This window comes from Paenimyroides baculatum, from assembly GCF_008629655.1.
GTDB classification, from domain to species: domain Bacteria; phylum Bacteroidota; class Bacteroidia; order Flavobacteriales; family Flavobacteriaceae; genus Flavobacterium; species Flavobacterium baculatum.
On record NZ_VWSG01000010.1, the window covers coordinates 1 to 57,671 of the forward strand.

Below are 57,671 nucleotides of genomic sequence, written 5' to 3' on the forward strand. Positions count from 1 at the left end.
TGATACACAACCCGCAACTCCTACAAATATTGTGTTAGGACGTTTAGAACTTGTGACTGTATTACCACTTCCACTTACATTACCAGTAATTGTAGCTAATAATTCAGCAGCTGTTCTATTGTCTGCATAAGTGTAAGTAGTCATATTCGCTGATGTAGTATGATATTTTACAGCCCCACTAGAGTCGCCGTAGTTTTGATTACTCCAGTTTGTTTGTACAATAACATTACTTACACCGTCCCAAACATAAGGTGTGGTAAAGGTAAATGTTTTTACACCAACAGCAAATGTTTCACTTGGGTTGCTGTAAACTTGTGTCAAAGTGCTATTGTCTTTCTGATTAGTTGTTGCTACTGATTGTGTTGTAGTGCCTAACGATATCGAAAAATCATTTCTGTTAGTAGTACCTGTAGTAACAACATCAAATTTAAGCGCTGATATTGAACCTGCAACTAAACCTGCTGCATTTAATTCTGCTGCTGTAAAAATGTATTGATGTTTGTAACCTCCCCAACCATGGTAAAGGAATTGTCCAGCATCATACTCATTTGTTTCAGTACCAACACCTAACTGAACTGCAGTATTAGGAGTCGTTTTTCTGCTACGCAACCAGAAACTTCTGTCTTGGGTTACATCTGTAGCAGATATAAAATCCGGACCTTCAAATAAAGGTACCGCATCATTTTGCGCATCGTACCATGCTGCCATTGCAGTTGGATCTACCAATACGGCAGATAATTCTGCTTTTTGTGGACCACACAATGCCAAAGACGGTGTGTAAGATACAAAATCTGAATAATTACATAAAGTGGTAGCCGCAACAGCACTTGACCATATACTTTGATCTGTTGCAGAACAAACTGAACGCACATACACTTTATAGTCTGTAGAAGGATTTAGCCCTGTTGCAACCAAGTTGGTAACACCAACAGCTGTAGTTCCGTTAAATACAGCTCCAGGTGTTCCTGGGTTACCTGTTGTACGCACTTCTACCTCATAAGCCATTGGATTGGCATTATAAAGATCTTGCCAAGAAACTGTAAAACTGTTTTTACCTATATTGGTAACTTTAATAGTACTGTCTTCAATTGGTTTACAAGAAGGAGCGTCTTCATAATAAATATCGTCAATATTTATATCTACAGATCCAGAACCAACTTCAGAGATAAATGCAAAGTAATCATCTGTAGTAGTTGTCGGAAAATATACTGTATACTCTGTCCATACCGTTGTTAAGGCAATTTTTTTCATCAACGTTCTAGTAGCAGATGCTGTTGTTCCATTCAATGTATAAACTCCTAATTCAGCACCTGAACCGTAAGGCATACGTGCCCAAAAACGCACTCTTTTAGCACCTGCTCCTAAATTATTAGTTTCAGGTGAAACTAAAGCAACAGTATTCCCAGAATTATAAATATAGAAACCTCTATTTCCTGTTCTTTGATTATAATCAGATGTATAACCATAACCATTGTCATTTAAATCAAAATAAGTCCAACATAACGGAACTGTATGATTCGGAGGAGTAGACCATGGGCTTCCTACGTCGGTATTTTCAAACCCTTCAAAAAAGTTATTTGTCACTACATCACATAACGTATTAAATTTTACCGGAAACGGTGTCCACATACCATTTGATGTACCACATTTACTACGTATATAAACTGTATAAACTGTTGAGTGGTTTAAACCTGTAATATTTGTTGTTGTAGCTGGCGTACTAACAATACCTGTTTGTGCCAATCCTGTTGCACCAGAACCTGCTGCGCCAGATGTGCGAATTTCATATTCGTACCCTGTAACACCAGTTCCTAAAGATGCGTCCCATGAAATATTGATAGAATTTGTTGTGATATTATTTACTTTAAGATTTAATGGAAAAATACAAGCTGCCATGTCTTCATAGTAAATATCATCAATAGCTATTTCTAAATAATCGCTCGGATTATTGTGTTCCAATGATATTGCAAAATAATCGTCAGTTGTTGGTGGTAAAGGCACAATATACTCTACGTATGTAGAGCTATTAATATTTATGCTTTGCACCAGTGTTCTTGTAGCTGTATTAGTTGTACCATTCATAGTATAAACAACCAATTTAGGTGTTACACCACCAGCCCAAGGCAACCTTGCAGAAAAACGAATTTGCTTTGTACCGTTCCCTAAATTAACTGTTTCAGGAGAAATTAAAATTAACTGGCCGTCTGTTTGATTTAGAGGGTAACGGTTAAAATAATAATTTCTATTACCTGTTTTAGGATAAAAATTATTAACAGCACCATATGTCCATTGATGATTTGTAGAATTTAAGAGTGTCCAACATAAAGGTACAGTTTGATTACCACTACCACCAATAGGAGTTGTTTCAAATCCTTCGAAGAAATTTGTACTTACAGCGGCAAGTTGTACAACTGTTACTAAATTAGAATTATTAGTACCATTTGAAGTATTACATGTTACTACAAATCGATAATCTGTAGCCACAGTTTGAGTAGTTACTGTATGAGAAAAACCATTTGCACCAGGAATATTAGTCCAAGTTCCAGCTCCTTGTGGAGAACTTTGCCATTGGTATGTCATATTTCCAGCAACGGTTGATCCTGTAGCAGACAAGGTAAAAGGCTGGCTATTGCATGTTCTTGTCGTTACCGATGTCGTTCCAGCTGTTGGAGTACCAGAACAAGCTGGTAAAGCTAAAACATTTACTTTATAGTCATGAGTTTCACCATAATTTGAAGATGTACAAGCATCTACTCCAGTAGTATTATATATAACACGCACACGCATTCTGTGTATACCAACAGGTGCTGTAACAGGAATAGCAATTGATGCAGTTACAAAAGAAGGGCTTTGTGCCAGTGGAAGATCCGTAAGTAATTTTTCAGACGCATCAAAAACACCATTATCATTAAAATCAATCCAAATACTTGCTAACTCATAGGTTGGTGAACTATAAGTAGTATTAATTTGTACAGGATACGTTTGTGATTGCATAACATCTACCGGCGTAAACGATGTTGTTTTATCTGAATAGGCATTTGCTGTTGCATTATTACAACCGGTATTTAAATCACTAATCACAGATGTTCCGTGACCAGTAATAACAAAACTATTTAAGTCATCATCCCAACTACATCCCGTAATGTAAGTAGGTGTACAATAAGTTTGTGCAAACCCATTCATTGTAGACAAAAACAAACTAAAAAACATTAATATCAAGGTTGTATAAGGTAACCACCGTATTTTAAACCTAGACAATTGCGTAATTTTTTTCATAAATATATATTTACAATTAGTCATTTAAACGATAAACTTAAATATTTTTTTTGGTTTTTTTAATATTAAATTATATTATTTTTAACTTTTAACACAACTTATTTAAAACTAAATTTCGTAATAAGTACACAAACGACAAAAGCCACCTAATAATAGGTGGCTTTTATAATAATTATCAATTGAAATTAATCTTTTAATGAAAAATCATTAAAAATTCAAGTCAATTTCTTTCTTTGTTTCTGCGGTTCCAACTAAAATGGTATCGTATTTACGCATACCTGTACCTGCAGGTATTCTGTGACCAACGATAACATTTTCTTTTAAACCTGACAAGTTATCAACTTTACCTGCTACTGCAGCTTCGTTTAATACTTTTGTTGTTTCCTGGAACGACGCTGCCGAAATAAACGATTTAGTTTGTAACGATGCTCTTGTAATACCTTGTAAAACTGGCGTTGCCGTTGCGGTAATTACATCGCGTGCTACTACTAAATTTTTATCTTCACGACGTAAGATCGAGTTTTCATCACGTAAATCACGTACCGAAATAATCTGACCTTCTTTTAAAGTTACAGAATCACCTGCATCTTCAACAACTTTCATTCCGAACAAACGATCGTTTTCACGCATAAAGTCGTCTTTATGAATCAACTGCTCTTCTAAGAATAAGGTATCTCCCGAATCTTGAATCTGTACTTTACGCATCATTTGACGGATTACAACTTCAAAGTGTTTGTCTGAAATTTTCACCCCTTGTAAACGGTAAACTTCTTGAATTTCGTTTACCAAATATTGTTGTACCGAAGACGGACCTTGAATTCTTAAAATATCGTCTGGTGTAATTGCACCATCTGATAATGAAGTTCCGGCTTTAACGAAATCATTTTCTTGAACAAGAATCTGGTTCGACAATTTCACTAAATACTTACGTTGATCATCTTCACCAGTTTTTGGTGTAACAATGATTTCACGATTACCACGTTTGATTTTTCCGAAAGAAACAACACCGTCAATCTCTGCAACAACTGCTGGGTTTGATGGATTACGTGCTTCTAACAACTCGGTAATACGAGGTAAACCTCCGGTGATATCTCCGGTTTTTGATGATTTACGAGGAATCTTAACTAAAACTTTACCAGCTTGAATTTTATCGCCATCGTTAACCATTAAGTGCGCCCCAACCGGTAAGTTGTATGAACGTACTAATTCACCTGATTTGTTATAAATTAATAAAGTAGGAACTAATTTTTTGTTTCTTGATTCTGTAATTACTTTCTCTTGGAAACCTGTCTGCTCATCGATCTCAACCATAAACGTTTGGTTTTGTTCAATGTCTTCGTAAGCAACCTTACCTGTAAATTCAGAAATAATAACACCGTTATATGGATCCCACTTACAAATTACTGTTCCTTCTTCAACAACTTCTTTGTCTTTAACATGAATTGTTGATCCGTAAGGAATGTAATGTGTATTTAAAACGATACCTGTATTTAAATCTACTAATTTTAATTCTGTTGAACGAGAAATTACGATATCGATTTCTTTACCGTCGTTATCTTCACCTTTTACAACTTTTAAATCTTCGATCTCTAAACGACCTTTGAATTTGGTTGTAATAGTTGAAACTTCAGAAATGTTACCTGCCGTACCCCCAACGTGGAACGTACGTAATGTTAACTGTGTACCTGGCTCACCAATAGATTGTGCTGCAATAACACCAACTGCTTCACCTAACTGTGCCATACGGTTTGATGCCAAGTTACGTCCGTAACATTTTACACAAATTCCGTGGTCGGCCTCGCAGGTTAATGCAGAACGCGCTTCTAATTTTTCTAATGGCGATGCGTTAATTTTAGCAATATGTGCTTCTTTAACCATTTCACCAGCAGGAACAATTACTTCGTTTGTTAACGGGTTAACGATATCATCTAAAGTGATACGTCCTAAAACGCGTTCACCTAAAGATTCTACAATTTCTTCGTTTTTCTTCAACGCTTCAAACTCAATACCTCTTAATGTACCACAATCTTCTGAATTAATGATAACATCTTGAGCAACATCGTGTAAACGACGTGTTAAGTATCCAGCATCGGCTGTTTTTAATGCGGTATCGGCAAGACCTTTACGCGCACCGTGCGTTGAAATAAAGTATTCCAAGATCGATAAACCTTCTTTAAAGTTCGAAAGGATCGGGTTTTCGATAATATCTCCACCTGAAGCTGTCGATTTTTTAGGTTTTGCCATCAATCCACGCATACCTGTCAACTGACGGATTTGCTCTTTAGATCCACGCGCTCCAGAATCAAGCATCATGAATACCGAGTTAAACCCTTGTTGGTCTTCACGAATGTTTTTCATTGCCAACTCTGTTAACGCCGCATTTGTTGAAGTCCAAATATCAATTACCTGATTGTAACGCTCGTTGTTGGTAATAAGACCCATGTTATAGTTCATGGTAATACCTTCTACCTGATTGTTAGCATCATCAATCATTCCTTGTTTTTGTTCTGGGATCTTGATATCACCTAAAGAGAAAGATAATCCACCTCTAAATGCGTATCCGTAACCCATATCTTTCATATCGTCCAAGAATTTAGCAGTTGTAGGAACATCTGTTACCGCTAAAATTTTTCCGATAATATCTCTTAAAGATTTTTTAGTTAAAACCTCATTAATATAACCTGCAGCTTCTGGAACTACCTCGTTAAACAAGATACGACCTGCCGATGTTTCAATAATTTGGTTAACCAATTCACCTTCTGCATTAAAATCTTTTGCACGTACTTTAACCGGTGCGTTCAAATCTAAACGTCCTTCGTTAATTGCAATATGCACTTCTTCTACAGAGTAGAATGTTAAACCCTCACCTTTTACAACGTATTCCGGTGTAGTTCTACGGATTTTGGTCATATAATAAAGACCCAAAACCATATCCTGTGAAGGTACTGTAATAGGTGCACCATTCGCCGGGTTTAAAATATTGTGCGATGCCAACATTAACAACTGCGACTCTAAAATAGCCTCTGGTCCTAATGGTAAATGCACCGCCATTTGATCCCCATCGAAATCGGCGTTGAATGCCGTACATACTAATGGGTGTAAACGAATTGCTTTTCCTTCGATTAATTTAGGCTGGAATGCCTGAATACCTAAACGGTGAAGCGTAGGGGCACGGTTTAATAATACCGGGTGACCTTTAATTACGTTTTCTAAAATATCCCAAACAACTGGTTCTTTTTTATCGATGATCTTTTTAGCAGACTTCACAGTTTTTACAATTCCACGCTCAATCAACTTACGGATTACGAATGGTTTGTATAATTCTGCAGCCATATCTTTAGGAAGACCACATTCGTATAATTTTAATTCAGGTCCAACGACAATTACCGAACGAGCAGAGTAATCTACACGTTTACCTAATAAGTTTTGACGGAAACGACCTTGTTTACCTTTTAACGAATCTGACAACGATTTTAACGGACGTTGAGATTCTGTTTTAACTGCTGTAGCTTTACGTGTGTTATCGAACAATGAATCTACTGCTTCTTGTAACATACGTTTTTCGTTACGTAAGATAACTTCAGGAGCTTTAATCTCCATTAATCGTTTTAAACGATTGTTACGTATAATTACACGACGGTATAAATCGTTCAAATCTGACGTTGCAAAACGACCACCATCTAACGGCACCAACGGACGTAATTCTGGCGGGATCACAGGAACCACTTTTAAAATCATCCATTCCGGACGGTTCTCGCGGTTATTGTTTGATTCTCGGAACGCTTCAACAACCTGTAATCGTTTTAACGCTTCGGTTTTACGTTGTTTAGATGTTTCGGTATTAGCTGCGTGACGTAATTGGTAAGACAATGCATCTAAATCGGTACGCTGTAATAAATCCATAATACATTCAGCACCCATTTTAGCGATGAATTTATTTGGATCGTTATCATCTAAATACTGGTTTTCCATTGGAAGGGTATCTAAAATATCTAAATACTCACTCTCTGTAAGGAAATCCAAACGTTTTAGTTCTTCACCATCTGGGCGTTTTGCAACACCTGTTTGGATCACAACATATTTTTCGTAATAAATAATTTCATCTAACTTTTTAGATGGCAATCCTAAAACATAACCAATTTTGTTTGGCAATGAACGGAAATACCAAATATGAGCGATAGGCACCACCAAGTTGATATGCCCTACTCTGTCACGACGAACTTTCTTTTCTGTAACTTCAACCCCACAACGGTCGCAAACGATACCTTTGTAACGGATTCTTTTGTATTTACCACAAGCACATTCATAGTCTTTTACCGGACCAAAAATACGCTCACAGAATAAACCATCGCGCTCTGGTTTGTGCGTACGATAGTTAATTGTTTCAGGTTTTAAAACTTCACCTCTTGATTCTGCAAGAATCGATTCAGGTGATGCCAATCCGATAGAGATTTTGTTAAACCTTTTTACAGTATTATTATCTTTACTGTTGTTTCTATTATTCATCATAGTTTTTACTATTGATTTATTTGCAATTAAAAATTGATTCTTATTTAAGTCGAAAACTTAAACACTACCTCGGATTACTTCTCTAAACTTCAGATGCGTATCTTGAAGTGCTAATTATAAAATATATTTATAAAAAATCGGAACGGTTTACGGGTATAAATCCTAAAAACTTATTGAAATTAAGTATTCAGTTTCCGGGCGATTTACCTAAAAACTGAATACTTTTTGATTTTGTTATTCTTCTAATCTGATATCTAAACCAAGACCTTTTAATTCATGCATTAATACATTGAACGATTCAGGTAATCCTGGTTCTGGCATTGGTTCACCTTTTACGATTGCCTCGTAAGTTTTAGCTCTACCAATAACGTCATCCGATTTAACAGTCAATATCTCACGTAATGTAGCAGATGCACCATAAGCTTCAAGAGCCCAAACCTCCATCTCTCCAAAACGCTGACCTCCAAATAACGCTTTACCACCTAATGGCTGTTGCGTAATTAAAGAGTACGGACCAATAGAACGTGCGTGCATTTTATCATCAACCATGTGTCCTAATTTTAACATATAAATCACACCTACAGTTGCTTTTTGATCAAAACGCTCACCTGTTCCACCATCGTATAAGTAAGTATGTCCAAAACGTGGCACACCTGCTTCGTCTGTTAATTCGTTGATTTGCTCTAAGGAAGCACCATCAAAAATTGGCGTAGCATATTTGCGTCCTAATTTTTTACCAGCCCAACCTAAAACGGTTTCATAAATCTGACCGATGTTCATACGAGATGGTACACCAAGTGGATTTAATACTATATCAACCGGAGTTCCGTCTTCCAAGAAAGGCATGTCTTCATCGCGAACGATTTTTGCAACGATACCTTTGTTACCGTGACGACCCGCCATTTTATCACCAACTTTTAGCTTACGTTTTTTAGCAATGTAAACTTTAGCCAATTTTAAGATACCTGATGGTAATTCGTCACCAACTGTAATCATAAATTTCTCACGACGTAATACTCCTTGAATGTCGTTTAATTTAATTTTATAGTTGTGAATTAAATCGGTAATCATTTCATTGGTATAATCGTCTGTAGCCCACTGCCCTTTTGTTAAGTGTGTAAAATCTTCTACAGCGTGTAACATTTTCAAGGTGAATTTTTTACCTTTTGGTAATACTTCTTCACCTAAATCGTTCATTACACCTTGCGACGTTTTACCATTTACCAAATGGAACAACTTGTCTACCAAACGCTCTTTCAATTCGTTGAATTTAACTTCGAACTGTGTATCCAACAAAGCAATATCTTCTTTGTCTTTAGAACGCTTACGTTTATCTTTTACCGCACGGGCAAATAATTTTTTATCTAAAACTACACCGCGTAACGATGGAGAAGCTTTTAATGATGCATCTTTAACATCACCAGCTTTATCACCAAAAATTGCGCGTAATAATTTTTCTTCCGGTGTTGGATCTGATTCTCCTTTTGGTGTAATTTTACCAATTAAGATATCTCCAGGCTTCACCTCTGCTCCAATACGGATCATTCCGTTTTCATCTAAATCTTTAGTAGCTTCTTCTGAAACGTTCGGAATATCATTCGTTAATTCTTCTGATCCTAATTTAGTATCACGAACTTCTAACGTATAATCATCAATATGGATAGATGTAAAAATATCATCACGTACAACACGTTCAGAAATTACAATTGCATCCTCAAAGTTATAACCTTTCCAAGGCATGAACGCTACTTGTAAGTTACGTCCTAAAGCCAATTCACCGTTTTGTGTAGCATATCCCTCACATAAAACCTGTCCTTTGGTAACACGGTCACCATTACGAACAATTGGTTTAAGGTTGATAGATGTACTTTGGTTGGTTTTACGGAATTTGATCAAGTTGTATGTTTTCTCATCAGCATCGAAACTTACTAAACGCTCGTCATCTGTACGGTCGTATTTAATAGTAATTTTCTGCGCATCTACATAAACAATCTCTCCTGCGCCTTCTGCATTAATCAATACACGAGAATCGGTAGCAACCTGTTTTTCTAATCCGGTACCAACAATTGGAGATTCCGGACGTAATAAAGGTACTGCCTGTCGCATCATGTTTGATCCCATCAACGCACGGTTGGCATCATCATGCTCCAAGAAAGGAATTAACGAAGCCGAAATAGAAGCAATCTGATTAGGCGCGACATCGGCATAGTTCAACTCTTTTGGTTCAACTACCGGGAAATCGGCATCTTGTTTTGCTACTACTCTCTCATCTTCAATTAATCCGTCTTTACCAACAGTTACTGTTGCCTGTGCAATTAATTTTTCTTCTTCTTCTTCTGCCGATAAATAAACCGGAGCTTCATTAATTTGTAAAACTCCATCTACCACTTTACGGTAAGGTGTTTCAATGAATCCCATTGCGTTTACTTTTGCATAAACTGCCAAAGATGAAATCAAACCAATGTTTGGTCCCTCTGGAGTTTCGATCGGACATAAACGACCATAGTGCGTATAGTGAACGTCACGAACCTCGAATCCTGCTCTTTCACGAGAAAGACCACCTGGTCCTAATGCCGATAAACGACGCTTATGTGTAATCTCTGCCAATGGATTGGTTTGATCCATGAACTGAGACAACTGGTTTGTTCCGAAGAATGAGTTGATAACCGATGATAATGTTTTTGCATTAATCAAATCGATTGGTGTAAACACCTCGTTATCACGAACGTTCATACGCTCGCGAATTGTACGCGCCATACGTGCTAAACCAACACCAAATTGTGCCGATAACTGCTCGCCAACTGTACGTACACGACGGTTTGACAAGTGATCAATATCATCGATCTCTGCTTTTGAATTAATAAGCTCGATCAAATATTTAACAATAGTGATGATATCTTCTTTTGTTAAAACTTGCTTATCGATCGGCGTATTTAAGTTCAATTTTTTATTCATTCTGTAACGACCTACATCACCTAAATTGTAACGTTGATCAGAGAAGAATAATTTATCTATGATACCTCTTGCTGTCTCTTCATCAGGAGGTAATGCGTTTCTTAATTGACGGTAAATATATTCTACAGCTTCTTTTTCAGAGTTTGTTGGATCTTTTTGAAGCGTGTTGTGTATAATGGTATAATCGGCAAGGTTACTGTCTTCTTTATGTAAAAGAATTGTTTTAACGTCTGCCTCTATAATTTCCTCAACATTGTCTTTATCTAAAACAATATCACGGTCTAAAATAATTTCGGTACGTGGTATCGTTACAACTTCACCTGTATCCTCATCAACGAAATCCTCATGCCAGATATTTAATACACGTGCAGCCAAACGACGCCCTATGTATTTTTTTAATCCTGTTTTAGATACTTTTACTTCTTCTGCAAGGTCGAAAATCTCTAGGATATCCTTGTCTCTTTCAAAACCAATTGCACGGAATAAAGTAGTTACAGGTAATTTTTTCTTACGATCAATGTACGCGTACATTACACTGTTAATGTCTGTAGCAAATTCAATCCAAGAACCCTTGAAAGGAATAATACGTGCAGAGTACAACTTGGTACCGTTTGCGTGGAATGACTGACCGAAGAAAACACCCGGTGATCTGTGTAATTGCGAAACAACAACGCGCTCCGCACCATTAATTACAAAGGTTCCACTTGGTGTCATATATGGTATAGTACCTAAATACACGTCTTGAACGATAGTTTCAAAATCTTCGTGTTCTGGGTCTGTACAATATAATTTTAAACGAGCTTTAAGAGGTACACTATAAGTTAAACCTCTGTCAATACATTCTTCAATTGAATAACGTGGTGGATCTACGAAATAGTCTAAAAATTCCAGTACGAATTGGTTGCGTGTATCCGTGATTGGAAAGTTTTCCATAAAGGTTTTGTACAAACCTTCGTTACCTCTTTCATCTGATTTCGTTTCTAATTGAAAAAAATCTTTAAACGATTTTACCTGAATATCTAGAAAATCTGGATAAGCAGGGATATTTTTCGTAGAGGCAAAATTTAATCTTTCAGTATGATTTGTAATCATTAATGAACAAAATTTTGGTTTAAAAAAGTAGTTTTTGTGTAAAACACAACTAATCAATACTTCCTAATTTTAAATAATCAATACATCTTAAAAACAAGTCAGGAAAGTTACTTGCCCTTTTCTTCGTTATTGATTATTTTTTATATGCAAAATGGTTTAGGCCATTGGAAGTACTTCCAAGGCCTAAACCGTAAAAATTTATATGTGTGAGATTATTTTAACTCAACAACAGCACCAGCTTCTTCTAATGCTTTCTTCAATCCTTCAGCTTCGTCTTTAGAAATACCTTCTTTAACGTTTGCTGGAGTACCGTCTACTAAATCTTTAGCTTCTTTTAATCCTAAACCTGTTAATTCTTTAACAGCTTTAACTACAGCTAATTTAGAAGCACCAGCTTCTTTTAATACAACTGTAAATTCTGTTTGCTCTTCAGCAGCAGCAGCTTCACCACCACCTGATACTACAACTGCAGCAGCAGCTGGTTCGATACCATACTCATCTTTTAATATAGTTGCTAATTCGTTAACTTCTTTAACTGTTAAGTTAACTAATTGCTCTGCGAATTGTTTCAAATCTGCCATTTGTTCTATCTTTTAATTTGAATTTGTAATAATATAATTTATTAATGTGCGTTCTGTTGAACATTTAAAAACAGTTGTAGAAAACTACTATTCTTCGTCTTTAAATTGATTTTTAAGAGCAGAAATAACTCTTTGAGCAGGAGATTGTAATAATCCAATGATTTCACCAATCATCTCTTCTCTAGACTTAATTGCAACTAATGAATCTAATTGGTTATCGCCAATATAAATTTCTTCGTTGATGTAAGCTCCTTTTAATTCTGGTTTTGTACCTTTTTTACGGAATTCTTTTATGATTTTTGCTGGTGCACTTGCAGTTTCAGCAATCATAATAGCGCTGTTTCCTTTTAAAATAGAAGGTAAATCACCATACTCGTTTTCTGATGCTTCCATTGCTTTTGCAAGCAACGTGTTCTTAACTACTTCTAACTTGATACCTGCTTTAAAACAAGCTCTACGTAAATCTGAAGTAGTAGATGCATTTAATCCAGAAATATCTGCAACGTAAATAACTTTAGTGTCAGCTAACTGTGCAGTTAAATCTTGAATCGCAATTGATTTGTCTTCTCTAGTCATACTAAATAATTTTAACTACCAATTATACTGCTTTTGGATCTAAAGCAATTGCAGGGCTCATTGTACTTGATATGTGAATAGACTTGATATAAGTACCTTTAGCTGCAGTTGGTTTTAATTTAATTAATGTTTGAATTATCTCCGCTGCATTTTCTGTAATTTGGTCAGCACCAAAAGATACTCTACCGATACCAGCGTGAACGATACCTGTTTTATCAACTTTAAAGTCAATTTTTCCAGATTTCACTTCTTGTACCGCTTTTGCAACATCCATTGTTACTGTACCTGTTTTTGGGTTAGGCATTAAACCACGAGGTCCTAAAACACGACCTAATGGACCTAATTTACCCATAACTGCAGGCATCGTAATAATTACATCGATATCAGTCCAACCATCTTTAATTTTTTGTAGATAGTCATCTAAACCTACGTGGTCTGCACCAGCAGCTTTAGCTTCTGCTTCTTTGTCTGGAGTAACTAACGCCAATACTCTTACATCTTTACCTGTACCGTGTGGTAATGTTACAACCCCACGTACCATTTGATTTGCTTTACGAGGATCTACTCCTAAACGTACTGCAATATCAACAGACTCATCAAATTTTGCAGAAGAAACTTCTTTAATTAATGCAGATGCATCTTTTAAAGAATATAATTTGTTCTTCTCAATTTTTGCTGCAGCCTCTTTTTGCTTTTTTGTCAATTTTGCCATTTCTTCTTTTCTTTAAGATTAAAAAGGAGCGTTCCCTGTTACCGTGATTCCCATAGAGCGTGCAGTTCCAGCAATCATAGACATAGCTTTCTCAATTGTGAATGCATTTAAGTCTGCCATTTTGTCTTCAGCGATTGCTTTTACTTGATCCCATGTGATAGAAGCAACTTTTTTACGGTTTGGTTGCCCAGAACCGCCTTTAAGTTTTGCAGCTTCTAATAATTGAACAGCAGCAGGTGGCGTTTTAACTACAAAGTCAAAAGATTTGTCCTTGTAAACTGTAATCTGTACTGGTAAAACTTTTCCTGGTTTATCCTGTGTTCTAGCATTAAATTGCTTACAGAATTCCATGATGTTAACTCCAGCAGCCCCCAAAGCAGGTCCAACCGGTGGCGAAGGATTCGCAGCACCTCCCTTAACTTGTAGTTTAACTACTTTACTAATTTCTTTTGCCATTTTTAAAAAAATTTAGCACATCTTTCAATTGGAAGCGATTGATGTGATATGTATGTAACAATTATACTTTCTCTACTTGTGTGAAGCTTAATTCTAAAGGTGTTTTTCTTCCGAAAATTTTCACCATTACTTCAAGCTTGCGTTTGTCTTCGTTTACTTTTTCTATAGTTCCGTTGAAACCATTAAAAGGACCATCGACAACTTTTACTGTTTCACCTATTTCATAAGGAATTAATCCATGATCTACAGATACAGCCAATTCATCTACTTTACCAAGCATACGGTTAACCTCTGCCATTCTTAAAGGCACAGGATCTCCGCCACGGGTTTCACCCAAGAAACCAATTACGCCTGCAATAGATTTTATTATGTGTGGTAATTCGCCAGTAAGGTTTGCTTCAATCATTACATATCCTGGAAAATAAATACGCTCTTTTGTTACTTTTTTTCCGTCGCGTTGCGAAACTACTTTTTCAGTTGGTACTAAAACCTGCGAAAGGTAATCTTCCATACCCAAACGCACAATTTCGCTTTCTATGTAACCTTTTACTTTATTCTCTTGTCCGCTTACAGCTCTAACTACATACCATTTTTTAATACTACCTTCTGTCATGCTCTTTTAAATTACGAATTTAAAAGGTTGAAGAAACCAGCAAGAGCTTCAGAAAACAACGTATCTACGCCCCATGTAGCTAATGAAAGTACTACTGTAAAGATAGCAACAATAATTGTATAGCGTTGTACCTCTGCCCATGGTGTCCATGTAACATTAGATTTTAATTCGGTAAACGCGTCAGATATATAATTAACTACTTTTGCCATAATATTATTTTTTGCACGGGTGGAGGGATTCGAACCCCCATCAACGGTTTTGGAGACCGCTATTCTACCCTTGAACTACACCCGTTTGTTAAAAAGTTGGCAGAATATCTGCCAACTTAAATTATTTATTTAAACTTGTAATTAGTCTAAAATTTCAGTTACCTGACCAGCACCTACTGTACGACCACCTTCGCGGATAGCGAAACGTAAACCTACTGATAATGCGATTGGTTGTAATAAATCAACGTGGATAGTTAAGTTATCACCTGGCATAACCATCTCCGTTCCTTCTGGTAACATGATTGTTCCTGTTACGTCAGTTGTACGAACGTAGAACTGAGGACGGTAGTTATTGTGGAATGGGGTGTGGCGTCCACCTTCTTCTTTTTTCAAGATATAAACCTCTGCTTTGAATTTAGCGTGTGGTTTAACTGATCCTGGCTTAACGATAACCATACCACGACGGATATCTTCTTTAGCAATACCTCTTAATAAGATACCTGCGTTATCTCCAGCTTCACCTCTATCAAGGATTTGACGGAACATTTCGATACCAGTTACAGTAGAAGTTAATTTATCTGCACCCATACCAATGATTTCAACAGGATCTCCTGTATTACAAACACCTGTTTCGATACGACCTGTAGCAACAGTTCCACGACCTGTAATTGTAAATACGTCTTCAACTGGCATTAAGAATGGTTTTGCAGTATCACGCTCTGGCTCTTCGATCCAAGCATCAACAGCAGACATTAATTCTAATACTGTATCAACCCATTTTGGCTCACCGTTTAATGCACCTAAAGCAGATCCTTGGATAACCGGTCCGTTATCTCCATCATACTGATAGAAAGACAATAAGTCACGGATTTCCATTTCTACTAACTCTAATAACTCAGCATCGTCAACCATGTCAACTTTGTTCATGAATACAACCATACGAGGAATACCAACCTGGCGACCTAATAAGATGTGCTCACGAGTTTGTGGCATTGGACCATCTGTAGCAGCAACTACTAAGATAGCACCGTCCATTTGTGCAGCACCAGTAACCATGTTCTTAACGTAATCCGCGTGACCTGGACAGTCAACGTGAGCGTAGTGACGGTTAGCTGTAGCATATTCTACGTGAGATGTATTAATTGTAATACCTCTTTCTTTTTCTTCTGGAGCGTTATCAATTTGATCAAATGATTTAGCCTCTGAATAACCTGCATCTGCCAATACTTTAGTGATAGCAGCTGTTAATGTTGTTTTACCGTGATCTACGTGTCCGATAGTACCAATATTTAAGTGAGGTTTCGAACGATCAAAATTTCCTTTTGCCATGATCTGTTTAATTTAATCTTAGTTATATAATTAGTGTTCAACTTTAATCACCTTTGAGCCAACGACGGGATTTGAACCCGTGACCTCTTCCTTACCAAGGAAGCACTCTACCCCTGAGCTACGCCGGCAAAAAAGATTATTGTGGGGAGAGCAGGATTCGAACCTGCGAAGGTTTCCCAACGGATTTACAGTCCGTCCTCGTTGGCCGCTTGAGTATCTCCCCTTACCTGTTATTTTTACAACTTTTCTTGTTGAAGAGCCTTTGGAGGGACTCGAACCCACGACCTGCTGATTACAAATCAGCTGCTCTAGCCAGCTGAGCTACAAAGGCAACTTAAAAAAAGTCCGCTATTTCTAACGGACTGCAAATATATATACTTATTTAAAAAAATAAAAACTTTTTTAAGTTTTTTTACTTTTTTAATGTGCTTTAACTTTCTCTTTGCGTTTTACAAGTAATCGTTCTAAAGCCTCTGCACCCATATCCGTTGCTTCCTCAAACGATTTAGCTGTTTTTTTAACCACTAAATCATCGCCCGGAATTCGCACAATAATATCTACTGACTTGTTTTCTTTGTCACTTGTATTTTCCGTATGCAAAGATACATCAATTACAACAATTTTATCATAAAACTGCTGTAATTTTTCTAAACGAATGTTTATAAAATCTACTAACTTTCGATCAATATTAAAATTAACCGCTTGAACATTTACTTTCATAAAAATTATATTTTAAAGGTTCATATTAAATCTTCTTCTTCGGTATTAAAACGCGGATGTGTTTTACTGTACATTTTTTTTAATTCTGCCAAACTTGTGTGCGTATAAATCTGGGTTGACGATAAACTTGAATGCCCCAGCAATTCTTTAATTGTATTTAAATTGGCACCTGCGTTTAGCATATGTGTAGCAAATGTATGGCGTAACACATGCGGGCTTTTTTTTCCTTTAGAAGTTACACCTCTAAAATAATTATTTATTAATCGATAAACAAATGTTTGATTTAAATTTTGCGTGTTTTTTAACAAAAAGATATTTTGACTGTAACCATCTCCAAACTGCAACCTGCGTTTTTCGATAAATTCTGATAAAATATCGACTACAGATGAAAGTATCGGAATAATACGTTCTTTAGATCGTTTACCTAAAACTTTTATTTCGCGTCGATTTAAATCGACATCATGTAACTGTAAATCGATTAATTCGCTCTTACGGACACCTAACGTATAAAAGAGCACGATGATCACGTAATTCTGCAATCCGAAATAATCATCATCGAAATCGGTACGTTCTATTTTCTTCATTTCGTCTTCAGAAAAAGGCACCTGCAATACTTTTTTAATCCGCAAGGCTTTATGTGCCTGCAACGGATAACTGCTTATTGTTTTGGTAATGTACAAAAATTTGAAGTAACTTTTTAACGATGCTATTTTACGGTTTATAGAATTGTTGCTCATTTTTTTTGAAGACAATGATACAATCCAATTTCTTATGTGCTGATAAACTATTTCATTAACCGCAGAAACATCTTTTACAGTGAATTCTAAAAACGATTCCACATCGGTCACATAAGCATTCACGGTATGTAACGAAAAGTGTTTTTCTTTTAAAAGATAGTCGTAATAAGGTTTAATAAATTTTTCCATACAAAAATCGCTAATCAAAGTTACCTTTAATTAGCGATTTTAAAAATATTATTTTAAAAACTTACTAGATTTCTACTGCATCTCTTAAGCCTTGTACATATTGTGCTTTTTGCAATTGAGCGCGTTTTGTTATAGAAGGTTTCGTAAAGTTTTTACGAGATCTTAACTGACGTAACGTTCCTGTTTTGTCAAATTTTCTTTTGTAACGTTTTAACGCTCTATCAATATTTTCTCCGTCTTTAATTGGAATGATCAACATAATTTATACACCTCCTTTCGTTATGGCTGCAAATGTAGGGATATTTTTTTGAATAAAGCAGATAAAATAATTTAGTTTTTTAAAAATTCTCGAAATAACTAATTTTTAAATTTATGAGCATAAATAATATAGTGTATTGAATTTATTAATAGTTTATACACTTGTCATATTCCTTCACAACCTTAATAACAGATTCTAAATCAATATCATTTTCCCATTTTTTTACTATAGCATTTGCTTTTTCACAATTATTTGTAAGCTCTAATAATTTGGTTTTTAAATCTACAAAATCATTAAAAATCAATTCTTTTCTATCTCCTTTACCTGCTATGATTATTTTTTTATATAAATAAGATTGAACAGAATTTATAGGTAATATTAAGTAATACGCCTTTTTATTTTCATTAATTCTTGCTAAAAAAATCACCTTACTATCATCAGCATCAAAATAAATGTTTCTAGTTGGAGAATTAATAATGAATCCATTTAAATCTAAAGGAGATGAGGAAACATCCTTTCCATTTAAATCATAATCTACTTGATTTAAAAAGGCTCCTTCTAAATTTTGGAAAGTCTCAAAACGATCCTTAAAATTGACTTGAATTGTATCATTGTTATTATTAATGATCCAACCTTTTGATTGTGCTGACACTACAGTAGTAATAAACGTGAACAATACTGGCGCAAATAATGAGATTTTTTTCATGGTCTTTTGTTTTTTTTAAAATTTTTTCATATTTCTAGATCACAAAAATAAACTATATTTTTAGTTACACAACTATTTAAATAGTTAACCAACTACATTTTTAGTTTAACACTAATTATAACAGTATTTGAAAAACAAAAAAGAGGAAAAACCATTACAGCCTTTCCTCTTTTATCTATTTTCTACTCTCTAAAAGAATTAGTCTTTTAAGATATTTCTAGAAATAACCAGCTTTTGAATTTCGGTTGTTCCTTCGCCAATAGTACATAATTTAGAATCGCGGAAGAATTTCTCTACCGGAAAATCTTTTGTATAACCGTAACCACCGTGAATTTGGATTGCTTCGGTAGAAACTTTTACACAAACTTCAGACGCATACATTTTCGCCATTGCACCTGCCGTTGTAACTGGCTTGTGATTATTTTTTAAATATGCTGCTTTGTGTAATAATAATTCTGAAGCTTCGATTTCTGTTGCCATATCAGCTAATTTAAAACCGATTGCCTGAAATTCTGAAATTGGCTTACCAAACTGTACGCGTTCTTTTGAATATTTCAATGATGCTTCGTAAGCTCCTTTTGCAATTCCTAAAGACAATGCACCGATTGAAATACGACCACCATCTAAAATTTTCATAGCCTGGATAAATCCTTCACCTACTTCACCTAAACGGTTTGCATCAGAAACACGACAATTATCGAAAATCAATTCTGCTGTTTCAGAAGCACGCATTCCCAATTTATTTTCTTTTTTACCTGATGAAAATCCAGGTGTTCCTTTTTCAATTACAAAAGCGGTCATTCCACGAGAATCACCTTTTTCGCCTGTACGAACAATTACTACAGCAACATCACCAGAAATTGCGTGTGTAATAAAGTTTTTAGCTCCGTTAAGAACCCAATCGTTACCGTCTTTAACCGCAGTAGTTGACATTCCGCCAGCATCAGATCCTGTGTTGTGCTCCGTTAATCCCCAAGCACCAATCCATTCACCTGTTGCTAATTTAGGAATCCATTTTTTCTTTTGCTCGTCGTTCGCGAACGTTAAAATATGATTTGTACATAATGAATTGTGAGCCGCAACCGACAAACCAATCGAAGAATCTACTTTAGAAATTTCTTCAATTATGGTAATGTATTCGTGATAACCTAGACCAGATCCGCCTAATTCTTCAGGAACCAAAACACCCATATACCCCATTTCTCCTAACTTCTTAAATAATTCTACAGGAAAAGTCTGTGCTTCGTCCCATATCATAATATTCGGACGGATTTCTTTTTCTGCAAAATCTCTAATCGATTGCGCAATCATTGCCTGTGTTTCGTTATACTCAAAATTCATTTTATACCTTTTTAATTTACTTTATTGCTTTATTTTCTAAAAATCCAAATATAACCTAATTATCTTTAATTTGTCAAGTGGAAAATTATTAATTTTTTCTAAATCTTCAATTTTCAACGGAATTTCCTGTTTACTGCGATAAACCACAATTTGCCGAGCTATGTGACTGTTGATATATGGAATTTGAGCCAACTCTTCTTTTGTAGCTGTGTTCACATTTACTTTCTTGATTGTCGCAGAATTCTTAACCGAAGTATTCTGCTTTAATATTTTGACCGCTTCGGGACGCAATCCTTTTATAAAATCTATTTGATGGATTGATACAAAACCTCCTAATTTTTCGCGTTCATTTATAATTGCATTCGCATAATAATCACCAATTCCTTTTATGGCAACCAAATCTTCAACGGTAGCTTTGTTTAAATCGATATTTTTAAGAACAACCGGTTCACTATTTTCTGCATAAGAGTTCGCTTTTTTACTCTGTGTCCATTCCGGAAATTTAAAATAAGGCGAAATTTTATCAAGTACTTCAGTTGAAACTCCTGTAACCTTCTGAAATTCGGCAGCGGAATTGACATATTCTCCTGTTGATCTAAATTTCAGTAGTTTATCAATTTCTGCAGTGGTCATTCCTAATTTAAATCCTTTGTAATCAGTAATGAAATTTGGATTAAAAGGCTGAAGATCGAATTTCTTCAACGCTAATTGTTTTAAACTATCAATTTGCAACTGTGTTTTGCCATCTACTTTATAATCGGCAGTTTCGTTAGTAAATGATCTGCTTTTTACAATAAATATCACAGCCTGCAAAAACACAATGATTACTACGAAAGCCACAAGACCTCTGCGGTGTTTGTTGCTGAAATACGGAATCTGCGCTTTCATCTGTTCATTAATTTTATGCCGATTTCACAATTTAAACACCGTCTTAAATCGCAGTAATTTTTCTTTAAGAACAATACCGACTGGCTGTCTAACGACGATGTTACGGAAACATGCAATTTTTGAAACATTTCGGTGGTGCTGTTTTTTTCCAAATCGATTGACCGATAATGTTGTAAAACTTCTTCGCTAATATCTCGCCCCAACTGCTGATGATATACGTATTGAAAAGGCAACACGGTATTTATAAGCAACAAATTGTAAAACGACTGCGAAATCGTTTTCTTGCGAATTTTATGTTCTTTGCTAAAAACATAATGCGTCTGCCAATAATCAGAAACCGGTGCTCCCAACAGATAATTGTTACGAGAAACGCTTTCAGGATTTCGAACTAAATCAAACAAAAAAGGCTGGTTGTAAATGAACGACGCAAACTGAATTAAACGAATTGTAGGAAAATTATCTGGTCGCAACTTGTAATAACTCGCCGTATTTACGGTTTGTTTTAAATTGTATTTCTGCTTTAAATAAGTATACGTTTTTTGTAGTGTTTTAAGGTAATAATCTTCACTTTCCGACTCAAGCAAATTGGCAGTTCCCAAAAACAACGCTTCTAAATGAACCAAATGCGCTTGTTCTTTACGAATGATTTTCAGCGGAAGATTTTTCGCAACTTCATAAAAAACTTCTCCGTTAATATTCAAGCCGAAATTACGCAGCAACATGCGATAAAACGATTCTTCCCAATTGTTGTTGGTCTGTTTCAGCTCTTTTACAATGCGGTTTGTAAACTGCTCTAAACGTTCAACCATTAACTTCTCTTTCCACAAAAGCCAATCGAACGAATTGAATTGCTTAATATAATCTTCGCAAAAAATATACTGCGGATTTAATTTAAACTGATGATACGCATTAAAAACATCTTCGGAAATATAATCTTTTAAAACAATTGTAGGAATTTCGGTTCCGTTAGATCGAACAACAGATAAATCGTTGTTCCAAACCACATGTAAAATTACGTTTTGATAAGCAGGATCGATTTCATGGTGATGCGCATACCAATCAGAAGCATTTATGTGCATTTCTACGTTTCCTGCCCATAATTGACCGTCGATATAAACTTGTGCGTTAAAAAAATCCGGCCCTTCTGTCCCTAAATACAAACCGAAATCTTTTATAACGACCTCATTGTTCTGAACTGTTTTGAGTGAAGTATTGTTAAGCTTTTTGAATCTCCACACATAATGTAAAAAATCTTCCCGCATAATAAAAAGCTTTTTATAAATATAAATTAAAATATTTAAAATTCCTAATTATCAGTTGGTTAAATTTAAAATTTTGATAAAACCCTAAAAGAAAAAGGAGCAACTTAACGCTGCTCCTTTACATTATTTGATGTTATTAATGATATCGTATTTTGTAATGATATGGTGTTTGCCGTTTCCTAAATCAACCAAAACAGCGTTGTTGTCTTTTGTGATTAACTTGGCAACTTCTTCTACCGTGGTTTGCAGCGAAACAATTGGGTAAGGTTTGCGCATTAAATCTTTAATCGGTGTATCGGCAACATTGCTGTTGTTCACAAACGCGTTAAAAAGATCCACATCTTCTAAAGATCCAACAAAACCATTGGTGTCAATTACCGGAATTTGCGAGATTTTATATTTACGGATTCTATCAATGGCGTGGCTTGCCAATTCTTCGGTACGAACAATTACCAAAGGTTTATCGATATGATTTTTGATTAAATCGTGTGCTGTAACAATTTCCTCTTCCAAATAACCGCGTTCACGCATCCAATCATCGTTAAAAATTTTACCAATGTAACGCGAACCCGAATCGTGAAATAAAACAACTACCACATCGGTCGGTTTTAACTGATCTTTCATCTGCAACAGTCCTTTAATTGCGGAACCAGACGACATTCCGACAAAAATCCCTTCTTCTAAAGCTAATTTTCTACAGAAAACCGCCGCGTCTTTATCGGTAACTTTTGTAAAATGATCGATTACGGAAAAATCGACATTCTTTGGAAGGATGTCTTCTCCGATGCCTTCTGTTACGTACGAATACACTTCGTTTTCATCGAAAATACCTGTTTCATGATATTTTTTAAAGACCGATCCGTAAGTATCAACGCCCCAAATTTTTACATCAGGTTTTTGTTCTTTTAAATATTTACCAACGCCCGAAATGGTTCCTCCTGTTCCAACACCAACGATAAAATGCGTAATTTCACCATTTGTCTGATCCCAGATTTCAGGGCCAGTCTGTTCGTAATTTGCTTTTGCGTTTGATGGATTATCATACTGATTTACATACCAAGAATTCGGCGTTTCTTCTGCCAAACGTTTCGAAACAGAATAATACGAACGTGGATCGGTTGGCTCCACATCGGTAGGACAAACCACAACCTTTGCTCCAACAGCACGCAGAATATCCATTTTTTCTTTAGACTGTTTGTCTGTAATTACACAGATCAATTTGTATCCTTTCACAATAGCAGCTAATGCCAAGCCCATTCCGGTGTTTCCTGATGTTCCTTCAATGATTGTTCCATCTGGTTTTAAACGTCCGTCTGCTTCGGCATCTTCCACCATTTGCAAAGCCATACGATCTTTACAAGAATGTCCCGGATTAAAATATTCAACCTTTGCAAAAACCTTACAAGGCAGGTCTTTTACAATTTTATTCAACTGAACCAAAGGCGTGTTACCAATGGTTTCTAATATATTTTTTGCGTAGTTCATTACTGATAAATTTATGCAAAGATACAATATGCTTTTTAGAAAAGAAAAAAGTTGTATTACTACAACTTTAATTAAAGAAATTCCACTTCATACCCAGCCTAAACGTTAAATCGCGGTAAGGATATGTTGGCGTGTTATAATAATTGTAGCCCGTTAACATAGAATTGAAATGATCTACGTTTATATAGATTTGAGCTGTTTTGATTTTTACGTTTAGGAAGAAATCGAACATTGGGAAATTTCCTAATTTAACTTGATCCTGCACCACAAAATCGCCCAAAACCTGGTGGTATTCGTTCGCGTAATATTTTGTAAAATAATTGAAGATAAAACCCGTTTGAAAAAACAAGGCTTTGTTAAAGGCATAATCTTGAAAGTAAACCGTATTTCGTGTAACAATCTGTGGTACGTTCAAAATATTCTCGTCTTGAACAACTTGTTGAAACATTATGGTATTATCAAGTCCCCATTTGCCAAAAGTAAATTCCTTTTGAGCCTTAACCATAAAATAGTTGATCACCTTACCGTATTGTTCAGGCGTTACCAATAACTGGGTAAATCTGCCGTTTGCATCAACTGCCGTTGCGTTGTTAGTGAAATATAACTTATCTGTAATTAACTGATACGTTCCTTCCAGATTAATAAATGGTGAACTAACCTTTGCATTTAAGGTGCTGTATTTTTCGTTAGAGAAATCATTCAGCCAATTTAAACCAATGTATCCACTTTGAAAGAATTGATAGGTATAATCAGGAATCTTGCTTTCTAATTGATAAGTAGCTTCAATTCCGTATGATTCATTCAAGTTAAAAGCAGCGTTAATTTTTAAATCTGTAAGCGATCTACCAACAACAGATTGCTTAAAATAAGCATCGGCAACCACATGTTCTTTATTCAACATATACGATCCGCCAAGCGTTATGATATCATCTTTTAACTGATTTGGAATCTTGTTTGAATTCTCATCAAAAACAATAGATTCGTATCGATGTGAAAAATTATAAATTCCTGCACTTACTGCAAATAAACCAATTGCTTTAGAATCGAACGCCAAATCAAAGGTATTTTCAAAACGCGTATGACGTACTTTATCGTAAATACCCAAAGCAAAAGTTTCTCCAAAATAAGCATCTCGATCTAAAAAAGGTTTTGAGTTTGCCTGCTGATATACGTTTGAAAAATATTCATACGTAAACTGATGACGCAATAAAGCTTTGTTACTTTCAGACTTGTTGAACTGAAAACTATGATCGAAATACCCACGCAATCCTTTAAACAATGTCTTAGCGTCGGCAGTTTGAACACGTAAATTCTCTCGATTATTAAAAGGCTCATTAGAAGATTCAAAATTGTTTGTAAACACCAAACCGCCGTTTTCTTCGTTTGAAATATCTTGAAAAGTGATGTGATTTTTAAACTGATAACGTTTGTTCTTTGTAAAGAAACTTGAACCAATTCTAAAATTCCCGTTTGAAGTCAATTGATTTACATACTTTCCTTGAGAACGCAAACCTCGATAACCTAAAAACATATTGAATTTTTCCGAAGTATTCATGGTAATTAATGCATCTAGATTTTGTCCTTTACCAGTAACGCTACGGTAAAACAATTCCGATGCCGGCGTAGGAACACTGTAATAGCTTATATCTTCTTTAGTTAAGTAAGAAAACCTGCGTGCATTAAAACCAACATTTATTGTATTGTTTACATTTAAACTATTAGGATCTAATGACTGAAACGTTTGTCCGTCGTTATTAAACTGAAGTTTTCCAAAAGTATCATCACGCAAATAGTTAAACGCGTATTGCTTTTTAAGATTTAGAATTGTATCAAAAGTTGATGTTCCTTTAATCTCATTAAATATTTTATATTGTGAAATAGGCGCAACCGTATCACCAGCTTTGGTAATAATTTTCTTAACCTTTAAAGAATCGTTATCAGACAAATTCACTGACGAAAAACGATCTACCGAATTAGCCTTACCAACCCTTGTAGTATTTAATGTGGTTCTCGATTTAATTTTTTGACCTGATTTTCTTACCTGGGCAAAACAAGTAACAGAAAAAAGCAGTACAAAAGTCAAAATAAAACGCATAGATGCAAATTTTACACAAAAGTACATTTTTTTAGCAACTATACTATATAAAAAAAGAGATGCTATCGCATCTCTTTTTAAACTATTTTAAAAGTACTGATTAATAACCAGGGTTTTGAACCATATTAGGATTAGACAACATCTCTGAACGAGGAATTGGTAAAGTTAATTTGAAACTCGTCACTGGTAAAGAACAAGCATCATTTAATTCACAATCTTTAGCATCACGTACAAAACCCGGAGAACCCGCTTTTACACCTAGACGTTTCATATCCAAATAACGTGCCCCTTCAAAGGCAAACTCAACTCGTCTTTCTTTTAAGATAGCATCCCATGCTTCTCTAACAGAAGATATTGTAGGAAAAACTACAACTCCAGGATCATCCAACACTAAAGTTCTTGCTGTTCTAACTTCTTTAATAATATTTTCAACTCCTTTATAATCTCCATTCATTGCTAGTGCTTCTGCTTTAGCAAGGTATAGATCAGTATAACGAATTAACTTGATATCATTTTGCAACTGAGCTTCTGTAGTACCAGGATATTTACCTATAAATAATAAATCTCTTTCACGATAATCATTAGCGCTTAATGACTGGTAATTAGCTTGTGGTTGAGAATCACCTAAAACAGTTACTGAATAGCGATAATCTAATTTATTTGGATTAAGATTATTAATCTCATTAAATAATGATCTACCTATTTCCATATATGCAGTTCTGTTCGCAGCAACTGCTCCAGCCCACCACGCTCCAGCTACACCGCCACCATCATTTGGTAAACGAATTAATCTCCATACTAAATCCGGATTAGATTCCAAACCAACCTCTTCTTTTGCAAACAAAGTTGTAAAACTACCAGCGGTACCAATATTCTTGTCTGTAATCGCATCAATATTATCAAGGATACCCTGCGAGTTTTCAGTCATTGCATATAACTTGATCAAAATTGCATGGGCTACATTTTTACCTATAAAATTATTATTAGAAACACCATCAGCTTGGGTATCTAGATTTACTCCTCCATTAGTTAAGTCAAAAGCAGTTTGTATATCCTTTTCAATAAAACTTACGATTTCATTAACTGTAGATCTCTTCTCATATCTGGTGTAATCGTCTGTATGATAAAAGTCAAACTTTATTACCGATAATGCCGAACCATTTTTATAATCTGTTGTATAGTAAGAAAACAACTTCATGTGCGCATAAGCTCTCAATACATGTAGTCTTGCTTTTGCATAATTTAAAGCATTTATTTCCGCTACAGCCTCAGTTCCAGTTCCAGCAACTGCTATCAATTCATCAATACGATGTATTAATCGATTAGATCTGTTTACTAAATTGTACATGTTGTTCCACAAAGATCCCGCAAAACCAGTTCCAGGATTCATAAAAAACCTGTAGCTACCATCATTAATTCCCTGACCTGCATTATCTCTACCAACACCCAACTCATCTGTAAAATAAGACACAAAGTTAATCTCACCTTCAGCTGGAATTTGGTTATAAAGAGCATTAATTCCTCTAGCAATATCTGTCGAACTATTGAAAATCTGAGAATCTTCAGTTCTAAAACCTGGCTGTTCAATTTCATAAGCATCCTGACAAGAAACCGTCAATGCCAATAAAGCCGCGAACGTTAAAATTTTATTTCTCATAATATTATTTCCTTAAATTAAAATTGTACTTCTACACCGAAAGATACGGTTCTAGGAGTAGGATATTGACTTAAATCTACACCTCTGTTACTTTCAGCATCCCATCCTTTCCATTTTGTCCATGTAACTAAATTTTCTGCTTGTGCATAAACTCTTAAACCTGATAATTTCATAAAGGCTAGATCAGATTTTTTAAAATTATAACCAACAGTAACAAATCTCATACGAATATAAGAAGCGTCTCTCAAATAAAAATCACTATCGCTTAAATGATACAAATTATTTGCATTAGGATTTGAGAATGCAGCATCTCTATTAGACGTTGTCCAATAGTCTTGATAATCATTTGTCATATTACTCATTCCAACTGAACTTGGTTGTGTAAAGAAGAAATAATCATTGTCAAATCTCCAAATATCTTTAGCAAAAGTAAAGTTTGCTTGAGCAAAGAATCCTTTATAATTGACATCAAATCCAAAAGAACCTTGGTAAACAGGTAAAGATGATTTATTTAACCATTGTCTATCTTCATCTGTAGGGTTTTCAGTTATTGCTCCATTCTTATCATAGTATTGTGTTTCACCATTTTGCGGATTAATACCTGCATATTTATACAAGTAGAATTCACCAATTCTACCACCTTCTCTCATTCCTGACAATGAAGAACCATTCCAAGTAAACCCTTCTCCATTAGGTAAATTTAACACCTGATTTTTATTATATGATCCATTAGCATTCAAAGTAATCGTAAGGTCTTTGTTACGAACAATATCCCCTGCTAATAACAATTCAACTCCTTCGTTTCTTAATGAACCAAAGTTACCAAATATAGATGTTGATCCATTAATAGCAGATAATGGAATAGGCTGGTACAAATCATCTGTCTGCTTTCTATACACATCCACATTACCTCTTAATCTGTTATTAAATAATGCAAAATCCAAACCTATATTTGTAGTAGTAATTTCCTCCCATCTCAAATCTCTCTTTGGTAGTTGTGATAATGCATAAGCATTTGGTTCATCAGCATAACCTCTACCAGCACTATATAATGTTGTATATAAATATGCTGATCCAAAAACTCCTGATCCAGTAATATCCTGATTACCAGCAGTACCATGAGACGCACGTAATTTCAAATCGCTAAAAACTGTTGAACCTTCCATAAATTTCTCATTAATTATATTCCAACGTCCAGAAACTGACCAGAATGTACCCCAACGATTTTCATCGATAAATCTAAATGAAGCATCTCTACGTAAAGTTACATCTAAACCATATTTTGTATCATAATCATAACTTGCTAATCCAAAATAAGAGAACATACCCGCTGATTGCTCACCAACTGAAGCAGATGGGGCATAATAATCGTTTTGATCAGAATCTCCTATCCAACCTGTTGCTTTACCATTTTCCCAAAAGTTTGGATCGAAACCTTCTTTGCTAATACTTGAACTTTTGAAATGAGCTTTCAAATATTCAATATAAGCACCTGCGTTTACACTATGTTTACCAAAAGTTTTATTCCACTTAATATTTGAATTAGAAGTCATTATCAATCTTCTTTCATCAATATTACCTATAGATCCTAACCATTCTTGGTCTGCTGCTGCAAAATAGAATGAGTTAAAGCTACTTGGCCCATTGAACGAAAATTGGTTAATTGTTTGATAATCAGCACCTAAATTTGTACCAATAGACCAATTACTATCAATTGCATAATTTAAAGATCCGTTAACAATAGTTTTAAATTCTTCTTGTTTCAAACCATTTGTACGCATTTTGTCCATTAATAAGATCGGCATTGAGCCATTACTAAAAACACGTAATGCGTTGAAAGCTGAATCAAATGTACCATTATACATATCAGGACGCAGATAAGGTAAACCTTGAAAAGCCCCCATGAAGTAATTCTGATTTAAAGCATTTGAACCAGCACTTGAAGCCATATCTGATTTAGAAAAGTTCGCACTTACAGTGGTTCCGTAAGTTAATTTTCCGTTATCACTTTTACCATTTAAATTTGTTCGGAAGTTAAAACGCTTTAAGCCTGTAGTTTTTAAAACTCCTTCAATATCAGAATAACCGATAGAAGTATAATTGTTTAAGTTTTTAGAACCTGAGCTAAACGACAACGTATGATTTTGTGCAATAGCATTTCTAAAAAAAACATCTACCCAATTACCATCTACAGGGTTTGTATAATTAATTGTAGGTGCATTTGGATCCACAGATGTTAATTGACGATTCGGAATACCAAACTTTCTTTGAAAATCGACATACTGTTTCGCGTTCATTAAATTGTATTGATTGTCTTGTAAGAAGCTCATACCTGTAGTACCAACATATTTAACTTCTAAACTAGAATCAAAACTAGCACGTTTTGTTGTAACAACAATTACACCATTTGCTCCACGGTTACCATAAATTGCCGTTGCACCAGCGTCTTTCAACACGTCGATACGGTCAATATCATTTGGGTTTAAAGACCTAAAACGATCTGAACTCATTGGGACCCCGTCGATAACATATAGGGGCTCTACGTTTCCATTAATCGATCCTAAACCACGTAAAATAACCGTTGTATTGTTATCTCCTGGCTGACCAGATCCTGTTGAAATATTCAAACCAGGAACTTGTCCTTGTAATGTTTGAATAAACGAAGCATTTGGACGACCTTCAATAGTTTTAGAAGTCACAGTACTTACTGCATTACTGTTTTTTGGCTTTGATACCGTTCTATAGGTATCAACTACAATTCCTTCTAACTCGGTTATATCTTCCTCTACAAGTGTAACATTCAATACACCTGAATCAGAAACTGTTAATGTTGTAGGTTTAAACCCTCCGAAGACAACTCTAATCTTGTCTCCCTTTTTAAGGTTCAATGTATACTTCCCTTCATCGTCTGTATCTGTACCTAGATTGGTACCAACTAACATAACAGTAGCCCCAGGGATTGGGTCACCGTCTTGTGTTTTAACAACACCTGTTACTTGCTTTTGTGCAAAACCTACTTGCATCATTAAAGCAAAGAACAGAGTTAAAATCCAAGTAAACTTTGATCTCATATTAATTTAATTTGAATTAGTTATCTACAAATCTACAGCTTTTTTGCATCCTAACAAATTTTTAACAATAAAAATAGATTGAAAAGCAAAAAAGCATTCCATAATAATGGAATGCTTTTTTAAATATAAAATAAATGTTAATTATTTTTTAATGAATTTGTAGCTAGATGAACCTTGAGTTGTTTTCACAGTTAATACATAAACACCAGATGTCAATCCAGAAACATCTATAGTCAAATTATCAGAATCAACTTTATTAGAATATTGTTTTACTTTTTTACCACTAGCATCATAAATATCATAAGTAACGCCTAAAGCAATTTCTTTAGGCAGCAAAATATTTAGTACGTTTTGCGTTGGGTTTGGAAAAACTTTAACATCACTAAACAAATGTTCTTTTGCTGATAAAGTAGTACCACTTCCACTTAATAACAAACTATACATTTGCTTTCCTCCTACTAACGTTCCTTTATGAGAAACAACTACTCTATAATTACCAGCCGGAGCATTTTTTACTTCAACTTTCTCGACATTATCTACAACATTATCCACATCATTTCTAGCGTAATCTTTTTGAACAATATTATCTGTTCTTCTTAAAGACCAAGGTAAAAACTCTTGTTGCGTATCTTCATTTATAATTCTTAAATCTAAATCGTTAACCAATCTAGGAAATCTTTCATCGTTTCCTGCTGTTGAAGTTCCTGCAGGATCATTCCATGCTAAAGTAGCTTTTAATTCAGAAACACCATCATACTCAAAAGTATTACTAAAGAAATTTCCATTATTCAACTCTTTCTGTAAAATCCATGCTTTGCTTGCTACATAATCCTCCATAAGCTTTGCACCTCCTTCAACATTCATAACTCCCCACCCAAACTCAGGATCAGGTCCAGGGTTAGCACCAGCCTCCATTGCTGTATGCGCCAACATCGCTCTTACAGTTGACGATAACATATACGAAGTAAACAAACTATTGTAATACTGTTGCCATAAACCTATTGCTCCTGTAACAGCCGGAGCTGCCATTGATGTACCACTTTCTGTAGCTGTTGAAGTTGTTCCCGTTCCTAATGACAAAACATTAACCCCTTTTGCAGAAATATCCGGTTTAATTCTATAATCATCTGTTGGCCCCCAGTTACTAAAAGTTGACATTACTACAGAATTAGAATTTACATAATTACTAATACCATTTACAGCAGCAACAGTAACTAAATTCTTTGAAACGCCCATTGTTGTTAATAAATCTCTTCCTCCTTTAGTTGGTTGATAGGTAGTATAATTATCCCTATCGTTACCTGCTGCTACAACAATTGTATAAAAAGGATTTGCGTTACTCATTAAATCAAAAAGTCGTGCCTCAGAGTTATATTGACCAAACATGCTTTTTGAAAACCCTCCTTGACTTGCACTAGGACCATAAGAATGATTAGACACCAATAAGCCTGCTGCTGCTGCTGCACTCATTTCAGAATTATCATTATCCCAATTAGCAGCCCACAATCTACCTTTTGGCAAAAACCCCTTTGTAGCATCTAATCCAGGAGCTCCTTCACCACTAGAAATAATTGTTCCTGCTACGTGAGTAGCATGTGCAACACTTCCGTTAACAGGAGTTGCTCCATTATCTCTAAGCGTTACTCTACCTGCTATTGCAAAATGAGCAGCAACTGGCGCACCACCGTCCCACTCCCCCGCAATCATACCCTGTCCTAATATATCTTTATTATGCAGATATGTCGCTTTTAAAGTATTTAAAGAGCTTGCGGTTCCGTTATTATTAAAATACATTAAAGTATTATAATCTTGTTTATTATATGTTTTATAATATTTCAAATCCGTTGTTCCCTCATAAAAACCTACTAATTGATAAAAAGAGCCATCTGATTCTACTCCTTCTAAAGGATATCCTAATCTCAATGCTTTTTCTGTTGCTGCTTTAAGATTTTTTTCGTTTTTAATTTCTAATTCCTTTGTTAAATTATTTAGAAACAGTACATCTGTTTTAGAAATTATTTGTTGTCTTTCTTTATCTGTCTGTGCATTTGCTACAAATCCGGAAAGCATTAAAACTAAAAATAGTTTCGTAATTTTATTTTTCATTATATATAAATATTAATCATAATACATTTAAGATATCAAATTTATGTAAATTTGTTGTGATTTTTATTTTTTTATTAAATTATTCTATTATTTAACATTTTGTTATGTTATTAAAAGCGTATAGTAACCTAGAGATTGAGGTTGGTACTGATGAAGCAGGAAGAGGCTGCCTTGCAGGTCCCGTTACAGCGGCTGCCATTCTTATTAACGATAAATTAGAAAACGAACTTATTAACGATTCTAAAAAACTATCTATTGGTTCAAGGAAAAATTTGCGTTCGTTTATTGAAGAACACAACAGCTTCTTTAGTATTGCTCATATTTATGAAGATACCATTGATGAGATAAATATTTTGAACGCTTCTATTCAAGCCATGCACAATGCCATTTCTACTTTGAGTTTTGAACCTGAATTCATTATTGTTGATGGAAATAGATTTAAACCTTATAAACAAATTCCGCACGAAACCATTATTAAAGGCGACAGCATGTATTTAAGTATTGCAGCTGCATCTATTCTGGCAAAAACGTATCGCGATGAATATATGTTACAACTACATGAAGAATTCCCGATGTATGGCTGGGACACCAACATGGGTTACCCTACCAAAAAACATCGAGCTGCTATTTTAGAATACGGCCCGTGCAAATACCACCGTAAAACATTCAGACTTTTACCGGAACAACTGGTATTGGATTTAAATAAATAAGGAGTGAAAATTCACTCCTTATTATACTATAAAAATTCGGCTTCAAAAAGCTCTTTAAAATAATGTAAGATTTTTTGCTTTACTTCTTCTTCATTTACTGTTTCCACACCTAATTCTACATTTAAAGAAGCTACTGCTTTTCCACGAATACCGCATGGAATAATATTATCGAAATACCCTAAATTGGTGTTTACATTCAATGCAAAACCATGCATGGTTACCCAACGTGACGCACGCACACCCAAAGCACAAATTTTCCGAGCAAAGGGTGTTCCAACATCTAGCCAAACTCCGGTTTCGCCTTCGCTTCGCACACCTTTTAAACCATAATCTGCCAATGTTCTAATAAAAACATCTTCTAAAAAACGCAGGTATTTGTGAATATCGGTAAAAAAATTATCTAAATCTAAAATTGGGTATCCTACAATTTGCCCCGGTCCGTGATACGTTATATCTCCACCGCGGTTTATCTTATAAAAAGTAGCGTCTTTTGCCGCCAATTGTTCATCATTCAAAAGCAAATTTTCTAAATCACCACTTTTACCCAATGTATAAACATGCGGATGCTCTACAAACAAAAAATAATTAGGTGTTTCTTTGGCATTTGCTTCGTCTTTACGGTTTTGCGATTTTATATCTAAAATTCCCTGAAACAATTCTTCCTGATAATCCCAGGTATCTTTATAGTCTTTTAATCCTAAATCCTGTATTTGAACTTTTTTATTCATTTTAATGCTGTGTTTATCTGTTGTATTTGGGATTGTTTAAAATTACCAAAGCGCCAATAACTCCCGGAACCCATCCTGCCAAAGTCAGCAGAAGCACGATTAGTATCGATCCGCACCCTTTATCAAAAACAGCAAAAGGCGGTAGAAAAATGGCTAATAAAACCCTCCAAAAACTCATAGTATTTCCATTAATTAATAATCTTACAAATTTAATCAATTAAAAACAATGTTGCATTTAAAAATATTCAAACAAAACTTATCAATCAACTAAAAAATAATTAATTTTGCAGGTTAAATAAAGAAAATATAAATTTTATGCAACTTTCAGAACAAGAAATCATCAGAAGAGAAAAATTGGGCAAGTTACGTGAACTTGGCATCAATCCTTATCCCGCAAATTTGTTTCCGGTAAATCATACATCGAAGCAGATCAAGGAAACTTTTGAAGAAGGTAAGAAGGTTGTAACTGCCGGCAGATTAATGAGTGTGCGCGATCAGGGTAAAGCGAGTTTTGCAGAAATTCAAGATCAGGAAGGCAGAATTCAGTTGTATTTAAATCGTGATGTTATCTGCACTGGCGAAGACAAAACGTTATACAACACTGTATTTAAAAAACTAACCGATTTAGGCGATTTTATCGGTATTGAAGGCGAATTATTTACTACGCAAGTGGGTGCAAAATGTATCCGTGTAGAAAAATTTTCGATCCTTTCTAAAACATTACGCCCATTACCGTTACCAAAAACCGATGAGGAAGGAAATGTATTTGACGCCTTTACCGATCCGGAATTGCGTTACCGTATGCGTTATGTAGATTTAATCGTGAATCCGTTAAACAAAGAAATTTTTATAAAACGCACCAAATTATACAATGCCATGCGATCGTTTTTTAACGACCGCGGTTATTTAGAGGTTGACACTCCGGTTTTACAGTCGATTCCCGGTGGTGCAGCGGCGCGTCCGTTTATTACACACCACAATGCGTTAGACATTCCGTTGTACATGCGTATTGCGAACGAATTGTATTTAAAACGTTTGATTGTTGGTGGATTTGAAGGCGTTTACGAGTTTTCTAAAAATTTCCGTAATGAAGGAATGGACAGAACACACAATCCGGAATTTACGGCAATGGAAATTTACGTTGCTTATAAAGATTACAACTGGATGATGGAGTTCACCGAGCAATTGTTGGAACATTGCGCCATTGCAGTTAATGGAACAAGCGAAGCTACTTTTGGCGATCACAAAATTAATTTTAAAGCGCCTTACCAACGTATTACCATGCGTCAGGCGATTATTGATTTTACCGGTTTTGATATTGATGGAAAAACCGAAGACGAAATTCGCGAAGCTGCCAAAAATATGGGTATTGCTGTTGATGACACCATGGGTAAAGGAAAGCTGATTGATGAAATTTTTGGTGAAAAGTGTGAAGGAAACTACATTCAGCCAACATTTATTACCGATTACCCTAAAGAAATGTCGCCTTTAACAAAAGAGCACAGAGATAATCCGGAATTAACCGAGCGTTTTGAATTGATGGTTTGTGGTAAAGAAATTGCGAATTCATATTCAGAATTAAACGACCCTATTGATCAAAGAGAACGTTTTGAAGACCAGTTGAAATTATCTGAAAAAGGTGACGATGAAGCCGGACAGTTTATTGACGAAGATTTCTTACGTGCATTAGAATTCGGAATGCCGCCAACAGGTGGTTTAGGAATCGGCATGGACCGATTGATTATGTTTTTAACCAACAACCCATCAATACAAGAAGTATTGTTTTTTCCGCAAATGCGACCAGAAAAAGCAGCACCTGCTTACGAATTAACCGATGACGAAAAAATAATCATCAGCATTTTAGAAGCCAACCAAAACAGACTGGCTATTGCAGCGTTAAAAGAACAGGCAGCGTTAAGCGGTAAAAAATGGGACAAAGCCATGAAAGCTTTAGCTTCATACAACCTAACCAAAGTGATTACAGAAAACGAAGAAAAAATAGTTGAGTTTGTATAGGCAAACTTGAAAGCTTCATATATAAAACAGGGGTTTGACTTAATTAGTCAAACCCCTGTTTTATAAGGCACTTTAAAAAAACAAATAATTTGAATTAGGGCAATGGAAATTTTGCTTGCCTTTAACCTGTACTTAAAGCCCTATTTACAGACTGTGTAAGATTGTCTACCAGCAAGCCTAATATCTCATCCATCAACTTAAGATCTTTCTTTGAAGTGCGTGCGAAATCATGGTTAAACTGCAAGCGGTGCTTTATAAAACCAAAAAAGTTTTTACCGTTGTACTTATAAAACAGGAACTCTACCTTTTCCAGCTGCGGCTCAAAATGCACAATAAGTTTCCACAAAATGAAGGGAGTGGCATAATTGGGCAGGTATGAAGATTTTGAAAAAACCAGTGTACGAAAAACCCTCATAAGTGTATGGTTAAACAAAAGCTCTGCACCTTCACTATTTTTCTTACCCTCTTTGCGTACAGCCAAATAACTTTCGTATAATACTTTTGCAGACCGGAAATAATACTCCAAATCGGGATAGCATTTAACATGCGGATCTTCCCAATGTATCTGCGGATATACCGCAGATTGGTACACCCTATTTTCGTACTGCATTATCTCTTTGAAAAACGCCTGATGCTGAAACAGATTTTTCTGTATCCAAATACGGGAATGACCAATAATAACCACCTCAACATGTTCACCAAGCTTTGCCGTTACAGACTGCTGCATAGAACTGAGAACCACCGAACCCAGACCCTCACCAACCAAAAGCAAATAATATACAGACTGTGCAGAGCCAATTCTTTTATCGAACAGGTACATTTCTTCCACAGGCTTTATCCGTAAAATTTGAGAGACAATCTTTGTCTGTTCCTCTTCATCGGCGACACAGTCCATAAGCTTAAAGCCATGTTCCGGCATAATTGTTTTAATTGACTTTTTAAGTTCTGCAAAACGTTTAGAAACCAGATTGTACAATTTACTTTCGCATTCTATTAGGGCATTAACCAAGTCGTCATTAAAATAATCATCGTCTTCTTCTGCACATTGCACTGCTCTTTCCAGCTCGCCTATCAAAAAGAATTCGTTTTCATTTTTTTTCAAAAATAAAGAGGCTAATTCAGGCTCTACCAGTATCAATCTATTGATACTCTGGTGTAAATTGTCCAAATTCAGATTTCTACCAAAATAAAGCTGTTCCAACTGAAAAATATCGAATTCATATACCGAATTTAAGATTAACACCGTACCTAACTGCGAAGAATAATTCCTCATGCGTCGGCTTTCAGAAAGCAACAGATCGTGATCGTGATAAAACCGCTCGGTATATTGCCCGTACTTTTTTTTACAACTACTCCAAGATATGTCTGAACAATCATTAGCCTCTTCATTGCTATACAGTAACGCAGTCTTCCGGCAGTTGGCCGTGGTGAACGGATTCCCAATTGAAAGGCTGTTTTTCATTGAAAACTCACTGATAACATGTACAAGCAAGCCATATTTTATAAAAGTATTTGCGATCCATTTTTTCGATTCAACCAGGTGCAGATCCACGTTACTGATTAAAACAATAATGAGTTGTGAAATGCCCTTTTCCGAGGGATGATAAAAAATACTGGCTATAGCGAACTCTGCTATCAGCTGGCGAAGGCTGTCCTGCAATGCCGGATCTAATTCTGAGGAAATTTTAACTGTATCCATATCATTCAATTTTAAAGATTTGAATACAAACTTAGTATGGAGCAAAAGGATATAAAATTCGGCTACGGGATAAAAAATCCGCTACAGCGGGATATTTTAGTCCAATCCAGTTATCAGGAGCTTTAAGCATAATTACGTTTTTATACCTATCAGTTATTTTTTACTATATTAGCACCGTACTGCTGTAAACTTCAAAAAACGCTGATTGAAAATTTATCTACCTTCAGATTCTAAATCCTGTTTTTTATTCTGTTTTTTACATTTTTTAACTAAAATGCAGTTCATGCACTAACCATGCTTTATCCATACAGTATCTACGGAGTATCCCTACTGTTGCCATTTAGAAAATTTTTTCGGTTTGTACTTTAGGCTTTTTTACCTAATTTTTATTAAATTTACATTTACGTTAAACCAAATTAAAATGCCATGGAACAAAAAATTCACGAAGGACGCAATATAAAACGATTCAGGGAAATGCTGGGTATTAAACAAGACGCCCTGGCATACGAACTTGGCGAAGACTGGAACCAGAAGAAAGTATCTATGCTTGAGCAGAAGGAAGCCATAGACGAAACCCTTTTAGAGCAGATTGCAGCCGTACTTAAAATTCCTGCAGAAGCCATACAGAATTTTGATGAAGAGAAAGCTGTAAATTTAATTTCTTGCAACTTCTCTGACAACGCGATGTTTAATAATAGAATTGAAGTCCAAAACAATAATCCAATTGATCAAATTATCCAACTGCACGAGGAAAAGATTGTATTATACGAGCGTATGCTTAAAGAAAAAGAAGAAATGATGCTGCGCTTGGAAAAACTAATAAACAGCAAATAATCGGCTTAAAAATATGCTGTAACCAGCATTTATACAAAGCTTGTAATAAACAAACCCTCTGCGAATAAGCAGAGGGTTTTATTTGAAATAATGTTTTTAGTTATTTTACAATTAATTTATGCGTTTTCACTTCTTTATTTTTTAATGAAACTTTTAAAATATACGTAGCTTTTGCCAAACCATCAACCAAACCAATAGGTTCTTTACCCTGCAATACCAATTTTCCAGATAAATCATACAATTCCCATCTATTTAAAACCTCAGTTCCTACATCAATTGTAAATGAGTCTGTTGTTGGATTAGGAAAAACTTTTATATCATGATATACAACAGATATATTACTCTGCTCCCCTATTGTATAAATTTGTTTTTCTGCTGGGGGTGTCCAATATCTTTTTGACGGTTTTGAAAAAGGACAATCTTCAATTACAGCCGTATAATTTGACCCTAAACCAATCTCTGTATCAGGAAGCAATAAAATATTGTTACCTGCCCTCATATTAATATTTAAACTATTTACATTATAAGCCGCTTGCATTGTAATTGAGTTATTTGCATAATAGGTATAATTATTATTGATTTCAGGTGCAACCAATAAAATATCATTTACACACCCTGCATGCTCCGGAAACAACTGCGGAAGACCTTTTAATGATTTGTTTCCATTTAAAGAAAGTGCCGTTGCGTTTATACTACAAGTAGCAAATGAATTTGGGTTTACAATTTGTGCCAAATCTAGAGCTCCATCGATAGCGATATAAATTTCGCCGTCTTTATTCCTTTGTATTTGCCCAGGATTTACCCCAGGCATTACTCCTGGTATTTGTTGAGTATTATTATTAATAATATCATACTTTACAAACAGACCATTGCCTGACGATTGAGTTGCCAAATACATAATTGTTCCATCTTCATTAAACTCCACGGTCTGCTCTGAATTTGCACTTGCGAACGATGTACCAAAACTTGATATTAACATTCCTGTATTATTATCAAAACTATACACATCGCATTGACTAGCCAATAAATTATGTCCCATTCCCATTGCAACTATATAATCAAATCCAATTGGGTACGAAAGTTTTGGAGAAGCTTTTATATAATAACTTCTGTAAGGAAAAGAAGAAAATGGCAATAACGGACTAACAGCAGGTGTTGTATTAAGACCTGTGATATCAAATTGAAAAGCCAACAGATCAGTATGCGTTGGTATCAGTATCCAGAAATCTGTTCCATTAGCGTGAGGTACTGCCGTTACAGCACCTGTTGTTATGCTATTTCCGTTATTATCTAAAACAGGGACATTTTTTACAGATGTATCTACATCGCCTAACGGCTGAAAATTTACACCCAGACTACCTAACGACATATCTACCACAGTATACGCTGTATATGACTGGTTATTGTACGAATCTGCAGTTGTGAATACATAATACCTGTCTTTATTTACCAAATCGCCGACAATAAGCGTTTGTGCGCTGTTTGCGGTACCTGTTAAACCTGTTCCGTTAGGCATTATGTTATGGTCGCGATCCCAAATGGTGATGCCATCGGTATAAAAAAGTAAATTACCCTGAGCATCGCTTATGCTGCCACAGGCTTTGGGTGCACTCATGGCACTGTTGGTTAAAGCAACAGGAGTACCTGTAAAATTAACTGCAGCTTTGTCGCCAAAGTACCAATTGTCGTTTTCGCCCTGAGCGTAGGCAGAAAGCCCCAAGAACAGTATAAAAATTATATATATATTTTTCATAACGGTTCTTATTTAGTTGTTTTTGCTTTCTAAAGCTTCTATGCGTTTTTGCAGTTCTATGCTGTAAAGGGTTAGTTCTTCTACTTTTTTAAGCAGTAAAATATTCATTTCTTTTAACTCTATACCGTTTGCAATAGCCTCTGCCGTTGTTGGTACTTCGGGTAAATGCCCGTTTTGTTTAATAAACTGTTCTACTTGGGTTAATGGCATTAAATTATAATCTGGTTCAAAAACATAATCTGCCCAGCCGTTGTTTGCCGCAATATCTACCTTAATTTTCTCGGTACGTATGCCATTTTTTACAAACAAACGGTAATCTGCACAGTCTGCACAGTCTAGAATTTTATCTGTACCTATACCTATTTTTTCTTTTGCAACCACAAATGTTTTATTAACGATAGACCCTAAATACAAACCTGATGTTTGTGTTGTTATTGTACCTGATCCAAATGGATTAGGTGCTGTATAATTAATAGCTCTAGTAGCGATTTTATGTGTAGCTGCACCTCCTAATATTATACTTGAATAAAAATTAATGTCTAAATCAGCATGCAGTAAAGCATTAGGATTAGTCAAACCTATGGTTGAAAAAACATTTAGATTATCATCTGTTTTTGTAGTATTAATACTCACCTTACCCGTTCGTGAAATATTACTTGTAGTGTTGTTTGTACCTGTCCATTGTTGTGCAAACATTAAAGAAGACCCCATAAGGGTTAAGGCCAATGTAAAAATTTTGTTTTTCATGTTAAAAAATGTATTTTAAGTTAAGTATTATAAATATACATTTTATATTAACATAAATTAACATTTTATAAAGTTTAATAAATATTTTAAACTTTATATTCTTTAAAAAATACAAATAAAAAACGCTGCTATAATAAGCAGCGTTTGTAAACATTAAATATTAGACTCTATTATTTTACAATTTTAAAGTTTTTGATTTGACTTTGATTTAAAATTTTTGCTTTACTAATATCTAACTTTTTAAAGTTAGCACCTTTAGCTTTTTTATTCCAAAGCACTGCTTGAGTAGCGTAATTTCCATTCCAAAATAATTCTGCTAAATTTCCGCTATTAGCACCTGTAGCCTTGCTTGTATAGTTAGCCGTTCCAGCTTTTGTAGGATTTGTTTGAGGAACAGCATTACCTGTAGACTCAAAGTTCAAATCCATATTTGTGATTGTAAATGGTGCCGCGCCATTTATTTCAACCGAACCACCAATAACCTCTACTTGTGTAGCTTGAAAAGGATACGTTATAGATGTACCATTGAAAGGAACTAATATTTCAAGTGTATAAACATCTGTCGCAGTTCCTAAATTTGTACCATTGAAATTAATCAACTGCCAGTTTAATGCAGGTGTGACCCCATCGGACATTGTTATAGTTGGAATTTGGACATTACCAGTTTGCTGATCCACCTGCGCATTTAATACAAAAAATGTTGTATCAAGATTATATGATGTACCTGCGTAATCAATTCTATTACCTGTAGGCTCTACCGGTTCTTCGTCTTCTAAAACGGTAAATTTAAAGTTGGCTGTAAAATTGTCCATAGTTGCTACTACAGAATGCGAACCTGTTTTGTGAGGTGTATAAGTATTACCTTTAATTTCGGTACCGTTTACTTTAAATTTGGTGGTAGATGTAACATCTACACTATTTAACATAGCGGTAAATACAAACTTATCACCAACGTATTTAGCTTCGGTTGCATTGCTGTGCTCTGCAGTAAACTTTTGTTCTTCCGGTTTTTCAGGACCGTTTTGACCTGTACCATTGTCAACATACTCTACACATGAATTAAAACTTATTAATGCCAGTAGAAAAAAGAGTAGTTTATTAATTTTCATAAAGTAATTGTTTTAAATATTTGTAATTAAACCCCTAAAGTATAAAAAAAAAGTATTGCTGTTAAAAAATTAACACATTTATTTTTTATTTCTTTTAATATTTTGTTTCTTTTTTAATCGGGCAATAGTATCGTCTATCAATTGTTTACTTTCTACATCGTAATAATGCAGATACAGTTTCTTTGCCAACTTAAGTGCTGTTTTTATATGTAGTTGTCTTTCATGCAAATGAACTTCTGTAAGTTTTATAATTAAAACATCTATTCCTTTTATTTTCAAAGCAAAAGCAATAAGCTTTTCGGCTTCTGTGTAATCTTCGTTCTTTAAAAGGGTTTCAATGTAATGCGGATACACTTCTACCGCATTTAAATCTACACTTATTGCTTTTTGAAAGTATGTTTTAGCTTCATCGTACTGCTTAAACTGCTCTGTCAAAAATCTACCGTACAAACAAAGTGTTTGGGTATTGTTTTCGTTATAAGACAAGGCGTATTCCAATGATGTTAAGGTATCTTCTAAACTATATGGGTAATTATCTAATGCCTGTACTAAATATATATCGATTGATTTCATTTTTAAATTTGATTGATTTTGTGCGAATTTTTTGCACTTGAAAATATTCTATTAACTAAAAAAGCCCGAAGATAAACTCCGAGCTTTATGATTTTTCTAATAAAAAATTTCTACGAAAAATATATACCACGAAGATTATGCACCGGATTTACCAGCGGGCAAGCACCAAAAGTGTTCATTCTTAACATCATATCTTCAATTATTAAGTGATTAATATTCAGCAAATACACTGATTTATTTTACAACTGTATCAATTCATTAAAATCGGCAGTATTTGTAATGGTTTCGTCCTGATATTTAAGCGTCCAACCTAAAGACTGCGTTACCACCAAAAACTTACTCAATTCGCTTACCAACCGGTTTTTTGCATTTGCCTGAATGTTCGATTTCATTATTTTTTCATGAAACTGTTTTTTTACACTTTCCTGAATGGTATTGTAATCGTTACCCTTAAAGGCATTGAACCGAGATTCTTCTACATCATAAATCTTAATATCTGGATTTATCTTTATTTCTTCTTTCGGAATAAACGTGATTTTTACGATTTTGTTTGCTTCATCCACCGCGTATTCCAACTTTGATAAATCATACATAATCTGTACATCGGCATTAACGACCACCAACGCTTTTTTATCAAAACTCATTAAATTCATAAACGATTTCTCGTCTTTATAATTGTAAATCTGCGATATTTTAGCTTCGTTCACCACCAGTTTACTAACGTTTTTCATTTGCTGCTGAATCAGTTCGGTATCAGGCAACACTTCGTTCTTTTTATCTACTTTTCGCATGATAAAAAAGGTAAGCAGGCTGCCTAAAGCAACACAGATCAGGGCAAATATTAAGGCTTTTTTTGTCATATTATCTAAAATTCATAAATGGATATTCTTCCAGCAAATCATCCAATTTTAATGCCAGTTTATCTAAAAACTGCTGATGCGCTTCGGTGTATGGATTAAACGGACGGTGCGCCAAACCTTTCTGAACCTCATCGACTTTTTTCATGGTTGGTAAAATTTCCGGATCGATGCAATTCTGAACGAACGATTCCCAGATATAACCAACCGCCAATTCGTTTGGATGGATCATATCCTTGCCGTAAAAGCGATAATCCCGTAATTCGTCCATAATTATTTCGTACGAAGGAAAATAATAGTTCAAACTTTGATTTTCATGCAAATGTTGATGCAATGCAGCAATTAAATGCGCTTTACTACGTTGATTTTCCACAAAACCATCTTTAATATGACGAACCGGCGAAATGGCGTAAATAATCTGAAGGTTTGGATTGATCTGACGTAAACCTGCTTCGATCTGAAAAATTGCCTGCTGACAATCGGTTATCGACAATAATTCTTTATGAAATTTCTGTTGTGGAATTTTATGGCAGTTTGCCACAATTTCGTTGGTTTCAATAAATCGATAAACCCACGCAGTTCCTAACGTTACAATAAAATGCGACGCTTGTTCTATATCATTTCTAAAACTAGATATTTTCTGATTCAATGCATCAATAATATCTTCTTGTTCCAATTCATTTAAATCGGAATGCGCATGGAAACAACTCCATATTTCGTTATGAAGAAAAACATCAGTTTCCGAAAAAACTTTATTATTTACCGCATATTGCACAAGGTTCGAAATTGCCTGCGGATGAAACAAAATTCCCAACGGATTCACCGTATTTACAAACTGATACTGCTTAAATCGCTGTGCCATATTTACGGCAAAACAACTGCCCACACTGACAATTTTTGAGTAGTATTTGATTTTGTTGTTTAATGGCTGAATGGGAACCAAGGTTTGTAACTGCATTTTTTTCTGTAAAATTACAAACTATCTTTTAAAGTAAGCCGTCATATCTTCGCCGCTTTTTTGTTCCAGCGTATAATCATCGCACGAATACATGTGAATTCCTTCAAAAATTACGTTTGGACCTTCTATGACCATTTCGTCGGCTTCTTGTAAAAAAGCCTTTAAGATAAGTCCTTTTTTATGTTCTTCGTAGGCTTCTTTAGATTCGAATATTTTTAGATTTAAGAATTTATTCGGATCGATCTGATCAATCATATTGGTTACATGCAAAGTTCCCAATTCGTTTTGCACCAAAGCATCGGCTTCTTTTCGAACCAGATTAAAAAACGATTCTCTTTTATCAGGAAAGACGCGGTATGCTACAATTACTACATATCTCATAACTTGAATTTTTATTTTAAAGTTACGAATTTGATGTAAAAAGAAAAAGAGGAAAATTAACTTTCCTCTTTTAAAATATGATAACTTAATGAGATGCTGAAACAAGTTCAGCATGACAACTGTGTATTTTCAATCTTTATTTCACAAAATTCACGGCATTTGCAACTGCTTCTGTTATTCCTGCAGCATTTTTACCGCCGGCTGTAGCAAAAAACGCTTGTCCGCCGCCGCCGCCTTGAATGTATTTACCTAATTCACGAACAATTTGTCCGGCATTTAAGCCTTTGGTTTCTGTAATTTCTTTTGAAACATAAGCAGTCAACATTGGTTTATCATCGGTAACTGTTCCAAACAAAATAAAGAAATTGTTTGCGGCTCCACCAATTTCGTAAGCCAGATCTTTAGCTCCGTTTGCATCTAAATCAACCTGTTTTGCCAAAAATTTCACCCCGTTTATTTCTTGAACATCCTTAAGCAAATCGCCTTTTAAACCTTTTGCTTTTTCTTTCAGCAATTGCTCTAACTGCTTTTTAAGCTTGATATTTTCGTCTTGTAACGACTGAACCGCTTTCATGGTATCCTGCGGATTTTTCAACGCTTCTTTAATCTCTTTCAAAGTAGCTTCCTGATGGTTGTAAAAATCCTGAACAGCATCGCCCGTTATCGCTTCAATACGGCGGATTCCTGCAGCTACAGCACTTTCCGAAACAATTTTAAATGCCCAAATATCGGCAGTGTTTTGTACGTGAATACCACCACACAATTCCATAGAATTGCCAAACTTAATTGCACGAACGGTATCGCCGTATTTTTCGCCAAACAACGCCATTACACCTTCTTCTATCGCCTGTTTAAACGGAATATCTCTACGCTCGATTAAAGGCAACTGTTCCTGAATGCGTGCGTTTACAAAAGCTTCAACTTGCTGTAATTCCTCATCGGTAACTTTTGCGAAATGAGAAAAATCAAAACGCAAATAATTCGGAGCAACCAACGATCCTTTTTGCTCTACATGCGTTCCTAAAACTGTACGCAATGCCTGATGCAACAAGTGGGTTGCCGAGTGGTTTTTAGATGATTTTCCTCGTAAATCGGTATTTACTTTTGCCATAAAAACCGCCTGTAAATTCTCTGGCAACTGCTTGGTAAAATGTAAAATTAGGTTGTTTTCTTTTTTAGTATCGATGATTTCAATGGTTTCATTTGCTGATACCAAAACACCTTTATCGCCAACCTGACCACCACCTTCGGCATAAAACGGCGTATGATCCAAAACAATCTGATACAATGTACCATCTTTTTTAGATTCTACTTTACGAATGCGCGTGATTTTTACTTCGTTTTCAACCTTATCGTAACCTTCAAAAGTTTCCACATTTCCTTCGATCAACACATTCCAGTCGTCTTTAGAAATTTCAGACGCTGCACGCGAACGGTCTTTTTGTGCTTTCATAGCAGCATCGAAACCAGCTTCATCTAAATCATATCCTTTCTCACGTAAAATCAATGCTGTTAAATCAATTGGAAATCCAAAAGTATCGTACAATTCAAAAGCTTTTGCTCCTTCAACAATTTTACCTTCTGTTTTTTCGATCACAGAATCTAACAAATGTAAACCTTGATCCAACGTTCTTAAGAAAGACGCTTCTTCTTCTTTAATTACGTTTTTAACCAAGTCTTTTTGCGATACGATTTCTGGAAAGAATTGTCCCATTTGAGCTGATAATACATCAACCAACTGATAAATAAATGGTTCTTTTGTTCCTAAAAACGTAAACCCGTAACGAATTGCTCTACGTAAAATACGACGTATTACGTAACCCGCACCGTTATTTGACGGCAACTGACCATCGGCAATAGCGAAAGCCACCGCACGCACGTGATCTACAATTACACGAATGGCAATATTGGTTTTATTTTGTTCCTGAGATTCTTCACTATCGTTCAGAATGACATCATTTGTTGTATATTTTTTACCGGTAATTTCTTCCACCTTTGCAATAAGCGGTGTAAAAACATCGGTATCGTAGTTTGACGTAACATCTTGCATTGCCATACACAAACGTTCAAAACCCATTCCGGTATCAACGTGTTTTGCAGGCAGTTTTTCTAACGATCCATCGGCTTTACGGTTAAATTCCATAAATACGTTATTCCAGATTTCAACAACCTGTGGATGATCTGCATTTACAAGAGTTCTACCTGAAACTTCGGCTCTTTCGGTTTCCGGACGTAAATCCACATGAATTTCAGAACATGGCCCACATGGTCCCTGATCGCCCATTTCCCAGAAATTATCTTTTTTGTTTCCAAGAATAATTCGGTCTTCGGCAACATATTGTTTCCATAAATCCCAAGCTTCCTGATCAAACGGAACATTTTCTGCATCGTTTCCTTCGAAAACCGACACATACAAACGGTCTTTATCGATCTTTAATTCTTCGGTTAAAAATTCCCAAGCCCACGCAATTGCTTCTTTCTTAAAATAATCGCCAAAAGACCAGTTACCCAACATTTCGAACATGGTGTGATGGTAGGTATCAAAACCTACATCTTCCAAATCGTTATGCTTGCCCGAAACACGCAAACACTTCTGCGTATCGGCAATTCGGTTGCTTTTTGGCGTGGCGTTTCCTAAAAAATACTCTTTAAACTGCGCCATTCCCGAGTTGTTAAACATTAGGGTTGGATCGTCTTTTAAAACAATTGGTGCCGACGGAACAATTAAATGTCCTTTGCTTTCAAAAAAATCAAGAAATTTTTTTCTGATATCTTGTGATTTCATTCGATATATTAAATTATGAATCGTTCAAAACTAACACTTTAAAAAAGTGTACATAAGTTGCAAAAATAGTGTTTTTTAAAAGATTTTTTGTTGTTCGCAGGAACTTTTTGCCAATGCGTAAACTTATTAGAAAAATTGTATATTAGCATAAGCAAAATTTGAAGATAATGCAGATTGACTTACCCGAAAAAAGATATTACAGCATAGGTGAAATTGCCAAGGCGTTTGACGTAAATGCTTCGTTGATACGTTTTTGGGAAAAGGAATTTGATATTTTGAAGCCTAAAAAAAATGCAAAAGGCAACAGAATGTTTACGCCCGAAGATTTAAAAAACCTTAAAACGATTTATCATCTGGTAAAAGAAAAGGGATTTACGTTAGACGGCGCAAAAGATTTTTTAAAGAACAACAAGAAAAATCCGCTGAATATAATTGAAATTATCGAAAAATTAGAGCTTATCAAAAAACAATTAATTATTATTAAAAACGAAATCTAATTTAAAAAATTTATGAAAAAAATTCTTCCTATTATCATTGTATTGGTAGTTTTAATTGGTGGTTATTTTTTATTAGCTATGAATTATCAAAATGGAGCGCTGAAGTTAAAGCAAGCTAGTGATAAATCATGGGCAGACGTACAAGGTGCTTATCAAAGAAGAAACGATTTAATTGAAAATTTAGTAAATACCGTAAAAGGTGCTGCCGATTTTGAAAAATCTACATTAGAGGCTGTTATTAACGCACGCGCAAAAGCAACTCAAACTACTATTGATCCATCAAATATGACACCTGAAAAAATGGCTGAATTCCAACAAGCACAAACAGGTGTTTCAAGTGCATTAAGCAGATTATTAGTTACGGTTGAACAATATCCTGATTTAAAAACCAATCAGAACTTTTTAAAGTTACAAGATGAATTAGCATCAACAGAAAATCAGATTTTAACGGCACGTACACGTTTTAACGAGACTGTTGAAATATATAACGGATATGTTTTAAAAATGCCAAACAAATTTTTCTTGAGCGGATATCCAGAAAAACCTTTCTTTAAAGCTGATGCTGGTGCAGAGAAAGCTCCGGAAGTAAAATTCTAAAACATGTCGATAACAGAAGATTTTTTAAGCAGCAGCGAAGAGCAGGAAATTGTAGCAGCTATTGTAAAAGCCGAAAAAGAAACATCGGGTGAGATACGCGTGCATATAGAAGAACATTCCGATTTACCTGTATTAGAACGTGCCCAAGAAGTTTTTAAAATGTTGAAAATGCATAAAACAAGCGCCCGCAACGGCGTTTTGTTTTATATAGGCGTTAAAGATCGTCATTTTGCAATTATTGGCGATGATGGAATTGATGCTGTTGTACCTTACGATTTCTGGGAAAATACCAAGAAAACGGTTATCGATCATTTTAAGGCAAACAACTTTAAGCAAGGCATTATTGCAGGCATTCTTCAAAGCGGCAAACAATTAAAACATTTCTTTCCGTACAATGGTAAAGATGATGTAAACGAATTACCAAACGAAATTTCAAGAGGTTAATGAATCAGTTTAAAAAAATAGCAACATTATTTGTCTTGTTTTTTCCGTTGCTGGTTCTGGCTCAGTTCAACATTCCGGAAAAACCATCAAAGGCAAGCGAACAAACCAGCGTTTTTGACTATGCCAATTTATTGTCGGCAAGCGAAAAACAGCAATTAGAACAAAAACTAATTAGTTACGCCGATACCACATCAACCCAGATTGTGGTAGCTATTATTCCCAGTTTAAATGGAGAATATGAAGGAGAATTAGCTCCGAAATGGGCACACAAATGGGGAATTGGTCAGGCAGATAAAGACAATGGTGTTTTTATTTTGTTGGCACAAAAAGAAAAAAAGTTATGGATTGCTCCCGGTTACGGATTGGAACATCTTTTAACTGCTGGAATTAACGGAGAAATCATTCGAAATTTTATCATTCCCGAATTTAAAAAAGGCGATTATTATGCCGGATTAGATATTGGAACCACCAAATTAATGGATCTTTTTTCGGGAACCTATAAAGGAACCCGACAAGAAAACAAGGAAAGTGGCGGTGGAATTCCGGGCTTTTTCATCGTATTAATTGTAATCATTGTCCTTATAATTGTCAGTAAAGCTGGCGGCGGCAAAGGAAACAACGGCGGCAGACGCGGCGGCCCCGACTTAATGGATATTATTATCTTAAGCAGTTTAGGTCGTGGCGGCGGTGGAAGTGGCGGCTTTGGCGGTTCTTCAGGAGGCGGTGGCTTCGGTGGAGGATTTGGAGGCGGCTTCGGCGGTGGAGGTTTCTCTGGCGGTGGTGCCGGCGGAAGTTGGTAAATACCCATTCAAAATATTAAAAAGCAGTTCGTTTGAACTGCTTTTTGTTTTATTTGCTTAATAGAATTTCCACTAAATATCATAAATAAAAAAAGAGAATCAATTTCTTGATTCTCTTCTAGTAGCGGGAACCGGACTCGAACCAGTGACCTTTGGGTTATGAGCCCAACGAGCTACCTACTGCTCTATCCCGCGCTGTGCGTTTTGTTGAATTTTTACTACGATTAAAAAACAAAATTCTAAACATTTTTTAAAAGGACTTTTAGTCTTAGTAGCGGGAACTGGACTCGAACCAGTGACCTTTGGGTTATGAGCCCAACGAGCTACCTACTGCTCTATCCCGCGCTATTGTGGTGCAAATGTAAGGCGACTTTTTGGAATACCCAAACTTTTTTCAGAAAATTATAAAATTAGTGTGTTTCACTATTATTAAGTAACTTTGCAAATTATTATAGAAATTATGTCGCACAAAGCTGGTTTTATAAATATTATCGGAAATCCAAATGTAGGAAAATCAACCTTAATGAATGCGTTTATTGGTGAGCGTTTATCAATCATTACCTCTAAAGCACAAACAACGCGCCACCGTATTTTCGGAATTGTAAATGGTGACGATTTTCAAATGGTTTTTTCAGACACTCCCGGAATCATCAAGCCTGCTTATGAATTGCAGACTTCGATGATGGATTTTGTAAAATCGGCGTTTGAAGATGCAGACATTCTTTTATATATGGTTGAAGTGGGCGAACGCGAATTAAAAGACGAAGCCTTCTTTACCAAAATTACTAATGCAAAAGTTCCGGTTTTACTGTTGTTGAATAAGATCGACAAATCAAACCAGGAGCATTTGGAAGAACAGGTTGCTTTGTGGAAAGAAAAAGTTCCTAATGCAGAAATAATTCCAATATCGGCACTAAACAATTTTAATGTAGATACTGTTTTTAACCGTATTTTAGAATTAATGCCAGAATCGCCACCTTATTATCCAAAAGATGCATTGACCGATAAACCTGAACGTTTCTTTGTTAATGAAATCATTCGCGAGAAAATTCTTTTAAACTATCAAAAGGAAATTCCATATTCGGTAGAGATCGAAACTGAAGAGTTTAAAGAAGAAGAAAAGATCATTCACATTAAAGCCGTAATTATGGTAGAGCGTGACAGCCAAAAAGGCATCATCATTGGTCATAAAGGTTCAGCTTTAAAGAAGGTAGGAATGGAAGCGCGTGCCGAATTAGAAAAGTTTTTCGACAAGCAGGTTCACATAGAATTGTTCGTTAAAGTAAACAAAGACTGGCGAAACAATCAGTTCCAATTACGCCGTTTCGGGTATCAACAAAAATAAAATCAACACTTTTTAAAAGTGCACGTTATATGAACAACATTGTAGCAATTGTAGGTAGACCTAATGTAGGAAAGTCTACGTTTTTTAACCGTCTTATTCAAAGACGCGAAGCCATAGTAGATTCGGTAAGTGGTGTTACCCGTGATCGTAATTATGGAAAATCAGAATGGAACGGAAAAGAATTCTCTGTAATAGATACAGGTGGATATATTAAAGGATCAGACGATATTTTTGAAGCCGAAATACGCAAACAGGTTGAATTAGCAATTGATGAAGCCGATGCGATTGTATTTTTGGTTGATGTAGAAGAAGGAATTACCCCAATGGACAACGAAGTGGCAAAACTGCTACGCAAAGTTACCAAACCGGTTTTACTGGTTGTAAATAAAGTAGATAACGCCAAACGCGAACAAGACGCTTTTGAATTTTACAATTTAGGATTGGGCGAATACGTTACTATGTCTGGAATGAGCGGATCTGGAACGGGTGAGGTTTTAGACAGAATTGTTGAAATTTTACCTGAATTACCAGAAGTAGAAGAAGCTCCGGAAGAATTACCGCGTTTTGCAGTGGTTGGAAGACCAAATGCAGGGAAATCGAGCTTTATTAATGCTTTGATTGGCGAAGATCGTTTCGTGGTTACAGATATTGCTGGAACGACTCGTGATGCAATCGACACGAAATACAACCGTTTTGGTTTTGAATTTAATTTGGTTGATACAGCTGGTATCCGCAGAAAAGCTAAAGTAAAAGAAGATTTAGAATTTTACTCGGTAATGCGCTCGGTACGTGCTATTGAACATGCCGATGTATGTATTTTGGTGATTGATGCTACCCGCGGATTTGAAGGTCAGGATCAAAGTATTTTCTGGTTGGCAGAAAAAAACCGCAAGGGAATTGTGATTTTGGTTAACAAGTGGGATTTGGTGGAAAAAGAAACCATGACTTCTTATGACTACGAGAAAAAAATACGCGAAGAAATAGCTCCGTTTACTGATGTGCCTATTCTTTTTGTATCGGCATTAACAAAACAGCGTTTGCTAAAAGCGTTAGAAACTGCCGTTCAGGTTTACGAAAACCGCAAACAGCGTATTGCAACATCGAAATTTAACGATACCATGTTGCCGATTATCGAACACAATCCGCCACCGGCAATTAAAGGTAAATACATTAAAATTAAATACTGTATGCAGTTGCCAACACCTGTACCGCAATTTGTGTTTTTTGCAAATTTACCGCAGTATATTAAAGATCCGTACAAACGTTACGTTGAAAATAAATTACGAGAAATTTACGATTTTGAAGGCGTGCCGATCGAAATCTATTTTCGTCAGAAATAATTACAAAAGGAAAGAATTAAAAGTCTTTCCTTTTTTTGTATTTTTAAATCGATCAAAAACACACTATGCGTTCAATCTATTTAAAATTAGCTTCATTCTTCATTTCGTTATACCTGATTCTATGCCTAATAATGTATTTTAATCAGGAAAGTTTTATTTTTCATCCACTAAAGATTAATCAAAGAAACGAAGTACACCTATCCAAATAGTTTTAAGGAAATAGATCTTAAAACGAGCGATGGTACCACAATAAACAATCTGTATTTTGAAACCGAAAGCCCTAAAGGCGCTGTTTATTTTCTTCACGGTAATGCAGGTAACTTATCTACATGGGGTAACGTTGCTCCACTTTATCTGGAATCGGGTTATAATGTTTTTATTACAGATTACAGAGGTTTTGGAAAAAGCGAAGGAACTATCACAGATCAAACACAATTATTTTCGGATGCACAATTGGGGTATGATTTTCTGAAAAAGGATTTTAAAGAACGACCAAATCATTGTTGTAGGATATTATATTCTATTGGAACTGGAATTCCATCATATTTAGCATCAGCAAACAATCCTAAACTACTGATTTTACAAGCGCCTTACTATAATTTAAAAACCGAAATGAAATCAAGTTTTCCGTTTCTTCCTACTTTCATTTTAAAATATCCATTCGAAAATAATTTGAATCTATCAAAAGTCAAAAGTCCGACTTTTATCTTTCACGGAGACAAGGATTATGTAATTACGCACGAAAATTCATTAAAACTAAAGGCTGTTTTAAAGGAGAAGGATTCAGTTATTATTCTTAAAAATCAAGATCATATTGGTATTAACGATAATGCAGAATAAAAAAAGTTCATAAAACTGCTGTAATATCATTATTAAACTTTAAAACTGATATTATTTTCTATATCATATTCAAATTTTATCTATTGAAAACTTCCAGTTAAAAAACCTTATTTTTATTTGTTATAAATAAAAATAAAATTACTTTTGCATCAAATTTTTTAAAAGATGAAAAAATTATTACTAATTATTCCTGCGGTTACTGTAGCCTTTGATGCAAGCGCACAAGAAACCGACTCTATAAAATCTGACAATTTAGATGAATTAATTATTGAAGCTTATATTCAAAAAAGTGTAAATTCATCAAACAAAATGCCCTTAAAAGACATTGAGAATCCACAGGTTTACAATGTTATCAATAAAAATATATTAAAAGAGCAAGTAGTAACCACTTTTAGCGATGCTATGAAAAATGCCACAGGTGTTTCGCGCTTATGGGAATCTACAGGTCGTGGAAGCGATGGTGCTGAGTTTTATTCTATGAGAGGCTTTTCTACGCAACCTCGTTTATTAAACGGTATGCCAAGTTTTAGCAATGGGAGTCTAGATCCTGCAAATATAGAAAGTATCGAAGTTATTAAAGGACCATCAGGGACTATGTATGGTGGAAATTTAGTATCGTACGGTGGTTTAATTAATATTACTACTAAAAAACCTTACGAAAATTTTGGCGGCGAAATGGGTTATACCAATGGATCATACGGATTAAACCGTGTTACTGCCGATATTAATACGCCACTGAACAAACAAACATCTTTTCGTTTAAATACCGCATACCAATACCGCAATTCATTTCAGGATGCAGGTTTTAGCAAATCGTTATTTTTTGCGCCATCGTTAAAATTTGTGGCTAATGACCGACTGACTTTCTTTGTGAATACAGAATTTAAAAGCTCTGAAGCTGCCAATGCGCCTATGATCTTTTTAAGCAGATACAGTCCGTTATCATTTCAATCAATAGATTTATTCGAACAAAACTATAAAAAATCGTACACCAGCAACGATTTAACCATAAAAAACCCAACGTTCAATTTACAAGCGTATGCGGTGTATCAATTATCTGAAAATTGGACATCGACAACGATTGTTACAAAAACCAATGCAAAAACCAGCGGCTATTACCACTATTTATGGGATTCTGCAAACGGGAACGAATTTACACGATTTATAACAAAAGGCGAAGCAGAAACAAACGCAACAGGTATTCAGCAAAATTTTGTAGGAACTTACAATATTGGTTCGGTTAAAAATAAATTGGTTGCAGGTTTAGATTATTTTCAAAGAAAATTTACTGTTGGCGGTACAGGTTGGGCAAGTTACGGAACAGTTTCTTTAATAGATCAAGCTGATTTTATTGTTGATGCTAACAATGTAAAGCAACAAACAATGTTAACTACACCGCATGTTGATGCCGCCTTATTAGGAACATCGCAAGCATTACAATCGGCAGAAACAAAGATTTATAGTGCATATGCATCAAACGTAATTGAGTTTTTACCAAATTTATCGGCAATGATCAGTTTACGTGCCGATCATTTTACAGGACAGCCAACAGCTTATTCAACTGATAAATTAAAAGAAAGAACAACATTTTCTCCAAAATTCGGTGTGGTTTATCAGCCAATTCAAGATAAGTTATCGGTTTTTGCTAACTTTATGAACGGTTTTCAATATTTAGATGCCGCTGCCATTGACGTTACAGACGAAGACGGAAACATTGTTGGTAGAGAATTACGTTATTTTGAACCTGAACAAGCAAACCAATGGGAAGTTGGTACAAAAGCAAGTTTAATTAAAGACCGTTTATCGGTTACGGCAAGCTACTACGATATTAAAGTAAAAAACAAAGTGATGGGTAACGGTATAGATGCTACACAAGCCGGCGAAGTAGAAAGTAAAGGTTTTGAAGTAAGTGTATTAGGAAGTCCAATCAACGGCTTAAACATTATTGTAGGATATAGCCACAACGATAACAAAGTAATTAACGATGCAGCAGATTCTGGTTATTTAGGTTTAAGAACAGAAGAAGCTGGTCCTGAAAATTTATTTAACTTTTGGGCAAATTACACGGTTCAACAAGGTGCTTTAAAAAATTTCGGATTAGGTTTTGGTGCCAATTCTGCAAGTAAATTGCTTACTCTTAACAGATCAACTATTGGAACATTTGCTTTGCCGGGCTACACAGTTTTTAACGCAGCACTATCTTACAATGCCGAAAAATACAGCGCTGTTTTAAAAGTTGATAATCTTACTAATGAGAAATATTTTATAGGTTGGTCAACCATCAACCCGCAATTTGCAAGATCTATTTCGTTAGGTTTAAACTATAAATTCTAATGACAAAAAAGAAAGATAAAAAGCAAAAAAGCAAATTCAAAAAATTAATAGGCAAGCTGCACCTTTGGTTCGGCTTGCTTATTGGTTCTATTGTGTTTTTTATTTCGATAACAGGCGCATTGTACGTTTTTAAAGACGAAATAGAAGGCGTTCAGCGTAAAGAATACATTTACCACAACGAACCAGACTATCAAAACAAAGAAAAGCTTACCATTAAAACGTTAGAGCGTTTAGTAGAACAGCAGGTTCCAGAGAAATACCCGATACATTGGGCTAATATTCCTATAGACCATGCACTGTCGTACCAATTTTATTATTACGAACGAAACGAACATGCTTGGAATTATTTCGATGAATACCCCGTTTACAAATTAGCGTATGTAAACCCATACAACGGCAAGGTTTTACAAGTGTACGACGAAAAGAACGGCTTTTTTAACATTGTAAAAATGCTGCATTGGAGCTTTCTTTTAAATTCTGATTGGGGAAAATGGGTTACGGGAATTCCGGTTTTAATTTTTGTCTTTATGCTTATTTCGGGCATTATTTTATGGTGGCCAAAAAACAAGGCAGCACGCAAACAACGCTTTTGGTTTAAGTGGAAAAACATTAAAAGCTGGAAACGTAAAAACTACGATATGCATAATATTATTGGTTTTTACACATCGTTTTTTGCCTTAATTTTTTCAATTACCGGTTTGTTTTATGCCTTCTTTTTTATTCAGGCAATAATTTACGTTGTTTTTTCGGGCGGAAATACCCAGTACCCTGATTTTTCGTACATTAAAACCACAGCTCCCGAAGAATTAAGAACCGAAACTACGTTAGACAAGATTGCACAAAAAGTAGAAGAATTATATCCTGATGCGTATATGTTTGCTTTAGATTTGGGACATGAACATATAGACGATCACGAACATCCTAATTTTGAAGTTTACGTTAGACATCTTTCGTATTCGTACCACAAAAACAGTAATTTAATTTTCGATAAAAACTCGGGTGAATTACTTCACACAAGAAACCCTGAAAACAAAGATTTTGGCGAGAAAATGATCAGCGCTAATTACGATATTCACGTAGGATCGATCTTTGGTTTGCCTACCAAAATAATAGCTTTTATTGTAAGTTTGCTGTGCGCCAGCTTACCAGTTACGGGTTTTATGATTTGGTACGGCAGAAAAAAAAAAGTTAAAAGTTCAACCTATAATTGAATATAAAATAGGTGAAGCCAATTTAAAAAGCGATTTTTCATAGTTATATGAAGAATCGCTTTCTTATTTTTGCTTTATGAAAAAATTACTATCCATACTTCCGTTTTTAATAATTCTGATTTCTTTTGGCGGTTTTGCACAAAATATTCAACTGAAAGGAAAAGTAGTAGACGAAGCCAAAGCACCGGTAGCCGACATGACCGTTTATCTTTCCAAAGCCAAAGATTCTACGCTTATTCAGTATGCTACAACCGATATTTCAGGCTTGTTCGCTATTGATATTAAAGCT

46 protein-coding genes and 6 tRNA genes (1 of these 52 running past the window's edge) are annotated in these 57,671 nt (G+C 35.2%); 13 read left to right on the forward strand and 39 right to left on the reverse strand.

Annotation, left to right across the window (positions count from 1 at the left end):
- The 26 genes from F0460_RS12445 to F0460_RS12570 all read right to left on the reverse strand — a co-directional run.
- Positions 1-3,276 (reverse strand): GEVED domain-containing protein (locus F0460_RS12445; protein ID WP_190304150.1); only part of this gene is annotated, 3,276 nt, incomplete at its 3' end.
- 207 nt (positions 3,277-3,483) lie between these two features.
- A complete protein-coding gene (rpoC, locus tag F0460_RS12450) occupies positions 3,484-7,785 on the reverse strand; it encodes a DNA-directed RNA polymerase subunit beta' (RefSeq protein WP_150013706.1) in 4,302 nt (1,433 codons plus the stop codon).
- Positions 7,786-8,019: 234 nt separating this feature from the next.
- Positions 8,020-11,832, reverse strand: a complete 3,813-nt coding sequence (gene rpoB / locus F0460_RS12455) for a DNA-directed RNA polymerase subunit beta (RefSeq protein ID WP_150013708.1) — start codon at positions 11,830-11,832, stop codon at positions 8,020-8,022.
- A gap of 212 nt (positions 11,833-12,044) precedes the next feature.
- The gene (gene rplL, locus F0460_RS12460; protein WP_091522731.1) at positions 12,045-12,413 is read right to left on the reverse strand and encodes a 50S ribosomal protein L7/L12; all 369 of its coding nucleotides are present in this window, start codon (positions 12,411-12,413) and stop codon (positions 12,045-12,047) included.
- Between the two features lie 87 nt (positions 12,414-12,500).
- The gene (rplJ, locus tag F0460_RS12465) at positions 12,501-12,989 is read right to left on the reverse strand and encodes a 50S ribosomal protein L10 (RefSeq protein ID WP_150013710.1); all 489 of its coding nucleotides are present in this window, start codon (positions 12,987-12,989) and stop codon (positions 12,501-12,503) included.
- 22 nt (positions 12,990-13,011) lie between these two features.
- The gene (gene rplA / locus F0460_RS12470; RefSeq protein WP_150013712.1) at positions 13,012-13,701 is read right to left on the reverse strand and encodes a 50S ribosomal protein L1; all 690 of its coding nucleotides are present in this window, start codon (positions 13,699-13,701) and stop codon (positions 13,012-13,014) included.
- Positions 13,702-13,719: 18 nt separating this feature from the next.
- Entirely contained in the window at positions 13,720-14,157 is a 438-nt protein-coding gene (gene rplK / locus F0460_RS12475; protein ID WP_150013714.1) for a 50S ribosomal protein L11, read from the reverse strand.
- A gap of 61 nt (positions 14,158-14,218) precedes the next feature.
- The gene (gene nusG, locus F0460_RS12480) at positions 14,219-14,770 is read right to left on the reverse strand and encodes a transcription termination/antitermination protein NusG (protein ID WP_124900438.1); all 552 of its coding nucleotides are present in this window, start codon (positions 14,768-14,770) and stop codon (positions 14,219-14,221) included.
- 11 nt (positions 14,771-14,781) lie between these two features.
- Positions 14,782-14,979 carry a preprotein translocase subunit SecE gene (gene secE / locus F0460_RS12485; RefSeq protein ID WP_091522715.1) on the reverse strand — a complete coding sequence of 66 codons (198 nt, stop codon included), beginning with the start codon at positions 14,977-14,979 and terminating at the stop codon, positions 14,782-14,784.
- Between the two features lie 14 nt (positions 14,980-14,993).
- Positions 14,994-15,064: transfer RNA gene (locus F0460_RS12490), tRNA-Trp, on the reverse strand.
- A 56-nt stretch (positions 15,065-15,120) separates the two neighbouring features.
- Positions 15,121-16,308, reverse strand: coding sequence for an elongation factor Tu (gene tuf / locus F0460_RS12495; RefSeq protein WP_150013716.1), 1,188 nt, complete (start codon positions 16,306-16,308; stop codon positions 15,121-15,123).
- Positions 16,309-16,364: 56 nt separating this feature from the next.
- Positions 16,365-16,436 (reverse strand) — tRNA-Thr (locus F0460_RS12500).
- 14 nt (positions 16,437-16,450) lie between these two features.
- A tRNA-Tyr gene (locus tag F0460_RS12505) sits at positions 16,451-16,531 on the reverse strand.
- Between the two features lie 34 nt (positions 16,532-16,565).
- A tRNA-Thr gene (locus F0460_RS12510) sits at positions 16,566-16,639 on the reverse strand.
- A gap of 89 nt (positions 16,640-16,728) precedes the next feature.
- Entirely contained in the window at positions 16,729-17,028 is a 300-nt protein-coding gene (hpf, locus tag F0460_RS12515; protein ID WP_150013718.1) for a ribosome hibernation-promoting factor, HPF/YfiA family, read from the reverse strand.
- 20 nt (positions 17,029-17,048) lie between these two features.
- Entirely contained in the window at positions 17,049-17,954 is a 906-nt protein-coding gene (locus F0460_RS12520; protein ID WP_150013720.1) for a tyrosine-type recombinase/integrase, read from the reverse strand.
- Between the two features lie 64 nt (positions 17,955-18,018).
- Positions 18,019-18,213: a 30S ribosomal protein S21 gene (gene rpsU, locus F0460_RS12525; RefSeq protein ID WP_150013722.1), complete on the reverse strand. Its 195-nt coding sequence runs from the start codon at positions 18,211-18,213 to the stop codon at positions 18,019-18,021.
- 145 nt (positions 18,214-18,358) lie between these two features.
- A complete protein-coding gene (locus F0460_RS12530; RefSeq protein ID WP_150013724.1) occupies positions 18,359-18,919 on the reverse strand; it encodes a hypothetical protein in 561 nt (186 codons plus the stop codon).
- A gap of 198 nt (positions 18,920-19,117) precedes the next feature.
- A complete protein-coding gene (locus tag F0460_RS12535; protein ID WP_150013726.1) occupies positions 19,118-20,260 on the reverse strand; it encodes an acyl-CoA dehydrogenase family protein in 1,143 nt (380 codons plus the stop codon).
- A 36-nt stretch (positions 20,261-20,296) separates the two neighbouring features.
- On the reverse strand, positions 20,297-21,148 hold the full coding sequence (locus tag F0460_RS12540; protein ID WP_150013728.1) for a ComEA family DNA-binding protein: 852 nt from the start codon (positions 21,146-21,148) through the stop codon (positions 20,297-20,299).
- A complete protein-coding gene (locus F0460_RS12545) occupies positions 21,145-22,410 on the reverse strand; it encodes a DUF2851 family protein (protein WP_150013730.1) in 1,266 nt (421 codons plus the stop codon). Before F0460_RS12545 ends, F0460_RS12540 begins: the two co-directional genes overlap by 4 nt.
- Before the next feature lie 123 nt (positions 22,411-22,533).
- Complete coding sequence (locus tag F0460_RS12550; RefSeq protein WP_150013732.1) at positions 22,534-23,895, reverse strand: pyridoxal-phosphate dependent enzyme; 1,362 nt, start codon at positions 23,893-23,895, stop codon at positions 22,534-22,536.
- Between the two features lie 67 nt (positions 23,896-23,962).
- Entirely contained in the window at positions 23,963-25,990 is a 2,028-nt protein-coding gene (locus F0460_RS12555; protein ID WP_190304151.1) for a putative porin, read from the reverse strand.
- 100 nt (positions 25,991-26,090) lie between these two features.
- Positions 26,091-27,647 carry a RagB/SusD family nutrient uptake outer membrane protein gene (locus F0460_RS12560; RefSeq protein WP_150013736.1) on the reverse strand — a complete coding sequence of 519 codons (1,557 nt, stop codon included), beginning with the start codon at positions 27,645-27,647 and terminating at the stop codon, positions 26,091-26,093.
- Positions 27,648-27,664: 17 nt separating this feature from the next.
- Positions 27,665-30,718, reverse strand: coding sequence for a SusC/RagA family TonB-linked outer membrane protein (locus tag F0460_RS12565; protein ID WP_150013738.1), 3,054 nt, complete (start codon positions 30,716-30,718; stop codon positions 27,665-27,667).
- A gap of 141 nt (positions 30,719-30,859) precedes the next feature.
- The gene (locus F0460_RS12570) at positions 30,860-32,824 is read right to left on the reverse strand and encodes a S8 family serine peptidase (RefSeq protein WP_150013740.1); all 1,965 of its coding nucleotides are present in this window, start codon (positions 32,822-32,824) and stop codon (positions 30,860-30,862) included.
- 104 nt (positions 32,825-32,928) lie between these two features.
- Between F0460_RS12570 and F0460_RS12575 the strand changes: the two genes are divergently transcribed.
- Positions 32,929-33,534: a ribonuclease HII gene (locus F0460_RS12575; protein ID WP_150013742.1), complete on the forward strand. Its 606-nt coding sequence runs from the start codon at positions 32,929-32,931 to the stop codon at positions 33,532-33,534.
- Between the two features lie 26 nt (positions 33,535-33,560).
- Here F0460_RS12575 and lipB read toward each other — a convergent pair whose 3' ends face one another.
- Entirely contained in the window at positions 33,561-34,262 is a 702-nt protein-coding gene (gene lipB / locus F0460_RS12580; RefSeq protein WP_150013744.1) for a lipoyl(octanoyl) transferase LipB, read from the reverse strand.
- Between the two features lie 13 nt (positions 34,263-34,275).
- Positions 34,276-34,440 carry a YqaE/Pmp3 family membrane protein gene (locus tag F0460_RS12585; RefSeq protein WP_150013746.1) on the reverse strand — a complete coding sequence of 55 codons (165 nt, stop codon included), beginning with the start codon at positions 34,438-34,440 and terminating at the stop codon, positions 34,276-34,278.
- Between the two features lie 137 nt (positions 34,441-34,577).
- Between F0460_RS12585 and lysS the strand changes: the two genes are divergently transcribed.
- The gene (gene lysS, locus F0460_RS12590; protein ID WP_150013748.1) at positions 34,578-36,278 is read left to right on the forward strand and encodes a lysine--tRNA ligase; all 1,701 of its coding nucleotides are present in this window, start codon (positions 34,578-34,580) and stop codon (positions 36,276-36,278) included.
- Between the two features lie 121 nt (positions 36,279-36,399).
- On the opposite strand, the gene F0460_RS12595 is transcribed toward lysS, so the two are convergent.
- Positions 36,400-37,977 (reverse strand): hypothetical protein, encoded by a 1,578-nt coding sequence (locus F0460_RS12595; protein ID WP_150013750.1) that lies wholly within the window; start codon positions 37,975-37,977, stop codon positions 36,400-36,402.
- Between the two features lie 426 nt (positions 37,978-38,403).
- On the opposite strand from F0460_RS12595, the gene F0460_RS12600 reads away from it, so the two are divergent.
- Positions 38,404-38,811, forward strand: a complete 408-nt coding sequence (locus tag F0460_RS12600; protein WP_150013752.1) for a helix-turn-helix domain-containing protein — start codon at positions 38,404-38,406, stop codon at positions 38,809-38,811.
- Between the two features lie 100 nt (positions 38,812-38,911).
- On the opposite strand, the gene F0460_RS12605 is transcribed toward F0460_RS12600, so the two are convergent.
- The 8 genes from F0460_RS12605 to alaS all read right to left on the reverse strand — a co-directional run bounded on the left by F0460_RS12605 (position 38,912) and on the right by alaS (position 47,974).
- Positions 38,912-40,564 carry a T9SS type A sorting domain-containing protein gene (locus F0460_RS12605; RefSeq protein WP_150013754.1) on the reverse strand — a complete coding sequence of 551 codons (1,653 nt, stop codon included), beginning with the start codon at positions 40,562-40,564 and terminating at the stop codon, positions 38,912-38,914.
- Between the two features lie 12 nt (positions 40,565-40,576).
- Positions 40,577-41,311, reverse strand: a complete 735-nt coding sequence (locus tag F0460_RS12610) for a hypothetical protein (protein ID WP_150013756.1) — start codon at positions 41,309-41,311, stop codon at positions 40,577-40,579.
- 170 nt (positions 41,312-41,481) lie between these two features.
- Positions 41,482-42,420 (reverse strand): hypothetical protein, encoded by a 939-nt coding sequence (locus tag F0460_RS12615; RefSeq protein WP_150013758.1) that lies wholly within the window; start codon positions 42,418-42,420, stop codon positions 41,482-41,484.
- 78 nt (positions 42,421-42,498) lie between these two features.
- Positions 42,499-42,993: a hypothetical protein gene (locus F0460_RS12620; RefSeq protein ID WP_150013760.1), complete on the reverse strand. Its 495-nt coding sequence runs from the start codon at positions 42,991-42,993 to the stop codon at positions 42,499-42,501.
- 239 nt (positions 42,994-43,232) lie between these two features.
- Positions 43,233-43,853, reverse strand: a complete 621-nt coding sequence (locus F0460_RS12625) for a DUF4230 domain-containing protein (protein WP_150013762.1) — start codon at positions 43,851-43,853, stop codon at positions 43,233-43,235.
- Between the two features lies 1 nt (position 43,854).
- Positions 43,855-44,808, reverse strand: a complete 954-nt coding sequence (locus F0460_RS12630) for a GSCFA domain-containing protein (protein ID WP_150013764.1) — start codon at positions 44,806-44,808, stop codon at positions 43,855-43,857.
- Between the two features lie 21 nt (positions 44,809-44,829).
- Positions 44,830-45,189: a putative quinol monooxygenase gene (locus tag F0460_RS12635; protein ID WP_190304152.1), complete on the reverse strand. Its 360-nt coding sequence runs from the start codon at positions 45,187-45,189 to the stop codon at positions 44,830-44,832.
- 136 nt (positions 45,190-45,325) lie between these two features.
- Positions 45,326-47,974, reverse strand: coding sequence for an alanine--tRNA ligase (alaS, locus tag F0460_RS12640; RefSeq protein ID WP_150013768.1), 2,649 nt, complete (start codon positions 47,972-47,974; stop codon positions 45,326-45,328).
- A 167-nt stretch (positions 47,975-48,141) separates the two neighbouring features.
- Between alaS and F0460_RS12645 the strand changes: the two genes are divergently transcribed.
- The 4 genes from F0460_RS12645 to F0460_RS12660 are packed head-to-tail and all read left to right on the forward strand — an operon-like array spanning position 48,142 to position 50,312.
- On the forward strand, positions 48,142-48,471 hold the full coding sequence (locus F0460_RS12645; protein WP_150013770.1) for a MerR family transcriptional regulator: 330 nt from the start codon (positions 48,142-48,144) through the stop codon (positions 48,469-48,471).
- A gap of 12 nt (positions 48,472-48,483) precedes the next feature.
- Positions 48,484-49,068: a LemA family protein gene (locus tag F0460_RS12650; protein WP_150013772.1), complete on the forward strand. Its 585-nt coding sequence runs from the start codon at positions 48,484-48,486 to the stop codon at positions 49,066-49,068.
- A 3-nt stretch (positions 49,069-49,071) separates the two neighbouring features.
- On the forward strand, positions 49,072-49,512 hold the full coding sequence (locus F0460_RS12655) for a TPM domain-containing protein (RefSeq protein WP_150013774.1): 441 nt from the start codon (positions 49,072-49,074) through the stop codon (positions 49,510-49,512).
- Positions 49,512-50,312 (forward strand): TPM domain-containing protein, encoded by an 801-nt coding sequence (locus tag F0460_RS12660; protein ID WP_150013776.1) that lies wholly within the window; start codon positions 49,512-49,514, stop codon positions 50,310-50,312. Before F0460_RS12655 ends, F0460_RS12660 begins: the two co-directional genes overlap by 1 nt.
- A 122-nt stretch (positions 50,313-50,434) precedes the next feature.
- On the opposite strand, the gene F0460_RS12665 is transcribed toward F0460_RS12660, so the two are convergent.
- Both F0460_RS12665 and F0460_RS12670 read right to left on the reverse strand, forming a co-directional pair.
- Positions 50,435-50,507 (reverse strand) — tRNA-Met (locus F0460_RS12665).
- 77 nt (positions 50,508-50,584) lie between these two features.
- Positions 50,585-50,657, reverse strand: a tRNA-Met gene (locus F0460_RS12670).
- Positions 50,658-50,772: 115 nt separating this feature from the next.
- Here F0460_RS12670 and era point away from each other — a divergent pair.
- The 6 genes from era to F0460_RS12700 form a co-directional block, all read left to right on the forward strand.
- Positions 50,773-51,657: a GTPase Era gene (gene era, locus F0460_RS12675; RefSeq protein WP_150013778.1), complete on the forward strand. Its 885-nt coding sequence runs from the start codon at positions 50,773-50,775 to the stop codon at positions 51,655-51,657.
- Between the two features lie 29 nt (positions 51,658-51,686).
- Positions 51,687-52,997, forward strand: coding sequence for a ribosome biogenesis GTPase Der (der, locus tag F0460_RS12680; RefSeq protein WP_150013780.1), 1,311 nt, complete (start codon positions 51,687-51,689; stop codon positions 52,995-52,997).
- A 258-nt stretch (positions 52,998-53,255) separates the two neighbouring features.
- A complete protein-coding gene (locus tag F0460_RS12685; protein ID WP_223810816.1) occupies positions 53,256-53,837 on the forward strand; it encodes an alpha/beta hydrolase in 582 nt (193 codons plus the stop codon).
- Between the two features lie 165 nt (positions 53,838-54,002).
- Entirely contained in the window at positions 54,003-56,171 is a 2,169-nt protein-coding gene (locus F0460_RS12690; protein WP_150013784.1) for a TonB-dependent siderophore receptor, read from the forward strand.
- Positions 56,171-57,382, forward strand: a complete 1,212-nt coding sequence (locus F0460_RS12695) for a PepSY-associated TM helix domain-containing protein (protein ID WP_150013786.1) — start codon at positions 56,171-56,173, stop codon at positions 57,380-57,382. Before F0460_RS12690 ends, F0460_RS12695 begins: the two co-directional genes overlap by 1 nt.
- Positions 57,383-57,458: 76 nt before the next feature.
- Positions 57,459-57,671: the beginning of an outer membrane beta-barrel protein gene (locus F0460_RS12700; protein WP_150013788.1), read on the forward strand. The gene runs 2,598 nt beyond the window's last position; only the first 213 of its 2,811 coding nucleotides appear in the window; it begins with the start codon at positions 57,459-57,461; its stop codon lies off the right edge, out of view.

Excerpts from the sequence above, each read along its gene's own strand:
- rpoC (WP_150013706.1), bottom strand. The coding sequence starts at position 7,785 with ATGATGAATAATAGAAACAACAGTAAAGATAATAATACTGTAAAAAGG.
- rpoB (WP_150013708.1), bottom strand. The coding sequence starts at position 11,832 with ATGATTACAAATCATACTGAAAGATTAAATTTTGCCTCTACGAAAAAT.
- rplL (WP_091522731.1), bottom strand. The coding sequence starts at position 12,413 with ATGGCAGATTTGAAACAATTCGCAGAGCAATTAGTTAACTTAACAGTT.
- rplJ (WP_150013710.1), bottom strand. The coding sequence starts at position 12,989 with ATGACTAGAGAAGACAAATCAATTGCGATTCAAGATTTAACTGCACAG.
- rplA (WP_150013712.1), bottom strand. The coding sequence starts at position 13,701 with ATGGCAAAATTGACAAAAAAGCAAAAAGAGGCTGCAGCAAAAATTGAG.
- rplK (WP_150013714.1), bottom strand. The coding sequence starts at position 14,157 with ATGGCAAAAGAAATTAGTAAAGTAGTTAAACTACAAGTTAAGGGAGGT.
- nusG (WP_124900438.1), bottom strand. The coding sequence starts at position 14,770 with ATGACAGAAGGTAGTATTAAAAAATGGTATGTAGTTAGAGCTGTAAGC.
- secE (WP_091522715.1), bottom strand. The coding sequence starts at position 14,979 with ATGGCAAAAGTAGTTAATTATATATCTGACGCGTTTACCGAATTAAAA.
- tuf (WP_150013716.1), bottom strand. The coding sequence starts at position 16,308 with ATGGCAAAAGGAAATTTTGATCGTTCGAAACCTCACTTAAATATTGGT.
- hpf (WP_150013718.1), bottom strand. The coding sequence starts at position 17,028 with ATGAAAGTAAATGTTCAAGCGGTTAATTTTAATATTGATCGAAAGTTA.
- F0460_RS12520 (WP_150013720.1), bottom strand. The coding sequence starts at position 17,954 with ATGGAAAAATTTATTAAACCTTATTACGACTATCTTTTAAAAGAAAAA.
- rpsU (WP_150013722.1), bottom strand. The coding sequence starts at position 18,213 with ATGTTGATCATTCCAATTAAAGACGGAGAAAATATTGATAGAGCGTTA.
- F0460_RS12530 (WP_150013724.1), bottom strand. The coding sequence starts at position 18,919 with ATGAAAAAAATCTCATTATTTGCGCCAGTATTGTTCACGTTTATTACT.
- F0460_RS12535 (WP_150013726.1), bottom strand. The coding sequence starts at position 20,260 with ATGAATTTTGAGTATAACGAAACACAGGCAATGATTGCGCAATCGATT.
- F0460_RS12540 (WP_150013728.1), bottom strand. The coding sequence starts at position 21,148 with ATGAAAGCGCAGATTCCGTATTTCAGCAACAAACACCGCAGAGGTCTT.
- F0460_RS12545 (WP_150013730.1), bottom strand. The coding sequence starts at position 22,410 with ATGCGGGAAGATTTTTTACATTATGTGTGGAGATTCAAAAAGCTTAAC.
- F0460_RS12550 (WP_150013732.1), bottom strand. The coding sequence starts at position 23,895 with ATGAACTACGCAAAAAATATATTAGAAACCATTGGTAACACGCCTTTG.
- F0460_RS12555 (WP_190304151.1), bottom strand. The coding sequence starts at position 25,990 with ATGCGTTTTATTTTGACTTTTGTACTGCTTTTTTCTGTTACTTGTTTT.
- F0460_RS12560 (WP_150013736.1), bottom strand. The coding sequence starts at position 27,647 with ATGAGAAATAAAATTTTAACGTTCGCGGCTTTATTGGCATTGACGGTT.
- F0460_RS12565 (WP_150013738.1), bottom strand. The coding sequence starts at position 30,718 with ATGAGATCAAAGTTTACTTGGATTTTAACTCTGTTCTTTGCTTTAATG.
- F0460_RS12570 (WP_150013740.1), bottom strand. The coding sequence starts at position 32,824 with ATGAAAAATAAAATTACGAAACTATTTTTAGTTTTAATGCTTTCCGGA.
- F0460_RS12575 (WP_150013742.1), top strand. The coding sequence starts at position 32,929 with ATGTTATTAAAAGCGTATAGTAACCTAGAGATTGAGGTTGGTACTGAT.
- lipB (WP_150013744.1), bottom strand. The coding sequence starts at position 34,262 with ATGAATAAAAAAGTTCAAATACAGGATTTAGGATTAAAAGACTATAAA.
- F0460_RS12585 (WP_150013746.1), bottom strand. The coding sequence starts at position 34,440 with ATGAGTTTTTGGAGGGTTTTATTAGCCATTTTTCTACCGCCTTTTGCT.
- lysS (WP_150013748.1), top strand. The coding sequence starts at position 34,578 with ATGCAACTTTCAGAACAAGAAATCATCAGAAGAGAAAAATTGGGCAAG.
- F0460_RS12595 (WP_150013750.1), bottom strand. The coding sequence starts at position 37,977 with ATGGATACAGTTAAAATTTCCTCAGAATTAGATCCGGCATTGCAGGAC.
- F0460_RS12600 (WP_150013752.1), top strand. The coding sequence starts at position 38,404 with ATGGAACAAAAAATTCACGAAGGACGCAATATAAAACGATTCAGGGAA.
- F0460_RS12605 (WP_150013754.1), bottom strand. The coding sequence starts at position 40,564 with ATGAAAAATATATATATAATTTTTATACTGTTCTTGGGGCTTTCTGCC.
- F0460_RS12610 (WP_150013756.1), bottom strand. The coding sequence starts at position 41,311 with ATGAAAAACAAAATTTTTACATTGGCCTTAACCCTTATGGGGTCTTCT.
- F0460_RS12615 (WP_150013758.1), bottom strand. The coding sequence starts at position 42,420 with ATGAAAATTAATAAACTACTCTTTTTTCTACTGGCATTAATAAGTTTT.
- F0460_RS12620 (WP_150013760.1), bottom strand. The coding sequence starts at position 42,993 with ATGAAATCAATCGATATATATTTAGTACAGGCATTAGATAATTACCCA.
- F0460_RS12625 (WP_150013762.1), bottom strand. The coding sequence starts at position 43,853 with ATGACAAAAAAAGCCTTAATATTTGCCCTGATCTGTGTTGCTTTAGGC.
- F0460_RS12630 (WP_150013764.1), bottom strand. The coding sequence starts at position 44,808 with ATGCAGTTACAAACCTTGGTTCCCATTCAGCCATTAAACAACAAAATC.
- F0460_RS12635 (WP_190304152.1), bottom strand. The coding sequence starts at position 45,189 with ATGAGATATGTAGTAATTGTAGCATACCGCGTCTTTCCTGATAAAAGA.
- alaS (WP_150013768.1), bottom strand. The coding sequence starts at position 47,974 with ATGAAATCACAAGATATCAGAAAAAAATTTCTTGATTTTTTTGAAAGC.
- F0460_RS12645 (WP_150013770.1), top strand. The coding sequence starts at position 48,142 with ATGCAGATTGACTTACCCGAAAAAAGATATTACAGCATAGGTGAAATT.
- F0460_RS12650 (WP_150013772.1), top strand. The coding sequence starts at position 48,484 with ATGAAAAAAATTCTTCCTATTATCATTGTATTGGTAGTTTTAATTGGT.
- F0460_RS12655 (WP_150013774.1), top strand. The coding sequence starts at position 49,072 with ATGTCGATAACAGAAGATTTTTTAAGCAGCAGCGAAGAGCAGGAAATT.
- F0460_RS12660 (WP_150013776.1), top strand. The coding sequence starts at position 49,512 with ATGAATCAGTTTAAAAAAATAGCAACATTATTTGTCTTGTTTTTTCCG.
- era (WP_150013778.1), top strand. The coding sequence starts at position 50,773 with ATGTCGCACAAAGCTGGTTTTATAAATATTATCGGAAATCCAAATGTA.
- der (WP_150013780.1), top strand. The coding sequence starts at position 51,687 with ATGAACAACATTGTAGCAATTGTAGGTAGACCTAATGTAGGAAAGTCT.
- F0460_RS12690 (WP_150013784.1), top strand. The coding sequence starts at position 54,003 with ATGAAAAAATTATTACTAATTATTCCTGCGGTTACTGTAGCCTTTGAT.
- F0460_RS12695 (WP_150013786.1), top strand. The coding sequence starts at position 56,171 with ATGACAAAAAAGAAAGATAAAAAGCAAAAAAGCAAATTCAAAAAATTA.